The organism is Nocardia sp. NPDC057663 (assembly GCF_042799895.1).
GTDB lineage: Bacteria > Actinomycetota > Actinomycetes > Mycobacteriales > Mycobacteriaceae > Nocardia.
Map to the genome: position 1 here is coordinate 1 of NZ_JBHVHX010000033.1, position 46,995 is coordinate 46,995.

Annotated in this window: 38 protein-coding genes, 1 tRNA gene and 1 pseudogene; 17 read left to right on the plus strand and 23 right to left on the minus strand. The window is 66.6% G+C overall.

Annotated features, from left to right (window positions below; all coding sequences use genetic code 11):
- Together ACFVAV_RS33985 and ACFVAV_RS33990 are read right to left on the minus strand one after the other, a co-directional pair.
- A partial coding sequence (locus ACFVAV_RS33985) for a WD40 repeat domain-containing protein (protein ID WP_379039750.1) occupies positions 1-605 on the minus strand: 605 nt, incomplete at its 3' end.
- 143 nt (positions 606-748) lie between these two features.
- The gene (locus ACFVAV_RS33990) at positions 749-2,764 is read right to left on the minus strand and encodes an AAA family ATPase (protein ID WP_379039751.1); all 2,016 of its coding nucleotides are present in this window, start codon (positions 2,762-2,764) and stop codon (positions 749-751) included.
- A gap of 44 nt (positions 2,765-2,808) precedes the next feature.
- On the opposite strand from ACFVAV_RS33990, the gene ACFVAV_RS33995 reads away from it, so the two are divergent.
- From ACFVAV_RS33995 to ACFVAV_RS34020, 6 genes are all read left to right on the plus strand, one after another.
- On the plus strand, positions 2,809-4,281 hold the full coding sequence (locus ACFVAV_RS33995; protein WP_379039752.1) for a hypothetical protein: 1,473 nt from the start codon (positions 2,809-2,811) through the stop codon (positions 4,279-4,281).
- A 60-nt stretch (positions 4,282-4,341) separates the two neighbouring features.
- The gene (locus ACFVAV_RS34000; RefSeq protein WP_379039753.1) at positions 4,342-4,887 is read left to right on the plus strand and encodes a hypothetical protein; all 546 of its coding nucleotides are present in this window, start codon (positions 4,342-4,344) and stop codon (positions 4,885-4,887) included.
- Between the two features lie 190 nt (positions 4,888-5,077).
- Positions 5,078-5,758: a hypothetical protein gene (locus ACFVAV_RS34005; protein ID WP_379039754.1), complete on the plus strand. Its 681-nt coding sequence runs from the start codon at positions 5,078-5,080 to the stop codon at positions 5,756-5,758.
- 89 nt (positions 5,759-5,847) lie between these two features.
- Positions 5,848-6,153 carry a hypothetical protein gene (locus tag ACFVAV_RS34010; RefSeq protein ID WP_379039755.1) on the plus strand — a complete coding sequence of 102 codons (306 nt, stop codon included), beginning with the start codon at positions 5,848-5,850 and terminating at the stop codon, positions 6,151-6,153.
- A 580-nt stretch (positions 6,154-6,733) separates the two neighbouring features.
- Positions 6,734-7,246, plus strand: a complete 513-nt coding sequence (locus ACFVAV_RS34015; RefSeq protein ID WP_379039756.1) for a hypothetical protein — start codon at positions 6,734-6,736, stop codon at positions 7,244-7,246.
- On the plus strand, positions 7,236-8,384 hold the full coding sequence (locus tag ACFVAV_RS34020; protein ID WP_379039757.1) for a helix-turn-helix domain-containing protein: 1,149 nt from the start codon (positions 7,236-7,238) through the stop codon (positions 8,382-8,384). Before ACFVAV_RS34015 ends, ACFVAV_RS34020 begins: the two co-directional genes overlap by 11 nt.
- Positions 8,385-8,700: 316 nt before the next feature.
- Here the strand turns inward: ACFVAV_RS34020 and ACFVAV_RS34025 are convergent.
- Together ACFVAV_RS34025 and ACFVAV_RS34030 are read right to left on the minus strand one after the other, a co-directional pair.
- Positions 8,701-8,790 (minus strand): annotated as a pseudogene (locus tag ACFVAV_RS34025) (heat-shock protein HtpX); the annotation flags it as partial.
- A 231-nt stretch (positions 8,791-9,021) separates the two neighbouring features.
- Complete coding sequence (locus tag ACFVAV_RS34030) at positions 9,022-10,089, minus strand: tyrosine-type recombinase/integrase (RefSeq protein WP_379039758.1); 1,068 nt, start codon at positions 10,087-10,089, stop codon at positions 9,022-9,024.
- 290 nt (positions 10,090-10,379) lie between these two features.
- Between ACFVAV_RS34030 and mobF the strand changes: the two genes are divergently transcribed.
- Positions 10,380-13,130: a MobF family relaxase gene (mobF, locus tag ACFVAV_RS34035; protein ID WP_379039759.1), complete on the plus strand. Its 2,751-nt coding sequence runs from the start codon at positions 10,380-10,382 to the stop codon at positions 13,128-13,130.
- On the plus strand, positions 13,131-14,885 hold the full coding sequence (locus ACFVAV_RS34040; protein WP_379039760.1) for a hypothetical protein: 1,755 nt from the start codon (positions 13,131-13,133) through the stop codon (positions 14,883-14,885).
- A gap of 218 nt (positions 14,886-15,103) precedes the next feature.
- Here the strand turns inward: ACFVAV_RS34040 and ACFVAV_RS34045 are convergent, their stop codons facing one another.
- Both ACFVAV_RS34045 and ACFVAV_RS34050 read right to left on the minus strand, forming a co-directional pair.
- Positions 15,104-15,730 (minus strand): DUF5753 domain-containing protein, encoded by a 627-nt coding sequence (locus tag ACFVAV_RS34045; protein ID WP_379039762.1) that lies wholly within the window; start codon positions 15,728-15,730, stop codon positions 15,104-15,106.
- A 718-nt stretch (positions 15,731-16,448) separates the two neighbouring features.
- A complete protein-coding gene (locus tag ACFVAV_RS34050; RefSeq protein ID WP_379039763.1) occupies positions 16,449-16,595 on the minus strand; it encodes a hypothetical protein in 147 nt (48 codons plus the stop codon).
- Positions 16,596-16,935: 340 nt separating this feature from the next.
- On the opposite strand from ACFVAV_RS34050, the gene ACFVAV_RS34055 reads away from it, so the two are divergent.
- Positions 16,936-18,150: a helix-turn-helix domain-containing protein gene (locus tag ACFVAV_RS34055; RefSeq protein ID WP_379039764.1), complete on the plus strand. Its 1,215-nt coding sequence runs from the start codon at positions 16,936-16,938 to the stop codon at positions 18,148-18,150.
- Positions 18,151-18,195: 45 nt separating this feature from the next.
- On the opposite strand, the gene ACFVAV_RS34060 is transcribed toward ACFVAV_RS34055, so the two are convergent.
- Genes ACFVAV_RS34060 through ACFVAV_RS34090 form a run of 7 tightly spaced genes read right to left on the minus strand, consistent with a single transcriptional unit; the run spans position 18,196 to position 23,100 of the window.
- Complete coding sequence (locus ACFVAV_RS34060; protein ID WP_379039765.1) at positions 18,196-18,753, minus strand: hypothetical protein; 558 nt, start codon at positions 18,751-18,753, stop codon at positions 18,196-18,198.
- Complete coding sequence (locus tag ACFVAV_RS34065; protein ID WP_379039766.1) at positions 18,750-20,531, minus strand: alpha/beta hydrolase; 1,782 nt, start codon at positions 20,529-20,531, stop codon at positions 18,750-18,752. The genes ACFVAV_RS34060 and ACFVAV_RS34065 overlap by 4 nt, the downstream gene beginning before the upstream one ends.
- Entirely contained in the window at positions 20,528-20,869 is a 342-nt protein-coding gene (locus tag ACFVAV_RS34070; protein ID WP_379039767.1) for a hypothetical protein, read from the minus strand. Before ACFVAV_RS34070 ends, ACFVAV_RS34065 begins: the two co-directional genes overlap by 4 nt.
- Positions 20,870-20,872: 3 nt before the next feature.
- Positions 20,873-21,313, minus strand: coding sequence for a YbaB/EbfC family nucleoid-associated protein (locus tag ACFVAV_RS34075; protein ID WP_379039768.1), 441 nt, complete (start codon positions 21,311-21,313; stop codon positions 20,873-20,875).
- Positions 21,314-21,330: 17 nt separating this feature from the next.
- Positions 21,331-21,900 (minus strand): DUF3558 domain-containing protein, encoded by a 570-nt coding sequence (locus ACFVAV_RS34080; protein WP_379039769.1) that lies wholly within the window; start codon positions 21,898-21,900, stop codon positions 21,331-21,333.
- A gap of 32 nt (positions 21,901-21,932) precedes the next feature.
- Positions 21,933-22,316 (minus strand): hypothetical protein, encoded by a 384-nt coding sequence (locus ACFVAV_RS34085; RefSeq protein WP_379039770.1) that lies wholly within the window; start codon positions 22,314-22,316, stop codon positions 21,933-21,935.
- Entirely contained in the window at positions 22,309-23,100 is a 792-nt protein-coding gene (locus ACFVAV_RS34090) for a hypothetical protein (RefSeq protein WP_379039771.1), read from the minus strand. Before ACFVAV_RS34090 ends, ACFVAV_RS34085 begins: the two co-directional genes overlap by 8 nt.
- Positions 23,101-25,066: 1,966 nt before the next feature.
- Here ACFVAV_RS34090 and ACFVAV_RS34095 point away from each other — a divergent pair.
- Positions 25,067-25,597 carry a class IV adenylate cyclase gene (locus tag ACFVAV_RS34095; RefSeq protein WP_379039772.1) on the plus strand — a complete coding sequence of 177 codons (531 nt, stop codon included), beginning with the start codon at positions 25,067-25,069 and terminating at the stop codon, positions 25,595-25,597.
- A 236-nt stretch (positions 25,598-25,833) separates the two neighbouring features.
- Here the strand turns inward: ACFVAV_RS34095 and ACFVAV_RS34100 are convergent, their stop codons facing one another.
- From ACFVAV_RS34100 to ACFVAV_RS34110, 3 genes are all read right to left on the minus strand, one after another.
- On the minus strand, positions 25,834-26,925 hold the full coding sequence (locus ACFVAV_RS34100) for a tyrosine-type recombinase/integrase (protein WP_379039773.1): 1,092 nt from the start codon (positions 26,923-26,925) through the stop codon (positions 25,834-25,836).
- Complete coding sequence (locus ACFVAV_RS34105) at positions 26,922-27,353, minus strand: hypothetical protein (RefSeq protein ID WP_379039774.1); 432 nt, start codon at positions 27,351-27,353, stop codon at positions 26,922-26,924. The genes ACFVAV_RS34100 and ACFVAV_RS34105 overlap by 4 nt, the downstream gene beginning before the upstream one ends.
- Before the next feature lie 171 nt (positions 27,354-27,524).
- Positions 27,525-27,606 (minus strand) — tRNA-Leu (locus ACFVAV_RS34110).
- Positions 27,607-27,978: 372 nt separating this feature from the next.
- Between ACFVAV_RS34110 and ACFVAV_RS34115 the strand changes: the two genes are divergently transcribed.
- A complete protein-coding gene (locus ACFVAV_RS34115) occupies positions 27,979-37,317 on the plus strand; it encodes a fatty acid synthase subunit beta domain-containing protein (RefSeq protein ID WP_379039775.1) in 9,339 nt (3,112 codons plus the stop codon).
- Positions 37,318-37,328: 11 nt separating this feature from the next.
- Positions 37,329-37,766, plus strand: a complete 438-nt coding sequence (locus tag ACFVAV_RS34120; RefSeq protein WP_189032848.1) for a holo-ACP synthase — start codon at positions 37,329-37,331, stop codon at positions 37,764-37,766.
- A 13-nt stretch (positions 37,767-37,779) separates the two neighbouring features.
- Here the strand turns inward: ACFVAV_RS34120 and ACFVAV_RS34125 are convergent, their stop codons facing one another.
- Entirely contained in the window at positions 37,780-38,397 is a 618-nt protein-coding gene (locus tag ACFVAV_RS34125; RefSeq protein ID WP_379039787.1) for a TetR family transcriptional regulator, read from the minus strand.
- A gap of 300 nt (positions 38,398-38,697) precedes the next feature.
- On the opposite strand from ACFVAV_RS34125, the gene ACFVAV_RS34130 reads away from it, so the two are divergent.
- The gene (locus ACFVAV_RS34130) at positions 38,698-39,903 is read left to right on the plus strand and encodes a hypothetical protein (protein WP_379039776.1); all 1,206 of its coding nucleotides are present in this window, start codon (positions 38,698-38,700) and stop codon (positions 39,901-39,903) included.
- A 100-nt stretch (positions 39,904-40,003) separates the two neighbouring features.
- Here the strand turns inward: ACFVAV_RS34130 and ACFVAV_RS34135 are convergent, their stop codons facing one another.
- Positions 40,004-40,783, minus strand: a complete 780-nt coding sequence (locus tag ACFVAV_RS34135; protein ID WP_379039777.1) for an ABC transporter permease — start codon at positions 40,781-40,783, stop codon at positions 40,004-40,006.
- Positions 40,780-41,730 carry an ATP-binding cassette domain-containing protein gene (locus ACFVAV_RS34140; protein WP_379039778.1) on the minus strand — a complete coding sequence of 317 codons (951 nt, stop codon included), beginning with the start codon at positions 41,728-41,730 and terminating at the stop codon, positions 40,780-40,782. The genes ACFVAV_RS34135 and ACFVAV_RS34140 overlap by 4 nt, the downstream gene beginning before the upstream one ends.
- Before the next feature lie 119 nt (positions 41,731-41,849).
- On the opposite strand from ACFVAV_RS34140, the gene ACFVAV_RS34145 reads away from it, so the two are divergent.
- Positions 41,850-42,572 (plus strand): TetR/AcrR family transcriptional regulator, encoded by a 723-nt coding sequence (locus ACFVAV_RS34145; RefSeq protein WP_379039779.1) that lies wholly within the window; start codon positions 41,850-41,852, stop codon positions 42,570-42,572.
- Positions 42,573-42,576: 4 nt separating this feature from the next.
- Here ACFVAV_RS34145 and bcp read toward each other — a convergent pair whose 3' ends face one another.
- A complete protein-coding gene (gene bcp / locus ACFVAV_RS34150; protein ID WP_189032858.1) occupies positions 42,577-43,050 on the minus strand; it encodes a thioredoxin-dependent thiol peroxidase in 474 nt (157 codons plus the stop codon).
- 71 nt (positions 43,051-43,121) lie between these two features.
- Between bcp and ACFVAV_RS34155 the strand changes: the two genes are divergently transcribed.
- A complete protein-coding gene (locus tag ACFVAV_RS34155) occupies positions 43,122-43,355 on the plus strand; it encodes a DUF3618 domain-containing protein (RefSeq protein WP_379039781.1) in 234 nt (77 codons plus the stop codon).
- A 69-nt stretch (positions 43,356-43,424) separates the two neighbouring features.
- On the opposite strand, the gene ACFVAV_RS34160 is transcribed toward ACFVAV_RS34155, so the two are convergent.
- Together ACFVAV_RS34160 and ACFVAV_RS34165 are read right to left on the minus strand one after the other, a co-directional pair.
- Positions 43,425-43,721 (minus strand): excalibur calcium-binding domain-containing protein, encoded by a 297-nt coding sequence (locus tag ACFVAV_RS34160; RefSeq protein ID WP_379039782.1) that lies wholly within the window; start codon positions 43,719-43,721, stop codon positions 43,425-43,427.
- A gap of 135 nt (positions 43,722-43,856) precedes the next feature.
- Complete coding sequence (locus tag ACFVAV_RS34165) at positions 43,857-44,834, minus strand: pirin family protein (RefSeq protein ID WP_379039783.1); 978 nt, start codon at positions 44,832-44,834, stop codon at positions 43,857-43,859.
- Positions 44,835-44,907: 73 nt separating this feature from the next.
- Here ACFVAV_RS34165 and ACFVAV_RS34170 point away from each other — a divergent pair, with 73 nt between their 5' ends.
- Positions 44,908-45,372 carry a MarR family winged helix-turn-helix transcriptional regulator gene (locus ACFVAV_RS34170; protein WP_379039784.1) on the plus strand — a complete coding sequence of 155 codons (465 nt, stop codon included), beginning with the start codon at positions 44,908-44,910 and terminating at the stop codon, positions 45,370-45,372.
- 35 nt (positions 45,373-45,407) lie between these two features.
- On the opposite strand, the gene ACFVAV_RS34175 is transcribed toward ACFVAV_RS34170, so the two are convergent.
- Positions 45,408-45,803, minus strand: a complete 396-nt coding sequence (locus ACFVAV_RS34175) for a cupin domain-containing protein (protein WP_379039785.1) — start codon at positions 45,801-45,803, stop codon at positions 45,408-45,410.
- A gap of 51 nt (positions 45,804-45,854) precedes the next feature.
- Between ACFVAV_RS34175 and ACFVAV_RS34180 the strand changes: the two genes are divergently transcribed.
- Positions 45,855-46,835 carry a GlxA family transcriptional regulator gene (locus tag ACFVAV_RS34180; RefSeq protein ID WP_379039786.1) on the plus strand — a complete coding sequence of 327 codons (981 nt, stop codon included), beginning with the start codon at positions 45,855-45,857 and terminating at the stop codon, positions 46,833-46,835.
- Positions 46,836-46,995 lie beyond the last annotated feature (160 nt).

Here is a 46,995-nt window from a genome sequence, read left to right on the forward strand (position 1 = left end):
GGCGTCGGTACTGCCACGACCGCGTTCACCCAGCTGGTGTGGTCGGTGAGGGGTTGGCGGACTGGGTGGCCGGTGGTCGGGTCCCATAACCGCACCGTCCTATCGCTGCTGCCGGTGGCCAGCAGGGTCTGTCCGTCCGGCATCGGTACCGCCACGAGCGCTCTTACCCAGCTGGTGTGCCCGATGAGGGGTTGGCCGACTGGTTGGCCGGTGGTCGGGTCCCATAACCGCACCGTGCCATCGGGGCTGCCGGTGGCGGCCAGCAGGATCCGCCCGTCCGGCAATGACACTGTCCCCAATGCAACTACTGGACTACCAAAGTTCGCCACAATATTGCTGACGACCCGCCACTTCGACCACAGAGGCCGAACTCGCAGATTGGGCGTGTGGTCCCCAACGGTCCGTTCCCTGGGCGAGATCGCGATATCCAGACTCAGTGCCCGCGCCTCAGGTCCTACGTCGAGGACGAATGGTTCCAGTCCCGACCAGGCGGCCAGGGTCGTGGCTTCGAACTCCGGTTTTGCTGGGATACCCACGTAACTGCGCACCCTGCCGCTGGTCTCCCACGGCAGGAACGACGCGGGGACGTGCTCGTCGTCGAGCACCGCTCCTTTCGCTGCATGAGTCACGAGTTCCCGGCGAATGTAGGGGTGCGGCGGGATCTCGTCGGAGGTAGGCAAATGTGCGCGCAGTGCTTTGCTGATCCTGGCCTGAACTGCGACCTCGTCTCCTGACTCGGCTGGGTCGGTCACTGTCGTCCCTCTCGTAGTGCATCAGGTTGGGAACGCAGAACCTCGCGGAGCCGTTCGTGCACTGGCCGATACGTGACGATCCGCTCGTCTACATCCCGGGTGAGGTATCCGATCAGAGGACCCCCCATTACATGGTTGATCGTGCCGTCGGGTAGCGGTCGGTCGAGGACTGCGGCTGCCATCACCGACCAGATGTCGCCGACCGGAACGCCAGCACCTCCGGCGAACGCGGCGGCGCGCAGTACCGCCAGCAGTGCGTCGGCGTCGTAGTGGTCATCGGCGGCGTCGTGGATATCGCGTCGCAGCAATCCGACGGTGCCGTCCGAGAGTGACTGCAACCAGGTCGCGTCGTCGAGTGGTTGTGGTACGTCGAGGCGGCGTAGTCGTTCGCCGACGAGGCGGGCGTCGAGAAAGGACAGTCCGATTCGGTCCGTGACCAGGTTCGCGAGCTGCTTCCGTCCGGTGGGGCCGGCGCGGTATGCCGGTGCGCTGGTCAGCAGTGCTTCCAGGTAATCGGCGATATCGTTGGTTGTCTCGGGCCCGTCAGTACGTAACGTTGTGACGCCGTCGGCGGCGACCTTGGTCAGCTCGGGCAGCAGGCCGTGTCCGCCTCGGAACGGTGAGCCCGCTGCGGAGGTGTCGCTGCGGACGCCGATCACCCATCGAATCCTGTGTGCCCCGTGCTGATCGCGCCAGCCCGCGAGCGGGCTCACGACCTCCGGGAGCAGCAGCATCGGCTGCACGGCCTCATCCAGACCATCCAGCACGATCGTCAATGTCCGCCCCGTGTCGATTAGTTGCTCGCGCAAGCGATTTCGCAACCGTTGTGTGTTCGCATGGTCTGTGGCCGTCGGCGTGATTCCGATGGCGTTCAGGATCTGTTCGAGGATCGCGGGTGCACGCTTCTGACGTGCCAGGACAGCGATATCGACCGAGCCGACCGGTGGCAGTGATTCGGTGGGGGCGGTCTCGACTGCCTGGGCGTAGCGCGGGTCGAGGCGGAATTTCGGGTCCGACAGTGTCACTGCTCGCGCGATGATCGCTGACTTCCCGGTTCCGGCAGCGCCGGTGACGATGAGCATGCCCGCTCCGGAGCGAAGGAAGTTCGCGACCTGTTCGGTCAGGGTCCGTCGACCGGCGAAGTACCAGCCGGGATCGTCGGCGGTCACCCGGCCACTGGCACGATCGAGCCAGTAGTCCACTTCGGCGCGGGAGTCGGCGACCTGGCGTCGAGCATCGTCGACAGTGGAGTCGAAAGGCGTATATCCGGGGTTGGGTAGGCACAGATGTGGGTCGTCGGTCTGCTCGCCGAAGACGAGCTTGGCTCGGACCGGGGACCGGGTGTCGGGGTCGGACGATGATGCGGCTTTGGCGAGCTCGCGCATGAAATCACCGATGCTCAGATGCGATTCCGCGTACCCGCCCTGCAATAGGGTCGTGCGGACCGTCTCGAGCACTCGGGTGAAGTCGAGGATGCCGGGCCGCTGGTCGAAATCGCCGATCGTGAACACTTGCAGCGAGCTCAATTCGCGACGGGCCGTCGACAAATCCTCCCAGTGCTTCGCGAGCTCGGCGCGCAAGGTCCCGGAGTGGCACGAATTCACGATTACCAGCAGGTGCTGCGCCTGCGAGCCGAGGATCGCGGTGACGACATCGGCGGTGGGATAGGCGTGGGTGTATTCGTCGGCGGGCGTGGCCGGCAGCATCAGGTAGTGGCGGCCGCTCTCGGCTTTACGTCCGTGCCCGGTGATGTACAGGACCGCGACATCCTCGGCGCTGAGGAAGCGTAGCCCCAGATCGTGTACTTGGTTCTCGACATCACGCCGGGTGGTGACGTTGGTGCGGCAGTGAGCGGTGAAGGCTCGCTCCTTCAACTGGTCGTGGCACCACCAGTCCTGAACCACCCGGATCTGCTCGTCGATGCCGTCGGCGAACTGCCCCCAATCATCGTCGGGGTAGTCGCGGGCGGCGATGACGAACAGGGAGCGCGTACCAAGAGCCTGGTCGGTCACACGAATTCCCCCATCCGGTCAGCTTCCGGGTGATGATATCGACTGTGTCGCATGAATTTACGTTTCCCGCAGCGAAACCCGACGACCTGCCGCAGCGGCCACTGATCGAGACTCTGACACTCGACCCCGCGTCTGGTTCGGACCGGGTCATCGATGACTGTGTGGTCGTCGTGCCGGGGATCATGGGCACCGAGCTGATCGACATCGGGACCGGCAAGAAACTGTGGGGGCTGGAGCCCCTTCTGATCGCGCGGATGTGGGTCGCTCTTTCCAATCGGTTGACCCCGCTGGCCGTTGACCCCCAACACGCGACGGTCCGACCCGGGCACCTATTGCGGACACCGACTTTCGCGCCGTTCTTACGCGGGATCGAGCCCTACACCAAGCTGGTGCGCGCACTCGAGCGCATCGTCCGGCACCCGTCTGCGGTCTTGGAATTCGGCTATGACTGGCGACTTCCTGTGCGTCACAACGCACTCCTGCTGGCGAAGCACATCGACGCCCACGTGGACTGGTGGCGGCGTGTGTCCGACCGTCCCGACGCGCGGGTGCATCTCGTCGCTCACTCGATGGGGGGACTGTTATGCCACGAACTGTCCGCGATGTCCGGTGCCACCGACCAGGTCGGTGCGATCATCACCCTCGGTACACCATTCGAAGGGGCCGCGAAGGCGGCGGTCATGTTGGGTACGGGGAAAGGAGCGCGGCTGCCCGCGCGGCGGCTCCGGCAGGTCGCGGTGACCATGCCGGGCATCTATGACCTGCTGCCGAGCTATCGCTGCGTGGATACCGGCACCGATGTGCGGCGGCTGACTGCGAGCGACATCACCACCCTCGGTGGTTGCCCCGATCTAGCGAAAGATGCCTTCGCGCACCGCGCCGAGCGCGCTACAGTTCCCCTGCCACGACATCGGCCGCTGATCGGAATCGAGCAGCCGACAATCTGCTCTCTCGGGTTCGATTCGGGTCGCGTCGAAGGACTGCGCTACACGTTCGATGTCGATAGCATGGGGTCACTGGTGCGCGACGGCACCGGTGACCTCCGTCGCCTTCCAGGGCTCGGCGATGGAACGGTTCCCCGGAATTCGGCACTTCCGCCCCGCAATGTGGTGCTGCCGCACGAAGCACCGGATGTGTCTCCCCTGCCACAGCAGCACGGTTTGATCGCCAAGACCGACGAGGCGATCGCCTTCGTGAAAGACGTTCTGCTCCACCGCGACGCGGACCTCGGCCCGCGGCTCGGCGACGGCGATATCGGCATCGACACCCCTGACATCGTCACCGTCGGTGAGGAATTCGACATCGCGGTCGAGGGAGCGGCCAAGCCGAACGACATCCGGTGCGAGGTCACCGAAATCGGCACCCGCCTGCCCCGACGAGCCGAGGCACACCGCCGCGACGACCGACTCGTCGTATCCACCACCGTCTACGAGCCCGGTCTGTACCGGGTGCAGGTCGGCGGCAGCGGGACTTCCCCGGTGGAACAGATCATCATGGCGGTGGACACCGACCGATGACCGATGGCCCCGAGTTCTTCCCGATGGCGATCGGGTGGTACCGAGAACACGGCGAACTCCGTGTCGCTACCGAACTCGGTGCGGTGCTCTCAGCCGCTCGAGACCTTCAACGTTGGCGTCCAGGACTGGAACGTCGTTGTGGTAGAACGCGGCGCGGACAATGTTCAGACGCGAATCAGTGCGTTCCGCAAGACCGAACATCCCGCGATGATCCTTTACCGGGTCGGCCACGGCTGGACGAACAATGCTGAGACTGCCGTCCTCTACCACGCGAACAGCGAGCGGGAAGGCCGCGATGTCGGTTTGACGCCCACTGATCTAGCGAAGGCCATTGCGGGCCGACTGGACGCCGACGACAGGTGGGTGATCGTCCTGGTCGATGCCTGCGGATCCAAGCGCTTCTCGTCGGCTTCCACGGTCATCGGTGTCTTGCCGGTCGCGGCCTGGCACCGATCGTCACGGCCCACCACTCGTGCGCTGGCCTTGAAGCATAAATCGCAAACCGGCGAGGTGGGGCTATCTCCTTGCGAGTGCTCGGTCAGTGTTGTCGAGAAGCTGGCTTGCTTGGCGAGGAAGAAGGGTATTTGCAAGAGTGCCTACCGCTAACCATCGGAGCCGCAGGAGCTCCGCTCGCTGGTTCGGCCTGCGTCCGCGGATCGTGAAGTGGTCACCTGCTATCGGACCGCAACAGCGGCGGTTGCACGTGGCGTTGACGCCGCACCGCCTCGGCTGAAGCCGATCTTAAAGGCCAGTGGACCTCGGCAATCCTGTCGGTGGGGACAGCGATGATGCCAGAGTGTCTCTGCGCTACGAACGAACTCAAGCTGATGTCCGAAACCTTGACACGTGGCTGAGTGAGTTTCAGCTGAACGGTGAATTCTCCATTGAGGTAACCGCTGCACTCACGGACCAGGTCGCCAAATGGGGTGAGAGCCAGGGCTGGGATCCGCGGTTCGAAGTCCCTAGCCTGATGACCTTCGTCAGCAAGGCGGGCAAGACACGCCGAGGGCGACTCGACATCGTCTTCGACCGACCCGGTCAGCCCGCGCTGGCAGTCGAGATCGACAGCCGAAACAATGAACGTGCGCTCGCCAAACTGGCTACCGAGGCCTCCGGCCGAGGAAGCGCGGCCATCTGGTTGAGATGGGGTCCCCGTGATGCGGCACCCCATAGCTACACCGGAGCCAGCGGTCTCGATCCCAGCCTGACGATCCCGCCGCCGATCGTGATGGCCTACCTCGATGTCATGTGCCACAAGAAGCAGTACTACCGTCCGTCAATCGAAATCCAGGTCAGGCCGCCGACCAGTGTTGAGGAGCTCGAGGCTGCTCGTACAAGGAACGGTGGCTGGACCCGGGATCAGCTGGCGGAGTGGGGGATTCCGTTTCCGCCGCCCAGTGGGTGGCATGGCCGACTTCTACGGGCGATCAGGCAGCAGACTCCACAACTTGAGGAAGGCGAACATGCGGACGGCTGAATAGGCTGTCGCGCAATGTTTCTGTCACCTACGGTGGCGGTCGAACTGCTCGGAGACCGCGAGCAGCATCGGCAGAAGGGAACGGCCGCATGCCCGATCACTTCCAGTACGCGCTCGTCATCGAACTAGGCGAGGAGTCACCCATCGGCGACGTGGTCGCAATCGTCTCCGCTCCGGAGCTACCCATTCCCCGCGTCGGCGAGTTTGTCGACTTCGAGCTGGGTGAACTCAGGCTTGAGGTGCGCGAGGTGCGCCACAACCTGACGCGGACTACCGCCTCGCCAGGAGTATGGGTAATCACCCGCCCTGCTGGACCGCTACCGGTGGAGAGCTACGCCGATTTGGACGGTTGGTTGAGTGGCTATCCGGCTATTCATGCGGGGCAGCACGACTGAGCCCGAGCCGTCGGCCGCACAAGCTGCCTACAATCTGGGGACTGCGGTTGGCCGAGTTCTCGGCCCACGCTCAGTCTTGCCGACGGTAGGCACCGCGCCGGCAACCTCGTCGGTATCGAGGTCGGGGGTCTCCGGGGAACCCGTGATGCGTCAACTATCTCGTGTCGGTAGCGGGCTTCAAGGCGCCGCCATCTGCTGGACGTGGGGGCTCCGAATAGGCAGATGTCAGGGTGGGATGCCGCTTCATCACCCCCAAGTGCTGCACCCGGATTCGGTCCGACTTTCGTCAAGATGAAGCAAAACTGCGTGAATCTTGCGAAAAAATAAAGCCTCCTGGTACTGTTCTCGGCATCTACTTGAGGAGGGTCCGATGGATTCAGGTCGTCGGTGGGCGCTTGAGACTCTGGGGGAGTATGGTCCCCGGATTCGGTCCGAGCTCGCTGAGATGGTTCTCGCTGAGCATGTCGCGTCGGTGGATGCACAGGAGGCATCTGGGCACCGATCGCAGAGCGTGTACGGAGAATTCTGGCGCGGGATCCTGGAACGGTGCGAGCGTCTCGCAGACCTGCCTGGTGTCGTCATGGAGCGTCCTGGCAATGCGCCTTACCGGGTGTTGGTGGTCAATGGCGTCGCGGTGTTTCCGTGGCGCTTCGGCAAGCGCTCGACCGACGAACCGACGGCCGCGTTGTTCGGCAGCTCTGCTGCCCGGTTCGCACTGGCGAACATGAAGCCGCGCCCGGTGCAGGGGATGCTTGACCTCGAACTTCCGGACGCGGGCCTGTCAGACGAAGAGGTGGCGTTCGTCAAGATGCTCCGTGCAGCGGTTGATTTGCCTGCTGTGACTTCGGGCAGGCTCGTCGTGGTAGCGATTTCGAGCTCGCGTCGAGGACTCCATTCCGCGGAATGGGGTGAGGTCACGCTCTCTGACGACGGATACATCTCGTGGGAAGGGTTCCACGAGAGCTTGACGGCAGTCGCGCCGACCAGGCCCGTTTCCACCACTCCGAGCGGCGACTTCACCAGTGGCGCAGTGCCTCAGAAGCTGAAGCCTGCCGACTCCGATGCGGTGAACTTCGAAAACGATGACCGATAGCCCCGATCAGCCGCAGCTCGAACTGTTCGTCAACGCGGACAGGCCACGCCTGTCCGCAGTGGTCGACAGTTTCGAGCCCGCGCGCCTCACTCAAGCTCGCGTGTTAGCGGAGATGACGAAGGCGGAGCTCGCGGAGCAGGTGGGCGTTTCAGCCGCCGCGATCGGGCAGTATGAGTCGGGAGTGAACAGACCTCGGACAGACCTACTTCCGGTCCTGTCCAAAGTGCTGGGCGTGCCGATCGAGTACTTTGCCTCGGGACGTCCGATGGGTCGCCTAGATGCAGCGAATGCCCACTTTCGCAGCTTGCGTTCTACCCGGGCTAAAGACCGGGCAAAAGCTGCTGCTCACGCAGAGCAAATTTGGGAGCTGACGTGCGCGCTCGAGAAGCGTGTCCGATTCCCCGACGTCGATCTGCCAACTGTCGCTGAGGGTTCCAGTCCAGAAGCTGCGGCTCAGGTGTTGCGAAGCTACTGGGGGATTCAACGGGGCCCGGTACCTCATCTCGGCGCGTTGATGGAATCGCGTGGCATTGTCGTGTGTCTGATACCGATGACTGACGATGCTGTTACTCGTGTCAGTGCATATTCGACCGACATGTTGGGGCGCCCGCTGGTGGTCATCACGCCCGAGAAGGTTCGATCGGTCTACACCTTCCGGTTCACCTGCGCCCACGAACTCGGCCACCTTCTGCTGCATGCGAATCCGTTGCCGGGAGACCGGCAACAGGAACGCGAGGCCGACCAGTTCGCGGCCGAACTTTTGACCCCGCGTGCTGAAATCGAGCCGTTGCTGCCTAGAACGATGCGGCTGGCTGCCCTGGATGAGCTTGGCCGCCAATGGGGCGTGTCGATCGAGTCGCTGATCTACCGTATGGGTGAACTCAATCTCGTTACCGAGACATCGATTCGTCGAGCGCATCAGCGTCTTCACGGAACGGCCGATTTTCGCCGGGATGAGCCGCTGACCTCGTACCCAGGTGAGATTCCGACGCTACTGCGTGACGCGGCCGATGTTGCCGACCGTCACGGATTCAGTCGAACAGACCTTGCCAACGAGCTGTGCTGGACCGAGCGTCACGTAGCAGATGCCCTCGGTGACGATGCCGATTCCCGGCCCAGGCTTTCGATCGTGAGATAGCCGCGACTACCTCCAACTTCGGATGGTTACCGGCGAACACGGCAATGATCGGGTCTCGTTGTAATAGGTGATTTGGTTCTGTCGCGGGCCGGTGGGTAGCGAAGCGCGACGATCGGGGCGCGCTGTCGCGCTGAGTCACTCGAATGCGCGGAATCCCCGTGCGTCATGTTGGACTGGTTGCGCAGCCGTCGACGATCGCGATAGGTGAAAGTTGCACAGTTGCGACCCGTGACAAGCGTTCCTTGCGGGTAGGGAGTCGAACGTACTGCGGCCCCGAGGCCGCGGAATTGGTGCCTCGGGACCACGACATCCTTCGCTACGCCGGGATCAGCTCGGCGACGAGCTTCTCGATGCGCGTACGGATTTCGTCGCGGATCGGACGAACCGCCTCGACGCCCTTGCCCGCCGTCAGGGCCGAGTGTCCGCTTCCGCTGCCGTCATCGCCATCGCCATCGCCATCGCGAACATCCCACGCACACCCGTCGACTCGTAAGGACGTCGTGATGACCGCCTATGGCGCGGTGATCGTCGGAACAGGCCAGTCCGGCCTGGCCGACGCTCACCACCCGCATCACCCAGTTCGCCGAGCAGATCCGAACCGGGCTGACCGTTTCGGCCTAGGCGACATCGACTGTCCTCACCGGCGTCGCGCGCTGGGCCAGTCCGGAAGTGGCAAAGGCGCCAACACCGGTGGGGTAGTCGACTGGCCCTCGGCCAGCGGATGAACCTCACCGGTAAGCGCCGACAGTGCACCCGCGACCTCGTGTGCAGTGGCCCGAACATAAGTCAACGTCGCCCCACCAGGGGTGTACTGGATCGCATGCGCGGCATACGCCCGCGCAACAGCGAAGCCGAAGTTCCGCTCCACCCACGTCAAAACCGTATGCCGAAGCCAATGCGTACTGATCTGCTGCGTAGCCACCCACGGCAGCTCTCGGCCCGCGCGCATCCACAGATGGTCATACCGACGGCGGGAGATCGGACGGCCATGCCGGTAGCGCAACAACTGCTCACCCGGCGTGGCGCCCCGATCGGCATGGGTGGTGAGCATCGCCAGCAATGTCGACGAGACCGGCTGCCAATGAACCGTCCCACCCTTCCCACGCAGCTTCACCAGTCGCTGCCCCACGTCCAAGTCCGAGGAACGCAGCGCGAGCGCGCTACCGGTGCGGCACGCGGTCTCGAGATGCAGGCGTAGCAGCAGTGTGTCGAGTTCCTTGTCGTCGCCGGTCGTGGTCACCGCCTCGATGATCGCGCCGAGGCGATCGGCGGCGATGGCACCGCGTGGGCTCGGAAGCCGGCGTGGCTTGGCCAACTCCGTGGCAGCGTTGACCGTTCGGACATAACCGTCGCTGGCGGCATAGCGGTACAGATATCGCAGCGCACCGACCATGTGCTCGGCAGCCGACCGACCATCGCGGGAATTGCGCCGATACACCGCCCGGGCGCGGGTCTGCTCGACCAACGCCTGCATCTCCAGCGTCGTCGGGTCGTCGATACGCCGCGAACCCCAGTCATCGCGCAGCCGCTGCCAGTACGGCCGGTAGGTCCGCAGCGTTCCCATCCGGACCGTCGGGATGATGCGCGCGATGTACTCGTCGAAAGTCGGGACCGGTCCGGGATTCGATCTGGACACCAGGTCTTCGGCCTGAACACCGAGCTGCTCGAGAAGCCTTCGCGCGATCTCGTGCGGAGACTCGGTCATCGCCGACCCCGGACAACCTCGACCACAGGAAGATTCCGCTGAGCTCGCCATTCCACACCGCCGAACGGAGATCGAGAAAAGCCATGACAATTCATCGGACAACCTTTCTGTTCTGCCCGATCAATGGCTCTTCCACCTTCCAGTAGACCTGAACTCGACCACTTACGCCACCAAACCACGGATGCTGTCGACATCGAGGACTCCCGTAACACACACGCGCACTGCATGATTACCGTCACCGACATCCGGCCGACTCGCCTGCGCCGGCACGGCCCCGATATCACCGGAAAATGCATCACTCCGCTGAACCGACACCTCCGCAATCCATCCCGCCGTACCGCAACTCACACGCCGACCAAACATCCACTCCCCACCTTCGCAGCAGCTATCACGCCACCCACACCCCAACACCCACTCTCTTCCTTCTCCAACGATCAGACATCTTGCATCTCAGGGCCAACCCCGTACCGTCAACGGAGAATCGACCGCAGCGCGCCCGCTGGAACTGTTCGAATGGGTCGGATTTCCAGGGTTTCTCGGACCGCGAGCTGGACACAATTCGGTCACGCTCGGTGTCGAAAGTTGTCCAAAGTTGTCGAAAGTTGCCCATCACTGCGAAATGTGACCTAGTTCGCATCAATTCGTCCTTGCGGCAGTCGAATTTACGGCTGCCTCATGGAGTCATGGTCGCGACTATGCACAAGGTCGCCGCGGGCAACGGCTACGAGTACTACATGCGACAAACCGCCGCCAACGACAAAACCGCGTGCGGGCGCGCCTCCCTGTCGGACTACTACAACGAACACGGCGAAGCCCCCGGAACCTGGTACGGCACGGGGCTTTCCGCGCTCGGCATCACCGAAGGTTCCGAGGTCACCGAAGACCAGATGAAGAACCTGTTCGGGGCCGGGATGCACCCCAACGCCGAACAGGTCCGCGAACGCGTCAAAGCCCAGCATCTCGATGCCGGAATCCGGCCGGCCGAAGCCGCCCGCCGCGCCGAGAACGCCACCAAACTAGGCAACCGGTACGCGGTCTATGCCACGGTTTCCGACTACCGACAGGCCAAGAGGCAGGCGTACCGCGACTACAACACCGACGCGGGAGCGTGCGTCACCGCACACATTCCCGACGACATCCGCGCCCGCATCCGCGCCACCGTCGCCACAGCCATGTTCACCACCGAGTACAACCGGCCACCGCTGGACGCGCGCGAACTGTCGGGATGGATCGCCAAGAACTCGCGCCCGGACCGTGCAGCGGTCGCCGGTTACGACTTCACCTTCAGCGCCGTGAAAAGCATTTCGGTGTTGTGGGCGATCGGCACACCCGCGATTCGGGCGATCATCGAGACCGCCATCCGCCGCGCGGCCAACGATGCATTGACCTGGATGGAAGACAACGCGTTGTTCACCCGACTGGGCCGCAACGGTGTCCGGCAAGTCGACGTGCAAGGCATGATCGCGGCCACGTTCGAACATCGCGACTCCCGCGCCGGTGACCCCGACCTGCACATCCACGTCTTGGTAAGCAATCGCGTGCTGACCTCGGACGGCAAATGGCGCACCATCGACGGCAAGACTCTCCACGAAAGTACCGTCACGGCCTCGGAAATCTTCGACACGCGCCTTGAGCACCACCTGGAGATCGCGCTGGGAATCCGGTTCGAAACCCGCCCCGACCGCACCCCCGATCAAGTCCGCGTCCGTGACATCGTCGGCGTGCCCTTGGAGCTGATCCACCACTGGTCGAGGCGCGGGGCCGCGATCACCGACCGACTCGACTCCCTCACCGCTAAGTGGCAAGCCACGATCGGGCACGAACCCGGCCCCGGTGACATACACCGACTGGCTCAGCGCGCCACCTTGGAAACCCGCCCCAAGAAACATGTTCCGGGTTCTCGTACCGAGCAATGGGCCACCTGGCGCGCCGAAGCAGAAGCACTGCTCGGCGGCCCCGATGCCGTAGACGACATCCTTCCGCGTGTCCTGGCAGCCGTACCCATGCCGCGCCCGGTTCCGGATCGCATGTTCATCACCCACATCGCAGACCAAGCGTTGGCAGCCGTGTCGCAGCGGCGCGCAACCTGGCGCGAGTTCAACCTGCGCGCCGAAGTCGAACGCCAACTACGCGGCAACGTCGCGCCTGCCGACTGGTCTCGTGTCACTGATGAGGTTGTCACGCAGTCGCTTTCGCCGTCCGCGGCCCTCGCGCGCGGGGACCCCGACGTGACCGAGGAACCCGACCTACGCGCGGTCCCGACCTGGCTACGCCGCCGCGACGGCACCCCGATGCACACCCGCGCGAACTCCCGCATCTACACCACCGAAGCGGTGTTGGCCGCCGAAGCCGAACTCATCGCGCTCTCGATCGAACCCGGCGGGCGCATCCTGAACCCCACCCACATCCTCGACGCGGTCGACGAATACAACAGCGCCCACCCCGATCAACCGTTGAAGCCCGGCCAGGTCCGCGTCATCGAATCCTTCGCGAACGCCGGACTGCGCGTGCACGCCGCCAACGCTCCCGCCGGAACCGGCAAGACCACCGCTATGCAAGTCCTGTCCACCGCATGGCGATCCAGCGGCGGAACTGTGCTCGGTATGGCTCCCACAGCCGCGGCCGCGTCCGTACTGGGTGAGTCGATTGGTACGCGCGCCGAGACCGTGGACAAGCTTCTGCACGTCATCGACGCCCATCAGCCCGGCGCGATAATCGGTGAGTATCTGCCGTTCCTGCCGCAATGGGTACTCGACATCGACGACACGACGTTGGTGATTGTCGATGAACACGTCACCTTGCCGACCGCCAAACGCCTGCAACTGTTGCGGTATCTGACCGATCGGGGCGCGACCGTGCGATGCATCGGCGACGACCAACAGCTCCCAGCGATCGATGCCGGTGGCGTCGATGCCGACATGGCCCACGCCTCACCACAACAGACACCGACGCTGACCGAGGTGGTGCGGTTCGCCCATCGTGGGGAAGCGTTGGCCTCGAAAGGGCTACGTGAAGGCGACCCGACCGCACTCGCGTGGTAATTGGACAACGGCCGCATCCACGCCGGACACCTCGGCAGCGTCTACGAAGACACCTACCAAGCATGGGCCGCCGACACCGCCAACGGCTCCGATGCGGTCATGCTCGCACCCACACACGACATCGTGACCGCTCTGAACGTGCGTGCCCGAGCCCACCGTATCGCCCACAGCGACCCACCCACGGGCACCGCCATCGACACACACGTCTTCCTCGGTGACGGGTTGGTGGCCTCAGCCGGTGACACCGTGCGCACCCGCCGCAACGATCCCCGGCTCAGGTTGAGCGAACACGACTGGGTACGCAACGGCTACACATGGACCATTCGCGAGGTCTACCCAGACGAATCTGTGACCGTTGTCCGGCGCGTACACGGCCGCGATACCGCCGACTCGGTGCGCTTGCCGGGTGAGTATGTGCGTGAACACCTGCACCTGGGCTACGCCGCCACCATCGATTCCGCGCAAGGCGTCACCGCGGATTCCTGCCATGTCGCCCTGTCCGGGCGTGAGTCACGCCAACAGTTCTACGTCGCGATGACGCGCGGGCGCCACACCAACCACGCCTACATCGCCACCGCACTCGACGGCGCCGAAGGTGACATCTACACCGTGGCCGCCCACTACCCACGCACCGCTGTCGAACACCTCCACCACATTCTCGACCGCGACGGCACCCGCAAATCCGCCCACACCGAACTCCGCGACGCCCTCGACCCCGCCCGCCGCATCGGCCCCGCCGTCGACATCTACCTCGACACCCTCGGCATGACCGCCGAGAACGCCATCGGCACGGGGCGACTCGACACCATCGACCGCATCGCCGACCGCCTCGTTCCGGGACTGACCGACAGTTCCGCGTACTCGGTACTACGCCAGCACTTGGCCATGCTCGCACTCGCCGGGGCTGACCCGATCACCGAACTACGTATCGCGATCGCCGCGAGGGAACTCGACACCGTGACCGACCCCGCCGCCGTGCTGGACTGGCGACTGGACACCACTGGCAACCACTCTGCCGGACCCGGCCCACTCGCCTGGACGCCCGGACTTCCTGTCACCGCGACTGACGCAGCCGACCCCGACACTCTCGCGCCCGTGCAGGCGCGGGAGCGGATCGTTGCCGAACTCGCCCGACAGATCAGCGACACTACCCGCACATGGACTCCCGGCACCGCCCCCACGTGGGCGCGACCGCTACTCGGCCGAGACCCTGAACTACTCGCCGACCTCGCCATCTGGCGCGCAGGCTTGCACGTGCCCGATTCCGACCACCGCCCGACCGGACCCACCCGACACATTGCGGTAGAGCGCGCTCACCAACAACGGTTGCAACGCCGCATCCTCGAAGTCGACGGCAACACCCGGCTACCCCAACACCGTTGGGCGGTCACCGTCGAGCGCATCGACACCCGCATCAGCGCCGACCCGACGTGGCCAGTCATCGCCAGCCATATCGACGCCGCCGCTCAGGCCGGCATCGATGTCGAGCAGCGGCTTACCGAGGTCGGCCGGGCTCGGCCACTACCCGATGAGATGCCCGCCGCCGCCCTCTGGGCACGACTGGACATCGACCCTGCCGACCTGGACACCAGCGAAAGCCCCTTGACCGACGACGCACCCGGCACAGCCATCGATGATGCGATCAATGCCGCGTTCAGTCCCAGAATATCGGCAGCCGACCATGATTTCGACGCCGACTATGAACCCGAAACCTATCGGGACTACCAGCCGGGACATGGCTACGATCTGGATTGATAGCCGTCTGCGATGCAGTCTCTACCTGCGGCCATGGTGTTGAGCAGCGGCTCCACCTCGGCGAGGAACGGATCGCTGCTGACAATATTTCCCTCCTTCAGTTTGCCGATGAACAAGCTTGCACCGCACCATGATTGCGAACGTGCCCGACGCTTGAACCGGTGCCGCCCTGGTCGGCGAGCTGATGCCAAGCCGACCCGCCTATAGGCCAGGGATACCTAGGTGGGAGTGCGTGGGCTGATCTTGTTGAAAGCGTGAGTGGACTGCGCCCGGTTCAACAGGACGCGAGCATCGTGTCCATAGGCCGCCTCAGCGGCGAGCAGGTCGAAGGTACGTTCAGCGAGGGCGATTTCCTCGGCACTCGTAGCAGTGACAAAGCCGGTGACGGTTGCGATGTCAACGGCTGCCTGATCGGAGATATCGAAATTTGTTGCCGGAGTGTGGAGTTGGCTGTCTAGGGGAAGTAGTCCAATTTCGACGTTCTTGCGGGTCTCCAATGTTTCCAGCAGGAATTGGGTCTGGGCTGCCATTACGGTCGGACTTCCTACGGTCCGCAACAGTGCAGCCTCACCCATGAGCAGCCGGAATCGGTGACTCGGCGAATCGAGGATGGCTTTCCTCTGCAACAGGGCGGTAGCGGCGTCTCCAGCGTCATCCGGCACTTGGAGCACCGATGCGCAAGCGGATAGGACGGCACCCGCGTAGTCAGGCGTTTGCAGGAACACCGGCACCATATCGGCGCTGTATACGCGCCGATTGGTGGCGGTGTGGTCGAGGAGGACAAGACTGCGTTTCAGGGAAGCCAGACCACCGCTGCAGGTTTCGTACCAGCTGGTGTAGAACATCGGCCTAACCTTTCGTCAGTGATTGACGACTTTGGGAGTTGTAGGGAGAAATCTCTCAGAGATCGGGGGAGCGCCCAAGTGGGAGCCTTCAAGTCGGGGCACGCATGGGGCAACGAAGCAACGGGCTGCAGGCCCCCATCTGGGCCTGATCACCACCCGAAATTCCGGATAGCGTCCCGGAACGGTGATGCGGCACCCGGAACGCCCCGGCTCTTCGATGAGTACGCACTCGATCCTCATCCCGTGCCTGCCTCCTGTGTCGATAGGCAGGCACGAGCACACTCGAGAACGATCGCGCCGGATGGCCGGAACGCACTGATGGCTGGCGATATCCAGGTCCTAGCCACAAGCGGATCAGACGCGGGAGACGGTAGAGCGATATCACCTTCTCGGATTACGACAACCCTTGCTCTCCAAAGCCGTGCCACATCGGCAGGGTCTCCACTGGGTCGAATGTCGGTGCGCACGAGAAAAGTCCACATCGCCGCTCTCGGGTGACTGATGATCGACAGCGGGGCGACACCGCGATGATCGAGCGCAATCCGAACGCGCTGGGCGAGATCGGCTGGCATCATCACCGCACCGATCAGCCCCGCCCGCATCGTAATTCGACCCGACTGCGGATCGACGACGGTGGGCAGCGAACACACACGACGGTAGAACTCGCAGCGTGACCGCGGCGTTTCTGCATACGCGGCCGCCGACGCACTGGTTGGCGTCATCGTTGTTCCCCGTCGAGATCGGCCGCATCACCGAATGGGTCAACGGGCACGGTTGCAGTCTTGATCCATCCCGCTTCTGCCATCGCCTCGAGAACCTCGACCAGCGATCGCACGTTCGGCACGTCGGCAGCGAACGACGGCATCGGATCTTGCTGTGTCACTGCGACTTCCCGACCAGACAATCGCGGCCGGGCGCCATGCTTTGGATGCGTCGGTTCAAAAGCGGCGAAGGTTGGGTGTATGGCACTGTCGCCTCCTGGTCAGATGTCAATTGGATGCTCCCGCCGCCGGGGGCTTTCGCCATCAGGAGCAGCTCACTGAGCCCGATGTGGCCGGGTCGCCCCGCCATCGCCCCGGCGGCGGGGCCGAAATGAACAATCGCTGCATCCCAGCGTCACTTTGTCCCGCCGCGGGACAACGCACCGACCAGCGGGGAAATGGCCCGTACGATGTGGGTTGTCAGTGTCATCGACGGGAGAGTTCATGGACGCGGACCGCTACATCGGCCAACAGGTGCGCGCGATCCGAGCGCGTCGGGGCATCTCGCAGCAAGTGCTGGCGGACCGGACAGGGCTGAGTCGTGGCGCGATCGCCAAGTACGAGAACGGGGAACGCCCCATCGACTCTCGGCGAACAATGCTCGCCCTGGCAGCGGCCCTCGGTGTCACCATCGGGGACCTGACCGGCCATGAGCAAGACAAGCTCGACCCGTCCACAGCTGGATTTCATGCCGCAGTTCCCGAGCTCGAGACTGTTCTGTGGTCGCGCGGCAACGTCACGGATCTCGGCCCGCCACGCACCATAGATGAGCTGGCTACACTCGCCCGTACCGCGACCGCACTGCGTAACGACTGCGACTACGCCAGACTCGGGCCGATCCTCGCACCCATGCTGACCGACGCCTACCGCCAAGTTCGCGACGCAGAGAGCAACAACATCGAGCGAGCGTGGGACGTGCTTGCCACCGTGACCTACGGCGTCGCCTCGGCGCTGCGAGCAAGGGGTTATCACGCGCTGGCCTGGACCGCCGCGCAGGAGTCCGAACGCGCCGCCGCACACGTCGACGGTGTAGCGCCGATCGCAGCGGCCGCGTTCGCCAGAGGGCAGATCATGTTGTCGCGGCCTGGTGCGCTGCCCGCCGCACTAGCCACCACGGCTGAGACCGCCGAGAAGATAGCCGCCGATGTGCGCACTGTGGGCGAGGTCGAAACGTTCGGGATGCTTCACCTGCAAGGTTCGATCGTCGCCGCGACATTGGGCGACGACCCCGAACCCCACCTGAGCGAAGCGGCCGAGCAAGCATCGCGGCTCGCGGGTGCTCGGTCCAGCACGTCGGTGGCGCGAAACGAGTCATTCGGCCCGGCGAATGTGACGCTGTGGCGGATGTCCGCGGCGATGGAGCGACGGGAGCCGGGCCAGGTGCTGGCTCTTGCGCCTACATTGTCGCCAGCCGATCTGCCCAATGACGGCCGACGTGCTCAGTACTTCGTGGAGACGGGCCGCGCGTATGCGATGAAGAAGGACTACCGGGCCTCGTTGTATGCGTTGCTACGCGCCGAACACGCCGCCCCACAGCATGTGCGAACCATGGCCCCCGTTCGGGAGTTGGTCGGGCACATGATGCGGTCGGCACGGCGAGACCTCACCACCGGCGATCTCGGTCGCTTGGCACAGCGAGTTGGAGTTGTCCCGGGCTGACCGCTGCCTACTGTTCTGTGTCGCGGGCTGGCCCAATTGCCTGCGTTAAGGGTGTGGGATCGTGAAAGGGTCGTTCTCCATCGCGTCGATAGTTGACTCAGGCAGACACGGGGAGAATCCCTTAAGGCTCAACGAGCCGTCGCCCTTCCCGGCATCTTGAAGCTGGAGCCCGAAACCGTCCGGCAACTTCGCGGTTGCTACCGCCGAAACATCGTTGACCCCAACCTCCCAGCCCTTGCTCTGCCAGATGGACGGGATTCGTTGAAAATACTCGGAATTCGACCCAGGCGGCAGGCCTGTGATCCAATACCCGATGCTGAGGTAGCGGGGGCCGCTCGACTGAACATTGCCTTCCCAACACGGATTAGGAAGGGCACGCAAGGAATTCAGGGTGCCAAGGTTAGGGTTATCCGGCTTCTTTGACAGTGCTGTACCAGCCGGGAGCTCAGCGAGTACTTCCGACATGTACGCGCGGATCTTGATTTGCGCGTCTACTGCGGTCAGTGACTCGTCCACATGAGGCCCGTCTGATGTCGACCCGCACCCTGCTACAGCTAGGAGCAGAGTCAGCACGATCGGGATGTAGCGCTGGTATTTGCTCACCCGTATGTCACCTTGCCTGGGTTGCCCGCGATGATGTGACCCATGTTGACGAGTGAGGAACTCCCTGGTTCCCAGTACTGGCTGTGGGAGGCGCCACTGTACTCCACGACCGGCGTTCTTGTGCCGGGGTCGGAGGTGAACACCTGGCCGCCGAATTCGGTCTCTGTCGGGTCTTCGCCGTGGCGGTCGACACCTGGAACCAACTCGGGGAGGTTCTCGTAGAGCGGAGTCGGGTCGTTCTCCGCTCGGGTGGAGAACACGTGCTGGTACTGCTGCCCGTCGGGTACACCGGTCAGGCTGAGATCGCGCGCAGAATCGACACCGGCCCCCGGGCTGGCTACCAGCACGATGGTGTCGGCATCGAGCGTGCGTCCCTCGGCGGCCGACAACCCGACGACGGTCGTGCCGTAGCTGTGTCCGAGCACAGTGTTGCGGGATGGTTCACCTTCGTGGGTTACCCGCAGGCCGTCCTGGAACGCATTCAACGCCGGAGCGCCTGCCTGCGCGTAGTCACGCTGCGTCGCATCGCTGACCACCTCAGGCGGCGCGTCGTAGCCCATCCATGCGATGGTAACGGGTTTCGAAGCTCCTGACAGGTTTGCTTGCTCGCTCATGTTGTCGACCCGAACCATGTCGCCCTCGAGCTTGGACGGTTGCGACCCTGTACCGGGGACGTAGGTCGTCACATGAGATGCCGTGTCGGGATTGCCGTCCGCGACGATCGCGTGGACGCGCTGACCTGACTTGTCATCCATTCCCAGCAGCATCCTCGGCTCACCGGAAGGAGACGCGGAGTCGGCAATCTTAGCCGTGGTGGTCAGATCGTCGAGATGGCGCGACTCCTCCATCTTCGCCAGCCACGTCTGATAGTCCGCGACGCTGTCCTCGGGCAGTGTTTGTGCATCGCCCATCCCGGTCGGTGCGACCGACAGGTCCCACTCTGGATGCTCAGCCTTCAGCCGGTCGGCTTCGGCGCGTGCGGTTTGGGCGGCGGTGAGTTGTTCATCGAGGGTGAGCCGGTTGTAGTGGTCACGGTCGGTGGCCGGCATTCCGTCGCGGTTGCCGATGTAGCGATCCTGGTTCCAGAGGGCGTCTTTGTCCTCGTCGGACAGTGTGGTCCACAGATCGTGGAACTCCTGTGTGCCCGCGGGAAGTGTTGACTTGCCGTCCAGAATGTCTTGCACCTGCTGGCTGCGTTCACCCAGGCTGACCTGAATCGTCTGGGCGACAGGCTTGATGGCGCCGACGTTCTCGAACGCTTTCTCGATGGCGACGGTTGTGTCCTCGATCGCCTGTCCCAGACCGAGCAAGGCGGCTTTGATCGGAGGCTCGTAAACGTTCTTCGCGGTGGCGTCGAGTGCGGCTTGCGCGGCCGTGATGTCCTCGGTGTTCGCGTCGGGTAGCGACAGACGAGCGTCAGGCGCGGTGACTGTGCCGTCTTCACCGACGGTGAATTTATCCTTCTCGGCCAGGTCGATCGCCGTGGTCGCGGTGTTCTTTGCGGCGGTGATGTTCGTCTGACCTTCGGTTCCCGCGGTGACCGCGCTGTTGAGCGCGGTGGTGATCTTGCGGCCCTCGGTGACCGTGGTTGTCGTCGTTTCACGGGCACGATCTCCCGCATTGCCGACCCAATAGCTGGTCGATCCCGCGTAATCACGTTGCGCCAGGTCGAGATTGGTGACGAGGCGGTCGTGCAGGGAGTGCCACTCCGTGACTTGGCCGGCCAATGCCCCCGGCTGGATGGCGTAGGCCTGGGTTTTCGTCGCCGGGGCGGTCATGAGCCGGTCTTCCAGGTGGACACGTTGTCGATCTGTAGCTTGGTGGCGTGGTCGGTGTTGTGGAAGGCATCGACACACTTGACCGTGTTGTCGCCGATCGCCTGCAATGCGTCACTCAAAGCACTATTCGCCGAACCAGTTTCGGAGGATTTCGCCGCGCAGACGTCCGCCAGTCTGAAGTCGGCGAAACCGAACCGAACTGCGTTGGCCGCTGAACCGAAGGTACTCGGCGCCACGGTGCCGTAAGCGATGTCGGCCGCGTAGCTACGCATTCCTCGCGCGAGAACGAGTGCGTCGTCGGCGTTGATATTGAGCGAATCAGCGAGACCACTACCCATGACCTATCTCCCCCAGGTGTTTCGGTGCACGAACTGGTCTTCGACGGGTACCTGCCGTTCGACTTCCGCTCGGTCGAACTCATCGCCGGATCGGTTGGCATAGCTGTGCGACAGCGGCCGCTCCGCCAATGGCGCGTTCATCGCATCGACGGTGTGCGCGACCGCCTCGGCAACTCGAGGGTCGGACCGGAACTCTGCCAGCGCGGCGTTGGCGTTCGTCCGTGCTGTGCGCAACGCGTGGGCGGCAAGCTCGGTGATCAGTTTGCTGAGCCCGGCACCACCGAGTACCAGGAGCTTGTCGTCGATATGGACGCTGATCTCACCATCGGCGCTGGCGTGCACCTGGATGAGCCCGTCTGCGGCCGTCGCTGTGGAGCGTGTCGAGGTGAGCGCCGACACCAAAGTTGCTGTCTTCCGGGGGAGTGGATCAAGGGAGGGCGTCATAAGGTTGTCGACTTCCGCTAATTGGGGATCAGGGTCTCAACGGCGCCGACGATCTCACCGATGTGGTCGCATGCGTCCCAATCGGTGAGTTCCGGAAAACTCCCGACCATGATGTGGACGACACCATCCGGTCCGGGCAGCGCGACGGTGCAGGAGGCAGCTGCGCGGTCACGAAAGAGAACTCCAGCACGGCCGTTGGCGGTGAACTCTTCTTCGTCCTCGCGATCACGTATTTGTTGCAGACTGATGTTTGCCGATTTGATGAACAAACCCCCGGTCTGGAGTGCTTGACCACGCACCTCTTCCCTGCGCCAGAATTTGCAGCCGATGAACGCGTAGTCGTAGTTGATGGCATCGGATCGCTCGCGGGTCTCCGGGGCAAATCCGATTTCGGACACGGTGGAGTCGGGAACCTCGACGCAGGGGTCCCATCGGACCGGGTTCGTCGTACCCCGGCCTTGCTGCGGCGGGCCACCCACCGGCGCCGCAAAAGTCTGCTTCGCCGTTGACGACGTGTCCGGCTGGCTGCTCGGCAGATCCGTAGTCTGCGTTGCGCATGAGACCGGCGCCAGTGCCACCGCCAACATGGCTAGCGCCTGACGCCATCGATACCTGATCATCACTGTCCCTCGGTTGCGTTGGCCGCCAGGGCAATTCGGCGAGCATTCAGATCGTCTGCGTCCTCGATCAGGCCCGCAGCCCGGAGGAAGCCTTCCTGGATCTGCATCGCACCCTGAATCAGTTGATCGATCGCATCTCCTGCGGAGCGAGCCTTGTTCCTGAAGCCTTGTTGAAGTTCGGTGCCGGACGGGAGGGTACCGAACCCGCTGGCCTGCTCACCAGCCGCAATCTCGAGGCGCGACGTGCGCAGCCCTGATATATAGATGCCGATCTCCTGCACCGCGGCCCGGGCTGCATCAGGTTCGAAACTGAATTCACCTGCACCGGCGCGTTGCGTGAAAGCAGTGATATCCGCCTGCCCGTAGTTGATCTCCTCAGCCACCGAGACTCCTTTCGTTGGACGAGTCGGGCTCTCGGACGTGTGCGAGCAGTTCGCGAGGAAGTGTCGTCGGCGACACCGGCACAACCCGAGTGTCATGGTCGTCAACGGTGATCAAGTACCGTCCGCTCATCGGTCGGCCTGCGGCGACATCGATGAAGCTCGCATAGCGAGCGGGATGGGGGTGGTCAGTGTCGAGGCCGCGGAGAATGACGAAGTGCCCTTCACCGGAACGGCGTTGGCGGACCAGGTTTCTGATCTGTTCCTCAACCGGCGCTTGCCCATCCGGCATCAACCCCCACCGGGTCGGTGGCTCCTCGCCACGGACCCGGGGAGTAAAACCGAGCATTGCTTCTGCGGCACCCGCCGGAGTCGGCGGGAGGACGGTACACAGCTGCGAAGGGACGTTGGCTCGCCGAATCAGCGTGATCATGATCGGCGTCGATGGCTCGGATGCCGTTGCGTACTGGTGTGCCACGACACCGATAGCCCCCAACGCGGCACCGTGGGCTCGGATTTCAAGTCCACCGGCGAGCTGTCCTGTACAACGCAGCTGGGTGTCAGCGCCCGCCAGAACCGTAAACGCGGCGGACAGGCTTTGATCGCGGCCGTGCGGGTATCGCAGGGGCATCGTGTCGGTGATGAAGCGCTGTTGTTCGCTGGGTGTCGAGAACGTCTCTCGGATCACGATCGGGCTGGGGTAGTCGAACGCGTCAAGGTCGGTTTCGCGTTGCCACAGCGCCGCGAACTCGTCCGGAGTCAGCGTCCACGTCACGGGAATGGTCACCGGGGATCACCCGCTGGTGTACTCGTCTGTGCAGTCCCTGAAAGGCCATGCTGGGCGAGGAGGCTGGCAATTTCGGCGGACAGCGCCGGTGGCTCGGGTTGTGGTGCTTCGGTTTCGCTAGGCGGGGGCGCTGTCTGTCGAGCGGGAGCATCCGGTTGAACGCGGGAGTCGGCAGCATTGGCAGAGACGGCCGGAGCGGACGGGGCCGGGACGAACTCGGGTTCATGCCGTACCGCAGGAGTCGAGAACACACGAGCAGGAACTGGGCTCGGGGGCTGCGACGGTCCGGCAACCGGACGTGCGGATTCGGCGTCGGCGCCGAACACCGCAGGCGGAGCTTCTGTCCCGGCCAGCCAGTCGGGATGAACACCCCGCAGGTAGTCGGGTGCTCGATGTTCCCCCTCGTCATCACCAGCCTTACCGCGGGCGCCGGCACCGCCGGAGGCCATCGGCCCCATTCCGGTTGGCGAACCAGCGACGCGAGCCGAACCCGCCTGGCCGCCCAGGGCGGAGCGGGGCGCGCCCGGCGGGGTGCTCGGGGCTGGAACGGCCTTGCCCGGCACAGCGGGTGCCTGTCTGCCCAGGACTGGTGAACCCGAACCGCCCGATGAACCTGCGGAGTTAGGCGAACCCGGACTCGGGGTGGCGGACGACTGACCGCCAGGTTGCGCGGGCTGCGTACCCGGCGCGGTTGCGGTACTCGCTGCCGTCGTCGACCCGGCGTCATCTGTTGACGATGTTCCGTCGTCGGCCGTATTTCCCGTATCGCCCGACGAGTCAGCAGCGTCGGTGTTCCCCGGGGTCGGAGTCGCTGGTTCCTCGGATGTCGGTGTTGCCGATTCCGGCACGCTCGACGCCGCCGGGCTGCCTTGATCGGGGGTGCTCGATCCGGGATCGCGCGGAGATGCCTGGGCTACCACCGGTGCACCGTTCTCGCCGAATCGAGGCGCTTCACCAAAGGCCGGGACGGTGTCTCCCGTGGTAGGAAACGACGGGGCATACAGCGTGTTCATCGTCGCTCGTGCGGCATTTTCCGCTGCGGTCTGCGCTTCCTGATCCGCGGTCACCGTCGCAGGGTTGAGGAGGCCGGGGATGATCATCGACGTCGGATCATCCGGGTTCGGCGCCGCAACTGCCGAGGATGTAGCCGGCGGCGGCACTGCGAGCCGAGTGGCCTCCGCTGCCCACGCGGCTGCGTCGAGCCGATCCGACACCGTGGAGAAGACATCCGCGACTTGCCTTGTCGCCCCGCCCAGAGCGCCAACGGCAGTACGTGCGGCATCGCCGCTCTGACCTTTCCACGCCCCGTCATTCATCAACCCGAGAAGCGAGGTCTGCAATGACATCGACAGATCCGACAATCGCGTACATTCCGCCGACCACAAGGTATGGGCCGTACGCAGCCCTTCGACGTTCATTGCCTGGGCGTGCCGGTAGATGTCGGCGTGCGAATAGGAGCCGAAGTTCTCCTCGCTGGTGACAAAGTTCGCGTCGGTACCAGCGTTCTTGGCCAGCAACGCCTGGTCGGTGGCACTCGCACGAGATTGCGCTGCCGAGACCTTTTGTTGAGCGGCGGCAGCGGCTACAGCCGCCGCATTGCCGCCGAGCTGTATCAGAGGAGCCGGAACTCCACCGAGCGAGGATGGAGTTCCTAGACCGTCCACCGTCATAGAGTCCCCCTCTGAACGTCAACAAACCATCGCGGCGCCTCCCCGCAAGCCGCCGACGCATGCTATCACCTACCACAGGCCGCGCGGCACCAACCTTGCTGGGGCACAGTCCAGGACGCGCACAATGCGCGGTTGCGACTGGAGCGCCCGGACTGCGCCCATCGCTGGCTGAGCAGTCCGAGATGATGACATACGAACTGCCGCACCATACGGGGCTCGCCACCCAATGCCACGGTCATGCGCCACGGAGTGGCGAGTGAATCGCTCACCCCATCGACAACTCAGAAGGAGTCCCCGTGCCCATCGAGCACGAAGCGAAGATCCTCGACATCGACTCCGACACCATCGAGCGTCACATCCTGGACAAAGGCGGCCACAAGCTCGGCGAGCGATTCATGCGCCGCTACGTCTACGACATCGCCCCCGGGGTAGACGGCAAGTGGATCCGGCTGCGCGACAACGGAAATCGAACCACACTCGCCGTCAAGGAGATCACGAGCGACGCCATCGACGGCACGCACGAGGTGGAGGTGAGTGTCGATGACTTCGCCGCTACCAATTCTCTGCTCGAGATGATGGGATTTTCTGCGAAGTCGTACCAGGAAAACAAGCGGGTCAGCTTCACCCTCGACGGCGCACAGCTGGAACTCGACACCTGGCCCAGGATCCCGCCGTATCTCGAGATAGAGGCCGCAACCAAGGCTGACGTCATTCGTGTCGCCGAACTGCTCGGCTACACCGAAGCAGATCTCACCGGCGAGAACACGATCAAGATCTACGCACGCCATGGAATCGACCTCAACACGATTCGAGAGCTGCGCTTCTGACGACGGCTCCCGCATCCTGCTGCGGAGCACAAGAACAGCACGACCCCGAAAGGCCCCGGTTGAGCATCACAACGTGAGCGTCCGGGGCCTTCAGATGCGGCATGTACCGCGCCTATCTGTCCGTCGCCACGGGCATCGACGGCGCCTACCGCTACGAGCGAAGAACCCGAACCTCTCGTGCGGGTGCAGCCGAGGGCGGGCCGGTTGAGCATCCATCCGGACCGCCTTCAGGGCTGTTACGTGTTCGGGAGGTCGAGTTCGGTGAACCGGTGATCGCGAGTCGGCGTTGCTGTCGGGTGCCCGCCGCCGCGCGCGAGAGGGTGTGGCTCGCCGGTGAGGACCGCCAGTGCGGCGGCGACTTCGTGCAGGTGGGACTTGACGTAGGTGTCGGTCGTGCCGGAACTCTTGCCGTGGTGTCCGGCGAAGGCCCGAGCCACGGCGTAGCTGAACGTTCGTTCGACCCAGGTCAGAGTGGTGTGGCGTAGCCAGTGGGCCGTGACACCTTGGGCGGTTACCCATGGCAGTGACTCGCCGACCCGGGTCCAGATGTAGTCGTATCGGCGGGCGGTGATCGGGCGTCCGTGCCCGTAGCGCAGCAACTGGCCGGTGAAAGGCGCCTGCCGTCGGGTTGCGTGGTCGTCCAGGTGTCGCATCAATGTCGGTGACACCGGCTGCCAGCGATCCGAGCCGCCCTTCTCTCGCAGGTAAACCAGGCATTGATCCCGGTCGAGGTCCTGCGGGCGCAATGCCAGCGCACCACCGCGACGGCACGCGGTCTCGAGATGGAACCGCAGGATCAGGCTGTCGAGTTCAGGGTCGTCACCGGAGGTGGCCGCGACCTGGCAGATCTCGGCGATCTGGGCCGACGGGATCGCGTATCGCTGTGAGGCCCGGCGGGACGGGATCGGCAGCTGCCTTGCCGGATTGTCTTGTGGGCGAACCCATCCGGCTTCCTCGGCGTAGCGGTAGACAGCGCGTACCGCGGACACGAAGTGTTCGACCGCGCTGGTCCCGCCTCGGGAAGCTCGGTTGGTGCGGGCAGACGCCTGGACCGCGCGCGTGAGTTCCTCGAGTTCGTGACGGGTGGGCTCGGTCAACGATCGGTTTGGCCAACGGGATTCGAGTCGATCCAAATGGGTCCCGTAGGTGCGGGCGGTGCCCGCCGACAGGCGTGCCCGTACACGCGGGATCACTTCGGCGAATGTCGGTGCTGCGGGGGCACTGCCGATCAGGTCCGCCGCGGTGATGCCCATCTGGGTCAGCAGCAACTGTGCAGCGGCCAAGGTATCTGCGGTGGGGGCAGGACGGGCAGGGCTGTGGATCGTCACAGTGAGTCCTCCAGGATTCGTCGGCTCTCACGAGTCAGGGCATCGAGTGCGGCCGGGGGATAGATCAACAACCGCTTCTGTTCCCGGTGGGCGACCAGCAGCACGCGGTCGCCTTCGAGTAGCCGGACGCATCGGCGCTGGCGGAACGGAACTCGGAAGAACCCGGCACCGGTCACCTGGACAGTGCCGCCGCTGGCAGCGTGCACAAGAACAAGACCGCCCTCCGTACACGACATCGTCAGCCGGGTCCCCGGAGACCAGCTCAGCGCCGACAGCACCGCGCGGTCGGCAACACGGCCGGCATCACCGACCACGGCGACGCCGTACGCGAGATCTGGGTCGGCGGTGCCCGGGACGACGCACACCGGAAGCGGGCCGTGGATGCGGTCTTGGAGTGCGGTCTGGGGTGGGACGAGTGGCTCGATCACCGGCGATCACCACGCACGCGGCGGGGTACCGAGAGGGTGCGAAAAGTGGCACGGCTGCCACCCAGTGAAACATGTTTAAGCAGGTCAGGGCCCTGCATGTCGTGTCTCCTCCGTGTGCGAGTGCACTCGAACACGCGGAAGCCCTGATCTGGCTCGAAAGCCAGGAATCTGTGCGCGAGAGGGGACTTGAACCCCTACGTCCGTGGACACCAGAACCTAAATCTGGCGCGTCTGCCAATTTCGCCACTCGCGCTGGATGTGTACGACCGTCCAAACTCTACCGGGCAAATCCGGCTACGCGAAGCGTTGGGGCGGCATGTCGTACTCGTCGGTAACACGACCTGGGGTTATAACGATTTGGTAACCCTCAATGTGAGGGCCACTCATGTTTGCGAAGCGAAGTAACAGGCCTCACCTGCGGGTTCAAATGTGAGGCAGGGTCATGTTTCAGATAATTTTGGTACGGGCGTACAGAAATACTCGGCGGTAGCTGGCGTGGGGGCGAGAAACGTGAGGCTTTCCTCATGATTTTGTGCGATCGTGGCTTTCAACAGGCCCGAGGGGCTGCCGGATACGTGTGCGTGCCGTCGGTGGGCGGAGCGCCAGGAGAAGGAAGTCGAGCGTCTTGACGATCAACGAGAGCACCGAGATGGGCATGGAGTCGACCGCAAAAGCTGGTGGTCGTGGCCAGGCATCGGGTGTCCGCGCGGCGCTGGTGGAGCAGCTGCGTAACGGGGCCGGGTATGCGTTGGCGTTCGGTGGGCAGGGTGCGCAGTGGCTGAGCGAGCTCGAGGAGATCGGTCGCGACAGTGCGCTCGAACCTGAGCTGACCGCGCTGGTGCACGAGGCCGCGGCGCTGATCGATCCGGTTGCGGCACAGTTGCTGGTGGTGCGTCCCGGCGGCTTCGACCCGATGGGCTGGATGCTCGAGAGTGAGCTGGACGAGCCGGAGGAGCCCTCGTCGGTGCCCGCGGCCTCGGTGCTGCGCTCGGCCGCCGTGTCGATGCCCGGCGTGCTGTTGGCCCAGCTCGCGGCCACCAGGGCGCTGCGTCTGCAGGGTCTCGACACGGCCGAGCACCCGCCGGTCGCGATCGTCGGCCATTCGCAGGGCTTGTTCGCTGCCGCCGCGGTCGAGGCGGGCGGCGCGCGCGACGCGGAGCTGCTGGCCATTGCCCAGCTCGTCGGCGCCGCTGCCGGACTCGTCGCGCGCAGGCGCGGGCTGATGCCGGTGGGCGAGCGCTCGCCGATGGTCGCGGTGTCCAACGTCGATCCCGAGCAGCTGCGGGCGATCGTCGCCGAGGTCGCCGAGGGCGTCGATCCCGCGCTCGCCGCGGTGGTGTCGATCCGCAACGGCCGCAGGCGGGTCGTGCTGTCCGGCGCTCCCGCCCAGCTCGACCGGGTGCGGGCCAAGTGCACGCAGCTGCACGACGAGCAGACCCGCGAGCGGGAGAGCAAGATTCGCGGCGGTGCGGTGTTCGCGCCGGTGTTCGAGGACGTCGCCGTCGACATCGCCTTCCATCACCCGGCCCTGGCCGAGACCGTCGACCTGGTCGCCGGCTGGGCCCGCCAGTGCGACCTCGACGCGGAGCTCGCCGCGTCCCTGACCCAGCAGATCCTGGTCGATTCGATCGACTGGGTCGCCACCGTCGACGCCGTCGTCGAGGCGGGCGCGGAGTGGATCCTGGATCTCGGTCCCGGCGACCTGCTCTCGCGCGTCACCGGTGGTTCGCTCAAGGGCACCGGCGTCGGCGTGGTCGCCGCCGCCACCCGTCCCGGCCAGCGCAGTCTGCTCACCCCGGGCGCGGCCCCCGAAGCCGCCACCCCGTGGTCGGCTTTCGCGCCGAAGCCGGTGCGGCTGCCCAACGGGCGCATCGTCGTGGAGACCGCGTTCACCAAGCTCACCGGCCGCTCGCCGATCCTGCTCGCCGGCATGACCCCGACCACCGTCGACGCGAAAATCGTCGCGGCCGCGGCCAATGCGGGCCACTGGGCCGAGCTGGCCGGTGGCGGTCAGGTCACCGAGCAGATCTTCGCCGACCGGATGACCGAGCTGCGCCAGCTGTTGCAGCCGGGTCGCGCGGTGCAGTTCAACTCGCTGTTCCTCGACCCCTACCTGTGGAAGCTGCAGCTGGGCGGCAAGCGCCTGGTGCAGAAGGCGCGCGCGGCGGGCGCGCCGCTGGACGGCGTGATCGTCACCGCGGGCATTCCCGAGCTGGACGAGGCCGTCGCGCTGATCGAGGAGCTGACCGAGGCGGGTATCAGCCACGTCGCGTTCAAGCCAGGCACCGTCGCCCAGATCCGCGCCGTGCTGCGCATCGCCGACGCCGTGCCGGACTACCCGGTGATCATGCACATCGAGGGCGGTAAGGCGGGCGGGCACCACTCCTGGGAAGACCTGGACGACCTGCTGCTGGCCACCTACGCCGAGCTGCGCAACCGCGCCAACGTGGTGGTCTGCGTCGGCGGCGGCATCGGCACCCCCGAGCGGGCCACCGACTACCTGACCGGCACCTGGGCCACCAACCACGGCTACCCGGTGATGCCGCTGGACGGCGTGCTGGTCGGCACCGCCGCCATGGCGACCCTCGAGGCCACCACGGCCCCCGAGGTGAAGCAGCTGCTCGTCGACACCCCCGGCACCCCCGACTGGGTCGGTGCGGGCACCGCCTCCGGCGGCATGGCCTCGGGCCGCAGCCAGCTGGGCGCCGACATCCACGAGATCGACAACGCCGCCTCGCGCACCGGTCGTCTGCTCGACGAGGTCGCCGGTGACGCCGAGGCCGTGGCGGCCCGTCGCGAGGAGATCATCGCGGCCCTCGACGCCACCGCCAAGCCCTACTTCGGCGACGTCGCCACCATGACCTACCAGCAGTGGCTGGAACGCTATGTCTCGCTGGCGGTCTCGAGCGAGGTCCCGATCTCGTTCGACTGCGGCAGCGACATCGGCGACGCGATCCGCGAGGCCACCCGCTCGGACTGGCTCGACATCAGCTGGCGCGACCGCTTCGCGGAGATGATGCGGCGCACCGAAGCCCGGCTGCACCCCGCCGACAGCGGCGAGATCGAGACGCTGTTCGCCGACGACGAGGCGTTCGAGCAGCCGGTGCAGGCGCTGTGCGAGCTGAAGAAGCAGTACCCCAGCGTCGCCGAGACCGTACTGCACCCGGCCGACGTGCCGTTCTTCGTCTCGCTGTGCAAGACGCCGGGCAAGCCGGTGAACTTCGTGCCCGTCGTCGACGCCGATGTGCGCCGCTGGTGGCGCTCGGATTCGCTGTGGCAGGCTCATGATCCGCGCTACTCGGCCGATCAGGTGTGTGTCATCCCCGGCACCGTCGCGGTCGCGGGCATCACCCGGGTCGACGAGCCGGTGGGCGAGCTGCTCGACCGCTTCGAGCAGGACACCGCCTACAGCCTGGTCCGGGCGGGCGTCGTGCCGGCGCCGGTGGACGCGCGCCGCGTCGCCGGTGTCGTGACCGGCCCGATCGACACCGTGCTCGCCGCGCCCGACGTGCAGTGGGCGGGCCGCACCACCGTCAACCCGGTGCATCGCCTCGGTGCCGTCACCGAGTGGATCGTGGAGCAGGGGAGCGCGGTCCATCAGGGCACCGGCGCGACGCTGACCGAGATCTCCGGTCCCGAAGCCGATTTCGGCTACGTCGAGCTGGCGGTGCCGCTGCTCGGCCGGGATGCGGTGAAGATCCGGATCACCGTGCCGGTGAGCATCTACTCCGGTGGCGCGCCGGTGATCACCGAAGCCGATGCCGAGACCGCGATGTCGGCGCTGCTCGGCGTGGCCGCCGGTCAGTCGCTGCCCGAGGTGAAAGCCGGTGTGGCACACGTCAACCTGGCCTGGATGCCGGACCTGGTCGCCGACCACGCCGGTGTCACCGGTTCGGGTCTGCCCGCCACGCTGAGCACCCTCGGCCGCACCGCGCCCGACGTGCTGGTCGGCGCCTGCTGGCCCGCGGTGTTCGCGGTGCTCGGCGCGGCGCGTACCGCGCACAACGGTTCGGTGATCGAGGGCATGCTGGATCTGGTCCACCTGGACCACCAGATCGAGCTGCTGAACGAACTGCCCTCGGAGACCGGCATTCTCGTGGTGCGGGCCGAGAGCGGCGCGGTGGTCGACACCGATATGGGCCGGGTCGTCGAGGTGGCCGTCACCGTCGGCCTGATCCTCGATCAGGGGCTCGACCCGGCGCCGCTGGCCCGGCTGGTCGAGCGGTTCGCCATCCGCGGCCGCAACGGCGCCGGCGAGCTGACCGATCCGCCGCGCGCGGCCGGTGCGGTCTCCGCCGAGGCCACCGACACCCCGCGCCGCCGTCGCCGCGACGTCACCATGGCCGCCCCGCGCGCCATGCACGCCTTCGCCGCCGTCTCCGGCGACCACAACCCGATCCACACCTCCGATGCCGCGGCCAAGCTGGCCGGACTGGGCAGCCCGATCGTGCACGGCATGTGGCTCTCGGCCGCCGCCCAGCACGCGGTGGTCGCGGTGGATCCCGAAAGCTCCGTTCCCGCACGCACTCTCACGGCCTGGACCACCCGGTTCCTCGGCATGGTGCGCCCCGGCGCGACCGTGGACGTGCGGGTGGAGCGGATCGCGGTGGACGCGGGCAGCGAGATCGTCGAGGTCTCCTGCCGCGTCGACGGTGACCTGGTCATGACCGCGACCGGGCGCACCGCCGCCCCGAAGACCGTCTACGCCTTCCCGGGCCAGGGCATCCAGCGCAAGGGGATGGGTCTGGACGCGCTGACCCGCTCGAAGGCGGCCAAGCAGGTGTGGGAGCGTGCCGACGCGCACACCCGCGAAGCCCTCGGTTTCTCGATCCTGGCGGTGGTGCGCGACAACCCGACCTACCTCAAGGCGCGCGGTGTCGAACACCGGCACCCGGACGGCGTGCTGCACCTGACCCAGTTCACCCAGGTCGCCATGGCGACGCTCGGCGTCGCCCAGGTCGCCGAGCTGCGCGAGGCGGGCGCCTTCGTCGAGGGCGCGATGCTGGCGGGTCACTCGGTCGGTGAGTACAACGCGCTGGCCGCCGTCGCCGGGGTGCTGCCGCTGGAGGCCGTGCTCGAGGTGGTGTTCCAGCGTGGCTCGGCCATGCACGAGCTGGTGCCGCGTGACGCGCAGGGCCGCAGCGACTACCGGATGGCGGCCATCCGCCCGTCGCAGATCGGGCTGCCGGATGCCGAGGTCATCGACTTCGTCGACGGCATCGGTGCGGCGACCGGTGAGTTCCTCGAGGTCGTGAACCTGAACCTGCGCGGCTCGCAGTACGCCATCGCGGGCACGGTCGCCGGGCTCGAGGCGCTGGAGACCGAGATCGACCGTCGCCGCGAAGAATTCGGTGGCAAGCGGGCGTTCATCCTGGTGCCCGGCATCGACGTGCCGTTCCACTCCTCGGTGCTGCGCGACGGTGTTCCCGAGTTCCGGCACAAGCTCGAGCAGCTGCTGCCGACCGAGGTGCACCCGGAGGTGCTCGTCGGCCGCTACATCCCGAACCTGGTGCCGCGCCCGTTCTCGCTGAAGCGGGAATTCCTCACCGAGATCGCCGAACTCGTGCCGTCGGAGCCGCTGGCCGCGGTGCTGGCCGACTTCGACAGCTGGGCGGCGCGCGAGGCCGAACTGTGCCGCGTGGTGCTGATCGAGCTGCTGGCCTGGCAGTTCGCCAGCCCGGTGCGCTGGATCGAGACCCAGGACCTGCTGTTCACCGATACCGCGCACGGCGGCCTGGCTGTGGAGCGGTTCGTGGAGATCGGCCTCGGCGCCACTCCGACGGTGGCCAACCTGGCTTCGCAGACGCTGAAGCTGCCCGCGTTCGGCGGGGCGACGGTCGAGGTGGTCAATGTCGAGCGCGACGCCGCGGTCGTCTACGCCACCGACACCGACCCCGCGCCGGTCGACGACATCGAGGAGACCCCGGCCGAGGCGCCGGCGGCCGCCCCCGCCGCCGCTGCCGCACCGGTCGCCGCGCCACCGGTCGCCACCGGCGGCCCCCGTCCCGACGACATCGCCTTCTCCGCCGCCGACGCCACCCGTGTGCTCATCGCGCTGTGGACCAAGCTGCGGCTCGACCAGATCGGCCCGGTCGACACGATCGAAGGCCTCTGCGACGGCGTGTCCTCGCGACGCAACCAGCTGCTCGTCGACCTCGGCTCCGAGCTCTCGCTCGGCGCCATCGACGGTGCCGCCGACGCCGACATGGGCGCACTGTCCGCCACCGTCGAGCGCCTGGCCCGCACCTATAAGCCGTTCGGCACCGTGCTCACCGATGCCATCGGCGACCACCTGCGCAAGGTCTTCGGCCCCTCCGGCAAGCGGCCCGCCGCCATCGCCGACCGGGTCAAGAAGACGTGGGAGCTCGGCGACGGCTGGGCCAGCCACGTCACCGCCGAGGTCTCCCTCGGCACCCGCGAAGGCGCCAGCGTGCGCGGCGGCGACCTCGGCGGACTCGTCGGCGGTGCGCTGTCCGACGCCGCTTCGGTCGACGCGGCCATCGACGCCGCCGTGCAGGCGGTGGCGGCGCGCCGCGGTGTCGCGGTCTCGCTGCCCTCGGCGGGTGGCGCGTCCGGCGGCACCGTCGACGCGGCGGCGCTGGGCGAGTTCACCGAGCAGATCACCGGCCGCGACGGCGTGCTCGCCACCGCGGCCAGGGTCATCCTCGAGCAGCTCGGCCTCAGCGAGCAGGTCAGCGCGCCCGAGGCCACCGAGGACACCCTCGTCGACCTCGTCTCGGCCGAACTCGGCACCGACTGGCCGCGACTGGTCGCCCCGGCGTTCGACGCCCGCAAGGCCGTCCTGATCGACGACCGCTGGGCCACTGCCCGCGAGGACCTCGCGACCATGTGGCTCGGCGACGACGCCGCCACCGCGGAGCTGCCGATCGGCGGCTACGTCGGTGCCGGTGAAGCCGTTGCCGCGCAGGCGAACTGGTGGCGTCAGCGGGCCATGCACGAGGCTCGCTCGGTGCTGGCCGGGGTGTACGCCCAGATCGCGGAGGCCGCGCTCGATACCACCGATGCCGGTCTGTGGTCCGACGATGTCGCCGTGATCACCGGCGCCAGCAAGGGTTCCATCGCGGCCGCGGTCACCGGCAAGCTGCTTTCCGGCGGCGCCACGGTGGTGGTCACCACCTCCCGCCTGAACGACGAGCGGCTGCGGTTCTACCGCTCGCTGTACCGCGACAACGCCCGTCACGGCGCGGCGCTGTGGGTCGTCCCGGCGAACATGGCCTCCTACCAGGATCTGGACGCGCTGATCGACTGGGTCGGCACCGAACAGGTCGACAACGCGGGCGGCGCCAAGATCAAGGTCAAGGACGCCATGACCCCGACGCTGTTGCTGCCGTTCGCGGCACCGCGCGTCGCCGGTGATCTCGCCGACGCGGGCGCCCGCGCCGAGATGGAGATGCGGGTCCTGCTCTGGTCGGTCGAGCGGCTGATCGGTGGCCTGTCCGCCCTCGGCGCCGACCACGACGTCGACGCGAAACTGCATGTGGTGCTGCCGGGTTCGCCCAACCGTGGCCTCTTCGGCGGCGACGGCGCCTACGGTGAGTCCAAGGCCGCGCTCGACGCGGTGGTCACCCGCTGGCGGGCCGAGAAGTCGTGGTCCGCGCGGGTCACCATGGTGCACGCGCTGATCGGCTGGGTGCGTGGCACCGGGCTGATGGGCCACAACGACCCGATGGTCGAGGCCGTGGAGAAGGCGGGCGTGCACACCTGGTCGACCACCGAGATGGCCGACGAGCTGCTCAAGTGGTGCACCGCGCGGGCGCGTCAGGTGACCGAGACCGGTCCGCAGCAGATCGACCTCACCGGTGGTCTGGCGCGCGCCAAGCTCGACCTGCCCGCGTTGGCCAAGCAGGCCCAGGAGGCCGCCGCGGCGAGCGAGGAGGAAGCGGCCACCGCCGCGACCATCGCCGCGCTGCCTGCGCCGCCCACCCTGAGTTCGGCACTGCCCGTGCCGGAATGGGGTGACGTGACCGCCGATCTCAGCGACATGGTCGTCATCGTCGGTGCGGCCGAGCTCGGCCCGTACGGCTCCTCGCGGACCCGCTTCGAGATGGAGGTCGAGGACAAGCTCTCGGCCGCCGGCGTGCTCGAGCTGGCCTGGACCACCGGTCTGATCCGCTGGGAGAACGACCCGAAGCCGGGCTGGTACGACACCGAATCCGGGGACTTCGTGCCGGAGGGCGAGCTGGCCGAGCGCTACCACGACACCGTCGTCGAGCGCTGCGGCGTGCGGCGCTACGAGGACGACGGCGCGATGCTCGACAACGCGGCGCCGCTGCTCACCTCGGTGTTCCTCGACCAGGACCTGACCTTCACGGTCGCGGGCGAGGCCGAGGCGCGTGCCTTCCACACCGCCGATCCCGAGCACACGGTGATCAGCCCGGTCGCGGATTCGAGCGACTGGACCGTCACCCGCCAGGCGGGCACCGAGATCCGGGTGCCGCGCAAGGCGAAGCTCTCGCGCGTCGTCGGTGGCCAGATCCCGACCGGCTGGGACCCCACGATCTGGGGCGTCTCGGCCGACATGGCCGCCTCGATCGACCGGGTCGCGCTGTGGAACATCGTCTGCACCGTCGACGCGTTCGTCGGCGCAGGCTTCAGCCCCGACGAGCTGATGAGCTGGGTGCACCCGAGCCTGGTGGCCAACACCCAGGGCACCGGCATGGGCGGCATGTCCTCGATGCGCTCGCTCTACGTCGACAACCTGCTCGGCGAGCCGCGCCCGAACGACATCCTCCAGGAGGCGCTGCCCAACGTCGCGCTGGCGCACGTCGTGCAGTCCTACGTCGGCAGCTACGGCGCCATGGTGCACCCGGTCGCGGCGTGCGCCACGGCGGCGGTGTCGGTGGAGGAAGCCGTCGACAAGATCCGGCTCGGCAAGGCCGAGGTCGTGGTCGCCGGTGGTTTCGACGATCTGGGCATCGAAGGCATCGTCGGCTTCGGTGACATGTCGGCCACCGCGGACTCGGCGGCCATGCGCGCCAAGGGCATCAGCGATCGCTACTTCTCCCGCGCCAACGACCGCCGTCGCGGCGGGTTCGTGGAATCGCAGGGTGGCGGCACCGTGCTGCTGGCTCGCGGTGACGTGGCCGTGGAGATGGGTCTGCCGGTGCTCGGCGTGCTCGCCTTCGCGCAGTCCTTCGCCGACGGCGTGCACACCTCCATCCCCGCGCCGGGTCTCGGTGCGCTGGGCGCGGGCCGTGGTGGTAGCGGCTCGCGGCTGGCCGCCGAACTGCGCAAGCTCGGCGTCACACCCGACGACATCGCGGTGATCTCCAAGCACGACACCTCCACCGCCGCCAACGATCCCAACGAGTCGGAGCTGCACGAGCGGCTCGCCGGCGCGCTGGGCCGCACCGACGGCGCACCGATGTTCGTGGTCTCGCAGAAGAGCCTCACCGGCCACGCCAAGGGCGGCGCGGCGGCCTTCCAGCTCATCGGCCTGTGCCAGGTGCTGGAAAACGGTGTGGTGCCGCCGAACCGGAGCCTGGACTGTGTCGACGAGAAGATGGCGGCCTACCCGCACCTGGTGTGGGCGCGTGAACCGCTGCGCTTCGGCGACAAGTTCGCGTTGAAGGCGGGTCTGGTGACCTCGCTCGGCTTCGGCCACGTGTCCGGTCTGCTCGCGGTGGTCCATCCGCAGGCGTTCCTGGCCGCGATCGAGCCGGCGGCGCGGGCCGAGTACCAGGAGCGGGCGCAGGCGCGTCAGCTCGCGGGCAGGCAGCGCTTCGCCGAGGCCATGTGCGGCGGCGCGGCACTGTACGAGAAGCCGGCGGATCGTCGCCTGGGCGCCGACGGCACTCCGGCCAAGCAGATCCGTCAGCTCGAGGCCGACATGCTGCTCTCGCCGGAGGCCAGGCTCGACAGCGAAGGTGTGTACCGGGCGAACGGATGGGGTTGCGGCGCAGGACAGCTCGGTTCCGCTCCGCAGCCGACCGAAGCGTCGTAAGCTGCCGCTTCGTGACGATTCTCGGTATCGGTTTGGACTTGGTGACCATCTCCGAGTTCGCCGAACAGCTGCAACGGTCGGGGACGACGATGCTCAGGGAGAGCTTCACCGCTGGTGAACGCCGCTACTGCCAGAGCAAGCAGACGGACCCGGCCCGCAGCTTCGCCGCACGCTGGGCCGCGAAGGAGGCGGTGCTCAAGGCTTGGGCATCGTCTCGCTTCGCGCGCAGCCCGCAAATCGGGGACAACCCGTATCCGCTGATCGAAGTCGTCAACGACGCCTGGGGCAGGCCGAGCATCAAACTGCACGGCCTGGCCGCGGAGTTCCTGCCGCGCGCGCGGGTCCACCTGTCCCTGACCCACGACGGCGACACGGCAGCCGCCATGGTGGTTCTGGAAGACCCGGGTGAACTCGCCGACCTGATCGAAGGCAGGGAAACGACCCGCTAGACCTCGCGCACCGTCACTCCGTGGCGGTGCGCGATTCTTTCTCCGCGACAAGCAGATACGCGACCATCAGGCGCTTGAGTTCGGCGACCGCGTCGGCATTGGACTGCTCGTCCTGCACGGAGAAGTTCAGCATCGAGTAGACGACGTGCACGAGCACCTCGGCCATCATCGTGCGCCGGGCGCGCGGGGTGCGCGGGGTCAGTGGCCGCAGCATCTGCGAGACCACCTCGGCGAATTCCTTCTCGTGCAGCGCGCCCGTCGCCCGGGTGGACGGGGTCGACTGCATGGCCAGCCACACCTCGCGGCGCGAGGGATCGGTGGTCCACAGATTCGCCAGGTGGTCGACGAACTGGTTCATGTGCCGCAACCAGTCCAGCGAGGGGATCTCGCCGTGGAAGTCGGCCAGCTCACGGGAAACCGCTACCAGGTCTTGCCGATTGAGCTCGCAGACGATGACGTACTTGTTGGCGAAGAACTGGTAGAGCGTGCCGATCGGCACCTCGGCGCGTTGCGCGACCTCTTCACAGGTGAACGATTCGAAGCCCACCTCGACGAGCAGTTCCCGCGACGACTGCAGCAGCGCGTCGAACTTGCGCTTGCTGCGCTCCTGCGTCGGCCGCTTGCGCGGCATCAGCTCCTGCGGATCGTCCTGCAACTCCAGCGCAGGGTCCGGACGGCTCTGCTTGGACCGGGCCTGCGCGTGTACTTCCACCCATCCAGGCTAGCGGTATACACACATCCCCGACACACGTCTACCGACAGCGTGTCAACAACCGGGAGAAATTGCTCCCATCCACGCCGATGCTGGTGACGAATCATCAGATGAGCGTGCGTGCATCCGCACGCTTATTCGCGGTGATCTCTCGCCGCAACCGATCTACCGCGAAGTTATCTGCCCCGTGGGAAGGCAAGACTTGTGGCTGCAGGATCTGTGATTACTCTCGGCGTCAGCACCGAGCGAGGCGCCGTGCACGCGGTGGCCTTCGCGGAGGCGGGCGACACTCTCACCGACCGGATGCTGCTGCGGCGCACCGTGCGTGCGGGCGGGGACAGTAAGGCGGAGATCGCCGCGGCGGTGCAGGTGGCGCTGGACACGATGGCCGCCGAACTCGACGACGAGCACGAGATCGCCGGGGTGGCAGTGAGTTACCGCGATGCCGCCGAGCGGCGCGCGATCGTCACCCGGCTCGCCGCCACGCCGTGGCACACGGCCTCGCTGGTCTCGGCCAAATCGGCGCACCTGTTCGTCGCAGGCGCGATGACCTGGCTCGACGAGTTCGACAACCTGCTGGTCTACGAGGCGGTGCCCGGCTACCAGGCGATGACGCTGCTCGATCCGGGTAGGCACCGGGTGCTCGCCGCCTTCTCCCAGACCGGTGCGCCCACTCCGGACGCGCTGCGCACAGGTGTGTCAGCGGCCCGTGACCAGTTCGAGGCGGCCTCGGTGCGGCCGGGCGCGGTGGTGCTCGTCGGTTCCTCCGCCGACGCACCCGCGGTGCGCGAGGCGGTCGCCGGGTTCGGGGTGCCGGTGCTGCCGTGCCGGCTGGCCCCGTTCGCACCGGCCGCGGGCGCCGCGCTGGTCGCGCTCGGTGACGCCACCGATGTGCCGGTCGCGGCCGCTACCCACTCCAAGCGGGGCATGGCGATGGTCGCCGCGGCGGCGAGCCTGATGGCGAGCGGTCTGGTCGCGGGCGGTACGTACGCGGTGATGAACGGCGGGCCGCAGGGGGTCGACAACACCGCGGTGTCGTCGGAGCCGGGTGCGAGCCCGGCCGTGCCGGTGGCGCCGCAGGTGTCCGGTATTCAGGAGACCGCCGACACCGGTTCGGCCGGCGGTGTCGGCGGCGGCAGCGGGTTGCAGGTGAGCCCGGCGACCGAGCCGACGGACACCACGCCGTACGAGACGGTGTCGCCGAACCCGCAGTTGGTCGACCCAGGCCAGTTCCCGCTGGGATACCCCACCCAGCTGTACGGCGATGCGCCGCAGGATGATCCGCTGCCCCTGGAACCGGCGGCCCCGGTGGTCCCGCAGACTCCGGCCGCGGCGCCGACCCTGCCGGGCACAGGAATCCCGTTGGGGATGCAGCCTGCCCAGGCGCCGGTACCGGAGGGCCCGCGCTCGGCCTCGGCCGACTGACCCCAGGCCCGCATGCGGCGACCGCCGAGCAAGTCAGCTCCCGCGAGGGGCCGCGCGATACGCCGCGCGGCCCCTCGCTCGTGCTCACGCCGCGGTGTCGTCAGGTGCTGGTTCGGCGTCGGAACAACGCACCGGCCGCGAGATACCCGGTGAGGGCGATGCCCGCGCACCACAGCACGGCGAGCAGTGCGCTGTCGCCGATCGGGGTGCCCATCAGCAGCCCGCGCATCGTCTCGATCACGGGCGTCACCGGCTGGTTCTCGGCGAACGCGTGCAGCCAGGACGGCATCGACTCGGTCGGCACGAACGCGCTGCTCACGTACGGCAGGAACATGAACACGAAGGTGAAGCCGTTCGCCGCCTCGGGGTTTCGCGCGAGCAAGCCCAGCGCGGCCGAGAGCCAGGACAGCGCGAACACGAACATCGCGAGCACGCCGAGCACGCCGAGCCACCGGAGCGGATCGGTGGTCGGCCGGAAACCGAGCAGCACCGCCACCCCGATCACGATTCCCGAGGTGATCAGGTTGCGCAGCACACTCTCGGCGACGTGCCCGGTGAGCACCGCCGAGCGGGCGATGGCCATGGCACGGAACCGGTCGATGATGCCCTCGGCGAGATCGGTGGACAGCGCGACCGCGGTGGTGGATGCGCCGAAACCCGCACACAGCAGGATGATTCCGGGCACCACGTAGTCGATGTAGGCGCCGGGACCCACTTCCATCGCGCCGCCGAAGACGTAGACGAACATCAGCAGGATCATCACCGGCAGTGCGATCGTCATGATCATCGTGTCGGGACTGCGCAGGGTGTGCCGGATATTGCGGTCCAGCATGGTGGTGGAGTCCTTGGCGGCGCGCAATACGGAGGCCGGGGTGTTCATGCGGCCACGGCCTGGCCGGGCTGCCCGGTGAGCGCGAAGAAGACGTCGTCGAGGTCGGGTGTGTGCACGGTCAGCTGTTCGACGGTGATGTCGAGGGCGGCGAACCGGTCGAGCAGGTCCTTGATCTGCGCGGTGCCGCCGCTCGCGGGGACCTGCAGCGTCAGCTGGTCGGGCTCGGCGTGGCCGCCTGCGACAGCTCGGTCTGCGGCTGTGAGCAGGCGGTGGTCGGGGAAGCGGAACAGCAGGTGTCCGCCGGGGACGAGCCGTTTGAGCTCCTCGGGAGTGCCGTCGGCGACGATGACACCGCCGTCGAGTACCGCGATCCGGTCGGCGAGCTGGTCGGCCTCCTCCAGGTACTGGGTGGTGAGGACGATCGTCGTGCCCTCGGCCGCGAGTTCCCGGATCGCGGCCCACAGATCGCGGCGGCTGCGCGGATCGAGACCGGTGGTCGGTTCGTCCAGGAAGACCATCCGCGGCCGCCCCATCAGGCTCATGGCGAGGTCGAGTCTGCGGCGCATGCCACCGGAATAGGAGGCGACCGGACGGTCGGCGGCGTCGACGAGATCGAAGCGGTCGAGCAGTTCGGCGCTGCGGCGCGCTGTCTCGGCCGTGCCCAGATGGAGCAGTCTGCCGGTCAGACGCAGGTTCTCGGTGCCGGTGAGCACCCCGTCGACGGCCGCGTACTGCCCGGTGACGCCGATCAGCCCGCGCACGGTATCCGCCTCGGCGACCACGTCGTGCCCGAACACGCGCACGCCGCCGCGGTCGGGGCGGATCAGGGTGGTGAGGATGCGGACCAGCGTGGTCTTGCCCGCCCCGTTGGGTCCGAGCAGTGCGAAGACTGTTCCCGGCGGGATCTCCAGGTCGAGGTCGTGGAGGGCGACGTGCGCACCGAAAGCCTTGCGCACCTGGTGGACCGAGAGCGCGGGCGGTGGTTCGAGTGTCATGAGTTCTCTCCGATCGAGAAACTGTTTATGCAGTAAACACAGTTTATAGAGTAAACAATTCATGAGCGCAAGAGTCCGGTGACGATAGAGTCGAGCGGAGCGGAGGAGGCTGGGAGCAGATGACGACGTCCGGCGACACGGCGTTACCGAAAGCGGTCGAGCTGATGTGGGGTCTGGAGCAGCCGGGCGCGCGCGGCCCCCGGCGCGGGCTCACCCTCGACCAGATTCTGGACGCGGCCGTCGCGGTGGCCGATACGGAGGGGTACGCGGCGCTGTCGATGAACCGGGTCGCCAAGCAGCTCGGCTTCACGGCCATGTCGCTGTATCGCTATGTCGACAGCAAGAACACGCTGATCGATCTGCTGATGGACCGGGTGGTCGGCACGCCGCCCGCCATCGCGCCGGGGACGCCGTGGCGGGCCGGTCTCGAGCAGTGGGCGCGCGCGGAGTTCGAGCGGATCGGTCTGCACCAGTGGTGGGTGGACGTCCCACTGAACCGGCCGCCACTGGGCCCGAACAACATGGCCTGGCTCGACACCGGTCTGCGGGTGCTCGGCCAGACGGCGGTCCCCGAGCCGGTCAAGCTACAGCTGGTGATGAACCTGTCGATGTTCGTGGTGGCCAAGCGGCGGGCCGTGCGGGACATGGAGACGGAGGAGGACGGCGACTTCGCCTCGGTGATGGCCAGGGTGCTCGACCCGCAGCGCTTTCCCTCGGTGTCGGCCGCGCTGTCCGCCTCCGCCTTCCACGACGACGAGATCGACTGGGAAGAAGCCGATTTCGAGTTCGGTCTGGCGCGGCTGCTCGACGGCTACGAGGTCTTCATCCGCACCTTCGCCTGACTCGCTACACGGACAGGTCGCGGCGCAGCTTGGCGACGTGGCCGGTGGCGCGGACGTTGTACTGGGCGAGTTCGATCTTGCCCTGCTCGTCGACCAGGAAGGTCGAGCGGATCACGCCGGTGACGGTCTTGCCGTACATCATCTTCTCGCCGAACGCGCCCCACTCCTTCAGCACGTCGCGCTCGGGGTCGGACAGCAGTGGGAAGTTCAGGCCCTCGGCGTCGCGGAACTTGGCCAGCTTGGCGGGCTTGTCCGGCGAGATGCCGATGACGTCGAGGCCCGCGCCGCCGAGTTCGGCCAGATTGTCGCGGAAATCGCAGGCCTGCTTGGTGCAGCCGGGCGTACTGGCGGCAGGGTAGAAGTAGACGATCACCTTGCGGCCGCGGTAGTCCGACAGCGACACGTCTTTGCCGTCGGCGTCGGGCAGCGTGAAATCGGGTGCGGTGTCTCCGGGGGAGAGGCGATGGTTGTCGGTCACCACCGCACGGTATCCGACCGGGTCCGGCGAAGGCATGGATAGACTCGTCGGCGAGCAGACACATACTGGAGGTGACGGTGGCCAAGGACGACACCGACCGGATCGAGCGCGAGATCGAAATCGCGCGCGCCCGGTTGGCGACCACGCTCGACGAACTGGCGGTGCGCGCCGATCCGCAGCGGATCGCAGACGACACCAAGGCGATGGTGGTCGCCAAGTTGAACGAGCCGAAGGTCAAATACACACTGATCGGCGCGGGCGCCCTGGTGGCGAGCCTGGTCCTGGTGAAGATCTTCCGCCGCTGAATTCCGGCGGCACAAAAAGAACACCCGATGTGGCCGCGGCCACATCGGGTGTTCTTTTTCGGTACTGACTCAGACCGTCGGGCAGGCGAAGCCGTCACCGTCGGGGTCGAGGTGCGGGGAGTAGCCTGCCTCGCCACGGAACAGGGGGGCGCGGCCCGCGGCGATGGCCTCGTCGCAGTTGCGGAAGGCACCGCCCGCCGAACCGGTCTGGACCAGGTTGGCCGAGCCGGTCGCGTTCAGGATGGAATCGAAGCTGGAAGAGCCGGTGCCCGAGGACCCGGTCACCTGATCGGCGTGGGCGGCGGGGGCGGCGAGCAGGGACAGCCCTGCGACGGCGAGGCTGACGGTAAGCCGGCGAACGTTCATTGATTCCTCTATGTCTGCGGCGGTTCGGTTGTGGGCCCGGGCACTTCGTGGCCGGGCGGCCCCGTCCACCTTTGTGACGGGGCGTCCGGTTGTCAACCGCGTGGGCCCCACCAGATCGCCGCGACAGACGGTCGGTTATTCGCCCAGGCGTCGTCCGGTCAGATGTTCGGCCGGGATGGTGCCCATCCGGCCCGCCTGGAAGTCCTCCATCGCCTCGATGATTTCCTCGCGGGTGTTCATGACGAATGGCCCGTACTGGATCACCGGTTCGCGCAACGGCATTCCGCCGAGCAGCAGCACCTCGAGGTCGCCGGTGGTGCTGCGCTGGGTGGTGTCGGCGGTCAGCGTGATCGCGTCGCCCTTGCCGAAGACCACCAGTTGCCCGGTGCTGATCGGCCTGCGATCGACGCCGACGGTGCCGCTGCCCGACAGCACGTAGGCCATCGCGGTGAAGTCCTTCGGCCACGGTGTTTCCAGCTGCGCGCCGGGCACGAGCGAGGCGTGGGCGTAGGCGATCGGGGTGTAGGTGGAGCCGGGTCCGGTGAAACCGGCGAGCTCACCGGCGATGACGCGGACGAGCGCGCCGCCGTCGTGCGAGCTGACCAGGGTCAGTTCACTCGCGCGCAGGTCCTGGTAACGCGGGGTGGCGAACTTGTTCGCCCGCGGCAGGTTGACCCACAGCTGGATGCCGTGGAAGGTGCCGCCGGAGATGACGAGCTTCTCCTCGGGCAGTTCGTCGTGGAGCATGCCGGAGCCCGCGGTCATCCATTGCGTATCGCCCTCGCTGATGACGCCACCGCCACCCTGCGAATCGTGGTGGACCATGGTGCCGTCGAGCATGTAGGTGACGGTCTCGAAGCCGCGGTGCGGATGCCAGGGCGCGCCCTTGGCCTCGTAGGGCTCGTAGGCGACGGGACCCATCTGGTCGAGCAGGATGAAGGGGTCGGCCGAGCGCAGGTCGACGCTCGGGAACGGCCGGGTCACCTCGAAGCCCGCGCCTTCCTGCTGGCGTGAGGCGGTGACGATCTGACGGACGGATCGCTGGGTCTCGGTGACGTCGGGGCGGGGCAGCCGGGGCAGCACCATGATGTCGTCGACGGTGATTGCGGGCATGGGATGCGCCTCCTGGATGGATCTGCGGTCGCTTTGTTTCCATGTCAACCAACTGGGTTCTAGGATCATTCCCGTGACCCGATGGTTGTCCGAGGAAGAGCAGCAGACCTGGCAGGCCTATATCCGCATGCGCCAGCGTCTGGACGCGGCGATCGCGGCGGGTCTGGCCGAGCACGGTCTGTCGATGGCCGACTACGAGCTGATGGTGCCGCTGTCGGCGACGCCGCACGGGTGCATGCGGGCCAAGGAACTCGCCGGCGAGGTGTGCTGGGACAAGTCCCGGCTCTCCAAGCAGCTGGCCAGGATGGCGGCGCGCGGCCTCGTCGACCGCAGGCCCGCCGAGGACGATGCCCGCGGGATCGTGGTCTCGCTGACCGAGGAGGGGCGCGCGGTGCTCGGCCGGGCCGCGCCCGAGCATGTCGAGCTGGTGCGGGATCTGTTCGTCGACCGGCTGACCCAGCGGGAGAGCACCGCGCTGCGGACGCTGTCGGAGAAGGTGATCGCGGCGAGCGACGATCGGACATCATTGCCCGGATAACGGTTTCGCGCATCCGGGCAACCCCGGCCGATGGTTCAGGTGAGGGCGGTGCCCGTTGTCGCGGTGATGTGGTCGGGGACCTCGCCCACGTAGTCGCCCGTGGTCAGGGTGCCGGACGGTTCGAACAACATCAGCGTCGCACCGTCCGCGGAGGATGGGCGGTGGTCGACACCGCGCGGCACGACGTAGGTGTCGTTGCGGTGCAGGGTGACTCGTCGTGGCGGAGCTTCCGGCTCGCGCAGGTCGATGTCGAGTGTGCCGTCGAGGACGAGGAAGAACTCGTCGGTGTCGTGGTGGGCGTGCCAGAGATGCTCGCCACGCACCTTGGCCAGCCGCACATCCCAGTCGTTGACGCGGGTGAGAATGCGTGGGCTCCACAGCGCGTCGAAGGTGGCAAGCGCGGTGTCGAGATTCTTCGGTCGATCGGTCATGCCTCATGGTCGCGGTTGCGGTCGGTGCTCGAACAGTGCGATGAATGACGCATGTCGAAAGATTTCTCGCAGCCGGGACTGCACCGGGTCGCGGCGCTCGTCGACGAGGGGTCCAACCCGTTCGAGCTGGCCTGCATGACCGAGGTGTTCGGCATCGACCGGCCCGAGGTCGGTGGGCTGCTCTACGACTTCCGGCTCTGCGCCCACCGGCGCGAGGTGTCGATGCGGCAGAACTTCTTCACGATGACCGGCCTGGCCGGCCTGGCCCTGCTCGACTCCGCCGACACGGTGATCGTGCCCAATCGTCCGGACACCGCGACACCGCGGCATCCGGCTGTGCTTGCGGCGATCGCGCGGGCGCACGCGCGCGGTGCGCGGCTGGTCGGCATGTGCAGCGGGGCGTTCACGCTCGCCGAAGCCGGGGTTCTGACCGGCCGTACCGTGACGATGCACTGGCAATGGGCGCCCGAATTCCGGCGCAGATTCCCCGGCACCGAGGTCGACGATGCCGTGCTGTTCATCGACGACGGCGACATTCTCACCTCGGCAGGCAGCGCGGCGGCCCTCGACCTGGCCCTGTACCTGGTCGGCCGCGACCATGGCGCGCAGATCGCGACCACAGTCGCGCGCCGTCTCGTCTTCGCCGCGCACCGCCGGGGCGGGCAGCGCCAGTTCATCGAGCGCCCGGTGCCCCGCGATCCCGGTCCGTCACTGGCGTCGACGGTGGAGTGGGCCGAGCACCATGCGACCGAACCGATTACGGTCGCCGACATCGCGGCCACGGCCTGTGTGAGCGTGGCAACCCTGCATCGCCGCTTCCGTGCCGAACTCGGTTGCACCCCGCTGGCCTGGCTCACCGCCCGCCGCCTCGACCACGCCCGCCGACTTCTCGAAGCAAGCGACCTTTCCGTGGAGCAGGTCGCGACCGCGAGCGGCCTCGGCACCGCGGTGAACCTGCGCACCCACCTCGCCGCCGCGACCGGCCTCACCCCGACCGCCTACCGCAGGCAGTTCCGTACCCGACCCGCATGACCTGCCGGGAACCGGTGCCGGTCGAGCAGTTCGGAGATCTCGTCGACCCCAGCGCACGATGGTCGGTCGGAACCGTCGCGAGCGCGGAGCGGTAGTGTCCGGCGCATGCCCCTCGTCTCGCTCAACGGCATCCAGCTCAACTACGACGTCACCGGGTCGG

What these genes read in the sequence shown, in the direction of transcription:
- ACFVAV_RS34010 (WP_379039755.1), top strand. Translation starts at nt 5,848, where the DNA reads ATGCCCGATCACTTCCAGTACGCGCTCGTCATCGAACTAGGCGAGGAG.
- ACFVAV_RS34015 (WP_379039756.1), top strand. Translation starts at nt 6,734, where the DNA reads ATGGAGCGTCCTGGCAATGCGCCTTACCGGGTGTTGGTGGTCAATGGC.
- ACFVAV_RS34020 (WP_379039757.1), top strand. Translation starts at nt 7,236, where the DNA reads ATGACCGATAGCCCCGATCAGCCGCAGCTCGAACTGTTCGTCAACGCG.
- ACFVAV_RS34030 (WP_379039758.1), bottom strand. Translation starts at nt 10,089, where the DNA reads ATGACCGAGTCTCCGCACGAGATCGCGCGAAGGCTTCTCGAGCAGCTC.
- mobF (WP_379039759.1), top strand. Translation starts at nt 10,380, where the DNA reads ATGCATCACTCCGCTGAACCGACACCTCCGCAATCCATCCCGCCGTAC.
- ACFVAV_RS34045 (WP_379039762.1), bottom strand. Translation starts at nt 15,730, where the DNA reads ATGTTCTACACCAGCTGGTACGAAACCTGCAGCGGTGGTCTGGCTTCC.
- ACFVAV_RS34050 (WP_379039763.1), bottom strand. Translation starts at nt 16,595, where the DNA reads ATGCCGTCGTTCGCTGCCGACGTGCCGAACGTGCGATCGCTGGTCGAG.
- ACFVAV_RS34055 (WP_379039764.1), top strand. Translation starts at nt 16,936, where the DNA reads ATGGACGCGGACCGCTACATCGGCCAACAGGTGCGCGCGATCCGAGCG.
- ACFVAV_RS34065 (WP_379039766.1), bottom strand. Translation starts at nt 20,531, where the DNA reads ATGACCGCCCCGGCGACGAAAACCCAGGCCTACGCCATCCAGCCGGGG.
- ACFVAV_RS34070 (WP_379039767.1), bottom strand. Translation starts at nt 20,869, where the DNA reads ATGGGTAGTGGTCTCGCTGATTCGCTCAATATCAACGCCGACGACGCA.
- ACFVAV_RS34075 (WP_379039768.1), bottom strand. Translation starts at nt 21,313, where the DNA reads ATGACGCCCTCCCTTGATCCACTCCCCCGGAAGACAGCAACTTTGGTG.
- ACFVAV_RS34080 (WP_379039769.1), bottom strand. Translation starts at nt 21,900, where the DNA reads ATGTTGGCGGTGGCACTGGCGCCGGTCTCATGCGCAACGCAGACTACG.
- ACFVAV_RS34125 (WP_379039787.1), bottom strand. Translation starts at nt 38,397, where the DNA reads ATGCCGCGCAAGCGGCCGACGCAGGAGCGCAGCAAGCGCAAGTTCGAC.
- ACFVAV_RS34135 (WP_379039777.1), bottom strand. Translation starts at nt 40,783, where the DNA reads ATGAACACCCCGGCCTCCGTATTGCGCGCCGCCAAGGACTCCACCACC.
- ACFVAV_RS34140 (WP_379039778.1), bottom strand. Translation starts at nt 41,730, where the DNA reads ATGACACTCGAACCACCGCCCGCGCTCTCGGTCCACCAGGTGCGCAAG.
- ACFVAV_RS34145 (WP_379039779.1), top strand. Translation starts at nt 41,850, where the DNA reads ATGACGACGTCCGGCGACACGGCGTTACCGAAAGCGGTCGAGCTGATG.
- ACFVAV_RS34160 (WP_379039782.1), bottom strand. Translation starts at nt 43,721, where the DNA reads ATGAACGTTCGCCGGCTTACCGTCAGCCTCGCCGTCGCAGGGCTGTCC.
- ACFVAV_RS34165 (WP_379039783.1), bottom strand. Translation starts at nt 44,834, where the DNA reads ATGCCCGCAATCACCGTCGACGACATCATGGTGCTGCCCCGGCTGCCC.
- ACFVAV_RS34175 (WP_379039785.1), bottom strand. Translation starts at nt 45,803, where the DNA reads ATGACCGATCGACCGAAGAATCTCGACACCGCGCTTGCCACCTTCGAC.
- ACFVAV_RS34180 (WP_379039786.1), top strand. Translation starts at nt 45,855, where the DNA reads ATGTCGAAAGATTTCTCGCAGCCGGGACTGCACCGGGTCGCGGCGCTC.